Here is a 49,149-nt window from a genome sequence, read left to right as displayed (position 1 = left end):
CGGCTCGTGAGTCGCTCGGTCATGGACGGGCCTCCGGAGGCCCGTCCATGACCGAGCGACTCACGAGCCGCGTCCGCCTCGACCGGCGCTACCTCCCGGTGCTCGGCACGTTCGCGGTGCTCGCGCTCATGCTGGTGGTGGGCGGCAGCCGGTACGAGAACTTCCTCTCGGCCCGCGTCCTCTCCAACCTCTTCATCAACAACTCGTTCCTCATCGTGCTCGCGGTCGGGATGACCTTCGTCATCCTCACGGGCGGCATCGACCTGTCGGTGGGCGCGGTCGTGGCGCTCTCGGGCATCACGACGGCGTCCCTGCTCCAGAGCGGCTGGCCCGTCGCCGTCGTGCTCCTCATCTCGGTCCTCATCGGGACCGTCCTCGGCCTCGCGGTCGGGTTGATGGTGCACGTCTTCGACATCCAACCGTTCATCGCGACCCTCGCGGCGATGTTCCTCGCGCGCGGCTTGTGCTACGTGATCTCGCTCCAGTCGATCCCCATCACCGACGAGTCGTTCGTGGCCCTCGCGGGCTGGAGCCAGGAGATCGGCGACGGCTGGCGGATCACGACCGCGGTCATCATCTCCCTGGTCGTCGTCGCGATCGCGTTCTACGTGCTGCACTACACGCAGTTCGGCCGCACCGTCTACGCGATCGGTGGCGGCGAGCAGTCGGCGATGCTCATGGGCCTTCCCGTCGCGCGCACCAAGGTGCTCGTGTACGTGGTGAGCGGCACGTGCGCCGGCATCGGCGGCCTGCTCTTCGCGATGTTCTCGCGGTCCGGCTACTCGCTCACCGGCGTGGGCATGGAGCTCGACGCGATCGCGGCCGTCGTCATCGGCGGCACGCTGCTGACGGGCGGGACGGGCTTCGTGCTCGGGTCCGTGCTGGGCGTGCTCGTGCTCGGCCTCATCCAGACGATCATCACCTTCGAGGGCACGCTGAGCTCGTGGTGGACCAAGATCGTCATCGGCGTGCTGCTCCTGGTCTTCGTGATCCTGCAGCGCGTGCTGGTCGTCAGGCGGAGGTGAGCCGGCGGTGCCGGGTCCGCCCGCGCGACGTCCTCGGACGTCACGAGGGCGCGGGCCCGGCGCCGCGGCCGTCTGCCCGGGCCCTCGCCCGGGATCACCGGAGCTGGACGGGGGCCGGCACCCCTGGGTCGGCCGGGCACGCGCCCGGCCGGCGGAGTGTCACGACACGTCCCTTGTCGAATGTGAGCGTTCACACTAGGCTCGGCCACGATCCTGTTAACGCTCACACGCGATGACGCGTGTCTCTCGACGATGAGAGGAAGCCCATGGATACGTCCCTTCACCCTCCACGACCCAGGACGGCTCACCGCCGGAGGGCGGTCGCGCTCGCGCTCGTGACCGGCCTGGTCGGCACCGTCGCGCTCGCGACGTCGCTGCCCGCCTCGGCCGCGGAGCCCGACCTGCCCGACGACGCGCGGGTCGACGCGTTCGACGGCTCCGCGCTCGGCGCGGACTGGACCGTCGTCAACCCCGTGCCCGAGGCGCTCGCCGTCTCCGGCGGGGCGCTGCGGCTCACGTCCCAGCCGGGCGACACCTACCAGGACGCGAACAGCGCCAAGAACGTCGTCCTGATGGACGTGCCCGCCGGTGACTTCACCGTCGTCACCCGGCTCGAGGCACCGGTCGCCTCCGTCTACCAGGGCGCGGGGCTCATCGCGTGGCAGGACATGGACAACTACGTCCGGTCGGGCCTGACCTTCGTGGGCAGCCTCTCGCCGTCGGGCCGCGCGATCGAGAACGACGTCGAGACCGGCGGCGTGTTCTCCGCCGCCGCGTTCACCGACCGCCCGGGGTCCACGGGCGAGACGCTGCGCATGCAGCGCACCGGCGACACGATCGCGACGAGCTACTGGGACGGCGCCGCGTGGCAGCCCGCGGGCTCCGTGACCGTCGACTTCCCGACCACGCAGGTGGGCCTCTACGCGCTCGCCGCGCAGAACGGCGCGGCGCACACCGCGGCGTTCGACTACGTCGCGCTCCAGACCGCCGAGGGTGCCGACCAGGTGCCCGACGGCACGTTCACGCTCGCGGGCCCGGGCGACGCCCGGTACCTCGTGGCGACCGACGACGGCCTCGCCCTCGACGACGAGCGCCCGGCGACGACGGTCGCGCTCGCCGCGACGGCGGTCGACGGCGCCGAGGGCACGTCGCCGGTGACGCTCGCCGTCGACGACCGGCCCGTCGTCGTCTCGGACGCGTCCCGGCTCTCCCTCGGGGCCGCGGGCGACGACGCCACCGCGCTGCGGCTCACCGACGCGGGCGGCGGCAAGGTCTGGCTGCGCAGCGCGGCGGATCCCGAGCAGTACGCCGGCGTGCGTGCGTCCGACGGCGCGCTCGTCCTCGGCCCGCGCGACGCGGCCACGAAGCTCACGATCACGCCCGCCACGAGCGCCGACCACGAGATCACCGTGGACCTCGCCGGCGAGCGCACGGAGATGAGCGACGAGCTCTACGGCATCTTCTACGAGGACATCAACTACGCGGCGGACGGCGGGCTGTACGCCGAGCTCGTGCGCAACCGGTCGTTCGAGTTCAACAACCAGGACAACGGGTCGTTCACCGGGCTCACGGCGTGGAGCGCCGCGAACCGGGGCGGCGCGACGGCGACGACGCAGGTCGTGAACGACGCCGGGCGGCTCAACGCGACGAACCGGAGCTACCTCAACCTCACGACGACCGCGGCGGGCGCCGGGGTGCGCAACGCCGGGTACAACACGGGCCTGTTCGTCGAGGAGGGGGAGTCGTACGACTTCTCCGTCTGGGCGCGGTCGGCGACGGCGCAGACCGTCACCGTGCGCGTCGAGGACAACGCCGGGACCACGGCGTACGCGACCGGCCAGGTCGCCGTCGACGGCTCGAACGCGTGGAAGAAGTACGACGTCGCGCTCACCGCGACGGGCACGACGAACGCCGGGCGGCTCGCGCTGCTCTCGGGCGCTGCGGGCACGCTCGCGCTCGACCAGGTCTCGCTCTTCCCGCAGGACACGTGGGTCGGCCCGGTCAACGGGCCGTCGGTGCTCCGCAAGGACCTCGCCGAGAAGATCGACGCGCTCGACCCGCAGTTCCTGCGGTTCCCCGGCGGCTGCGTGACGAACGTCGGCACGTTCCGCACGTACGAGGAGTCGGGCTTCACCGACCGTCGCCGCACGTACCAGTGGAAGGAGACGATCGGCCCGGTCGAGGAGCGCGCGACCAACTGGAACTTCTGGGGCTACAACCAGTCGTACGGCATCGGGTACCTCGAGTACTTCCTCTTCGCCGAGGACCTCGGCGCGACCCCGCTGCCCGTGGTGTCGGTCGGCGCCAACGGCTGCGGCAGCACCATCCCCGAGATGAAGGACCCCGCGCAGATCCAGCGCTGGGTGGACGACACGGTCGACCTCATCGAGTTCGCCAACGGCGACGTGACGACCGAGTGGGGCGCCGTGCGCGCCGGGCTCGGGCACCCCGAGCCGTTCGGCCTGAAGTACATCGGCCTCGGCAACGAGGAGAACACCAAGACGTTCGAGGCCAACTTCCCGGCGTTCCGCGACGCGATCGCGGCCGCCTACCCGGACATCCAGATCATCTCGAACTCCGGTCCGGACGACACGGGCCAGCGCTTCGACGAGCTCTGGGAGTTCAACCGCGAGCAGGACGTCGACCTCGTCGACGAGCACTACTACAACGACCCGCAGTGGTTCCTCGAGAACGACGAGCGCTACGACTCCTACGACCGCGAGGGGCCGCACGTGTTCCTCGGCGAGTACGCGTCGCGCGGCAACACGTTCGCCAACGCGCTCGCGGAGGCGTCGTTCATGACCGGTCTGGAGCGCAACTCCGACGTCGTGCGGCTCGCGTCGTACGCTCCGCTGCTCGCCAACGAGTCGTACGTCCAGTGGTCGCCCGACGCGATCTGGTTCGACAACGACGAGTCGTGGGGCTCGGTGAACTACTACGTCCAGCAGCTGTTCTCCGCGAACGCCGGCGACGAGGTCGTGCCCAGCACGCACTCCGGCCCGGCGCCGGCCGACGCGACGCTCGACGGCGGCGTGTTCCTCTCCACGTGGAACACGGCCGCGCAGTACGACAACGTCCGGGTGACCGACAACGCGAGCGGCGACGTGCTCTTCGCGGACGACTTCGAGTCCGGTGCGTCGCAGTGGGAGCCGCAGACCGGGACGTGGGCCGCGCAGGACGGCGCCTACGTGCAGTCGGCGACGAACGTCACCGACGCCCGCTCGATCGTGGCCGGGGCGTACGCGAAGGACTGGTCGAGCTACACGCTCGAGCTCGACGCGCGCAAGACGTCCGGCGCCGAGGGCTTCCTCGTCGGCTTCGCCGCCGGCGGCCCGAACGACTACTACTGGTGGAACCTCGGCGGGTGGAACAACACCCGCCAGGCGCTCCAGCGCGCGTCGGGCGGGAGCGCCAACGAGGTGAAGGCGGTCGAGAACCACAGCATCGAGGCCGGCCAGCCGTACCGCGTCAAGGTCGTCGTCGAGGGCTCGACCATCGAGCTCTACCTCGACGGCGAGCTCCAGATGTCCTACGAGCAGCCGTCGACCAAGTCCCTCTACCAGGTCGTCACGCGCGACGACGACACGGGCGACGTCGTCGTCAAGGTCGTCAACCCCACCGCGACCGCGGCGCGCACGCAGGTGCACGTCGAGGGTTCTGAGGGCATCGCGTCCGAGGCGACGGTCACGGAGATGGTGGGCGCGCCGTCGGACACCAACACCAAGGCCGACCCCGAGCGGGTCGTCCCGGTCGAGCGGACGCTGACGGGCGTGGGGGAGGAGTTCTCCTACGAGTTCCCCGCGCACTCGATCACGTTCGTCCGGCTGCACGCGTCCGACGCGGCACCCGAGCTCGACCTCGCGGTCGAGGCCTCGCCGCGCTGCCTCGCGGGCAAGGCGTACGTCGCCGTGCGCGCGACGAACGGCGAGGACGTCCCGGTCTCGGTGACGCTCGCGACGCCGTTCGGGCAGAAGGCGTTCGCGGAGGTGGCGCCGGGCAAGAACGCGTACCAGTCGTTCGCGGCACGCGCGACGTCGGCCCCGGCGGCCGTCGCGACGGTGACGGGCACGGCGACGCTCGACGGCGAGCAGGTCACCTCGACCGTCGACGTCGCCTACGACGCGCTCGACTGCGGCTGAACGACGCCGAGGTAGAACCGCAGGTCGCGAGGTAGAAGCCCCCGGGCTCTACCTCGCGACCGCGGGATCTCCCTCGCGAGAGCCTGCTTCCCTCGTGGCCGGTCCGGCGGGCCACGAGGGCGCGGCCCGCGCGTCGTGCGCGGGCCGCCTCGCACGACCGCGCGACGACGTCGTCGCGCGACGAGCTGCACGACACCGCACGTCCTGACGCCCGGGCGACGGCGCCCGCGCGCGACCTTGAGGAGCAACGATGCACCCCCGACCGACCGACGGCGCCCGCCGTCGACCCGGCGGCGCGACCCGGCTGGCCGCCGTGGCGGCCGCCGCCGCGCTCGCCCTGACCACCTGGGCGCCGTCCGCCGTCGCGGCCGACGCCCTGCCTGACCCGGTCCTCGACCTCGGGTTCGAGGGCGACGTCAGTGACGCCGGCCCGCTCGACCACCCGGTGACGTTGAAGGGCCACAACGGGACCGCGCCCACGGGCTACTCGTACGTCGAGGGCGTCGACGCCCGGGGGCAGGCGCTTCGCCTCGCCGGGAGCACGTACCTCGACCTCGGGTCGTCGGCCGCGCTGCAGCCCGAGGACCTCACGCTCTCGTTCTGGGTGGAGCCCAGCGGGAAGCTGTCCGGCGAGCACGTCATCACCTGGAACAAGCGGGCCTACAACTCCGACGGCTGGTACCTCTCGTCCGAGTCGGACACGGTGCCGCTCGCGCTGTCGGTGGGCCCGGCGTCGGGCCAACCGTACAAGGTGCGGGTCGCGAGCTCCGACCGCGCGGCGTTCTTCCCCGCGGACGAGTGGACGCACGTCGTCGTCACGTACGACCGCGCGACGAAGGACGTCGCGTTCTACCGCAACGGCGAGAAGGTCCCGTCCACGGTAGCCAACGCGGTCGCCGGCGACGCGACGGGCGTGCTCGGCTCCGACCCGGCCCTGCCCAAGACGATCGGGTTCAACGGTCCGCAGTACAACGGCGCCTACCTCAAGGCCGCCCTCGACGACTACCGCCTGTACGACGCCGTCGCGGACCTGGGCGACGTGGTCGGGCTCTACGAGGAGAGCGGGCGCACGGTGGACCGCGACGCGATCGCCCAGGACGACGCCGACGCGCTGTCGCTGCCCGAGCGCGCGACCGTCGCGCTCGTGCTGCCGACGACGGGATCGCGCGGCTCGACCGTGACGTGGCGGTCGTCGCACCCCGAGGTCGTCGCGACCGACGGGACCGTGGTCCGGCCGGCGATCGGGGAGGACGACGCGCACGTCACGCTCACGGCGACGGTGCGGTACCTCGACGGGGAGCCGGTGACGCGCGACCTCGAGGTCGTCGTGCCCGCCCTCGTCGACGAGACGCCGCTCGAGGAGACCGCGCTGCCGTCCGTGCTGCTCTCCGACGACTTCCTCCAGAACGCCGCGGCGAAGGAGCACGAGTACCTGCTGAGCCTCGACTCCGAGACGTTCCTCTACGAGTTCTACAAGGTCGGCGGGCTCATCCCGACCACCTCCGCCGGGTACGGCGGCTGGGAGCGCAGCAACGCCGTGAACTTCCGCGGGCACGCGTTCGGGCACTACCTCTCGGCGCTCGCGATGTCCTGGTCCTCGACGCCGGACGAGGCGACGAAGGACGCGCTGTTCACCGAGATCGAGGAGGGCGTCGGAGGGCTCGCCCGCGTGCAGGACGCGTACGCCGCCGCGCACCCCGGCTCGGCCGGATACGTCTCCGCGTTCCGCGAGTCGATCCTCGACCAGGTGCAGGGCACCGGGACGTCGGACGAGAACGTCATCGTGCCCTGGTACAACCTGCACAAGGTGCTCGCCGGGCTGCTCGACGTCGCCGAGTACGTGGACGGCCCCGTCGGGGACCAAGCGCTCGCCGTGGCGACCGACTTCGGGCTCTACGTGCAGGGGCGCGTGGCGAAGCTGCCGAGCACCGACGTCATGCTGCGCACCGAGTACGGCGGCATGAACGAGGCGCTGTACGAGCTGTTCGACCTCACGGGCGACGTGCGCATCAAGGAGGCGGCCGAGGCGTTCGACGAGGTCGCGTTCTTCCGCCAGCTCGCCGCGGGCCAGGACGTCCTGCCCGGCAAGCACGCCAACACGCAGATCCCCAAGCTGCTCGGGGCGCTGAAGCGCTACCGGGTGTTCACGCAGAATCCGGAGTACTACGCGCTGCTCACGCCGGCGGAGAAGGAGGAGCTGCCGATGTACCTCGCGGCGGCGGAGAACTTCTTCGACATCGTCGTGCGCGACCACACGTACGTCACCGGTGCGAACAGCCAGGCGGAGCACTTCCACGCACCCGGCTCGCTGCACGAGCGCGCCGACGAGCAGGGCACCGCGCGCAACGCCGAGACGGCCGAGACGTGCAACGAGTACAACATGCTCAAGCTCGCGCGCGAGCTGTTCAAGCTCAGCAAGGACGTGCGGTACGCGGACTACTACGAGAACGCGTTCATCAACACGATCCTCGCGTCGCAGAACCCGGAGACCGGGACGACGACGTACTTCAACCCCATGGCGTCGGGCTACCACCGCGTCTACAACCTGCCGTTCACCGAGTTCTGGTGCTGCACCGGCACGGGCATGGAGAACTTCTCCAAGCTCGGCGACTCCATCTACTTCACCGGCCAGGGCTCGGTGTGGGTCAACCTGTTCTTCTCCTCGACGGTCGAGCACGCCGAGCAGAACCTGCGGCTCACGCAGGAGGCGAACCTGCCGAACGAGGACACGGTGACGTTCCGCGTCGACGCGCTCGACGGCGGTGCGGTCGCCGGGGACGCGACGCTGCGCCTGCGCGTGCCGTCGTGGATCGCGGGCGAGCCCGCGGTCGAGGTGAACGGCGCCGCCGTCGAGCCGCATGTGTCGCGCGGGTACGTCGTGCTGCCCGTCGCCACGGGCGACGTCGTCCGGTACACGATGCCGATGGCGGCGTCCGTCGTCGACACCCCGGACAACCCGTACTTCGTGGCCTTCCGGTACGGGCCGGTCGTCCTCTCCGCGAACCTCGGGGAGGTCCCCGAGCCGGCGTGGCAGGGCACGGGCATCCTCGTCCGCTCCGCCACGCGCGACGCCGACGCGCAGACGACCATCACGGCGGCGAACATGGGCGCCGACGAGTGGAAGGAGCGCATCGCCGAGAACCTCGTGCGGGTCGAGGACGACGCCGAGGGCCGGGTGCAGCTCGAGCTGCGGAACACCGCCGACGGCGGCCACCTCGTCTTCACGCCCCACCACACCAACTGGGACGTGACGTACGGGCTGTACCTCCACCTCGACGAGCCGGACTCGGCCGCGTCGCAGGAGCGCATCCTGCGCGCCAAGCAGGAGCTGCGCGACGCCGACCGCACCGTCGACAGCCTCACGAGCTTCGACAACAACAACTTCGAGAACGCGAAGAACCTCAAGCAGAGCGGGTCGTCGGTCGGGACGTTCTCCGGCCGCCAGTTCCGCCACGCGAACGGCACGGGCTGGTTCAGCTACGACCTCATGGTCGACCCGGCGTCGGCCTCGAACCACCTGGGCGTCACGCTCTACTCGGGCGACCAGGGCCGCGTGTTCGACGTGTACGTCAACGACGAGAAGCTGAAGACGATCACCACGGTCGCGAACGCGCCGACCAAGGACGAGCAGGGGTTCTACGTCGACACGACGCAGCTCCCGGCGAAGTACCTCGAGATCGGCGACGGCACGCGCTGGAAGGTCGACAGCGCGGGCGAGTACGTGCTCGACGAGGACGGCGAGCGCATCCCCGTGGTCACCGTGCGCTTCCAGGCGACGGGCGGCTGGGCCGGAGGCGTGTTCGGCGTCCGGGTCGACCGCGCGGCGTCGTACGACGCGACGCCCGGGCTCGCGGCGCTCGCGTTCGACACCGGGTCGCTCGCCCCGGCGTTCGACCCGGCGGTGACGGACTACACGCTCACCGTGCCCGCGGGCACGACGAGCGTCGTGCTCGACGCCGACCCGCACGTGCCGAGCGGCCTGGTCCGCGTCGACGGCGTGCTCGTCGACGACACGCAGGGTCGCGTCGTGCCGCTCCCTGCGGACGGGTCGGGGCGGACCGTGGAGGTCGTCGGCGTCGCGCAGGACCACGAGACGGCCACGACCTACCGGGTCGAGATCGTGCCGGGGACGACGGCCGTCGTCCCGCTCGACGTCGAGGTCTCGTCGCGCTGCCTCGCCGGCAAGGCCTACGTGGCGGTCCGGGCGACGAACACGGGCGTCACCCCGGTGGACGTCACCCTGACGACGCCGTACGGGGAGAGGTCGTTCACTGCCGTCGCCCCGGGCGCGAGCGCCTACCAGTCGTTCGCGTCGCGCGCGACGACGGTCCCCGCCGGCACCGCGACGGTCTCCGCGACGGCGGTGCTCGACGGCGACCACGCCACCACCACCTACGACGTCGACATCGAGCCGCGCACCTGCGGCTGAGCGACCCGCGCGCCGCACGGCGTCCTCGCGGTCGGTCCGACGGGCCGCGGGGACGCCGCACGGCAATGACGCGGCGCCTTTCGATATCGGTACCGACATCGATATCCCTCAGATGAGCCCCACGACGGCAGGACCTCGACGAGGAGGAAGAACATGAGCAGACACCGGAGACGACGAGCCGCGGCGACGGTCGTGGCGGGCGTGCTGGCGCTCGGGGCGAGCCTGCCCGCGGCGCACGCCACCGCGACGGCCGACGACGAGCAACCGGCGGCGAGCGCCCTCACCGGGCTGACCACGACGGACCGCGGCGACGGGACCTACGACATCCCGCTCCTGCGCAGCGACGTCCCCGACATCAGCGTCACGCGCGTCCCCGCGGCCGAGAACGACGAGGGCCGCGACCTCTACTACATGATCAGCACGACGATGCACCTCGCCCCGGGTGCGCCGATCATGAAGTCGTACGACCTCGTGAGCTGGGAGATCGTCGGCTACGTCTACGACCGGCTCGGCGTCGGCGACGTGTCGTCGCTGCGCAACGGGAAGAACGGCTACGGCAACGGGCAGTGGGCGTCCTCGCTGCGCTACCGCGACGGCACGTTCTACGTGGTGTTCAACACCAACGACCTCGGGGGGTCGTACCTCTTCCGCACTGACGACGTCGAGCACGGCGCGTGGGAGCGCACGGCGCTCGGCCGGGGGTTCCACGACCCGTCGCTGTTCTTCGACGAGGCCGACGGGGGGACGCCCTACATCTTCTACGGCTCGGGCGCGACGAGCGCCGTCCGGCTGAACGACGACCTCACCGCGATCGAGGCGGACTTCCCGAACATCTTCCGCGCCGCGGACTACGCGGGCGAGCCGTTCGTCGGCGGGCTGTTCGAGGGCGCGCAGGTGCACTACATCGACGGCGAGTACTACGTCGCGATCATCACGTGGCCCAGCGGCCAGAACCGGCAGGAGGTGCTGTTCCGCTCACCGCACCTCCTGGGCCGCTACGAGACCGCCGACGGCTCGAACCCGTACGAGGCGCGCAGCGCGCTGAACTCCGACGGGTTCGCCCAGGGCGGGCTGGTCGAGGTGCCCGACGGCGCGGGCGGCTACGAATGGTGGGGGATGTTCTTCCGCGACACCTACCCGCTCGGCCGCATCCCCGCGCTCATCCCCGCGACGTGGGAGGACGGCTGGCCCACGTTCGGCGACGACGGCGCCGTCCGCGTCGGCGACACGTTCGCCAAGCCGATCGTGCTGGACCCGGCGACCGAGCGCCGGGAGCGGCTGAAGAGCATCGTCGCCTCCGACGACTTCGCGAACGACGCCGAGCACCGCGCGTTCAGCGACACCGTCTGGGAGGTCCCCGACGCGCCCACGTACGACGAGTCGCTGCTCGGCGTCGAGCTCGTCGCCAACCCCGGGTTCGAGGACGCCGGGACCGCGCCGTGGGCCGCGCAGTTCGGGGCGACGCTGTCGCGCGAGACGAGCGGCGCCGCGTCGGGCACGGCCGCGCTGCGCGTCGCGGGCCGGACGCTCAACGGCTCCGGCCCGAACCAGCAGCTCGGCGGGAAGATCCAGGCGGGCGTGACCTACGAGGTCTCGGCCCGGGTCCGGTACGCCACGGGGCCCTCGACGGTCCGCTTCAACCTGGTCGCCGACTGGGGCGCAGGCGTGAAGACCCTGGCCTGGGCGGACGCGACCCCCGGGGAGTGGGCCACGGTCAGCGGCACCTACACCGTCCCGCAGGACGCGGACGTCCGAACCTTCAAGCTCGCGGTCGAGACGCCGTGGGGCAACCCGCAGCCGCCGTCGTCGAGCGTCGAGTACCTGCTCGACGACGTCTCCGTGGTCGGCCGCGCGCCGGACGTCGAGACACCCACGCTCGAGGAGGTGTCGTACAACGGCTCGGACCTCGACCTCGCGTGGCAGTGGAACCACGCGCCGGACAACCGGTACTGGTCGCTCACCGAGCGCGAGGGCTGGCTGCGCCTGACCAACGGGCACGTCGTGACCGGCGAGGCGGAGTACACGAAGGCGCCCGGACGCGACCTCACGTATCTCGAGGAGGCGCGCAACACCCTCGGTCAGCGCACGTTCGGCCCGACGTCGTCGGCCCAGACGAGGCTCGACGTCTCCGGCATGCTCGACGGCGACGTCGCCGGCCTCGCCGTCTACGGGCGCAGCTTCGCGTACGCGGGCGTCCAGCAGGTCGACGGCGAGCGCACGCTCGGTCTGGTCACCCGGCTCCAGCCGTTCACCGACACGATCGACCGCGAGGCGGTCGAGTCGTTCGTCCCCGGGTCGCAGGTCCCGCTGGGCGAGCGCACGGACGTGCACCTCAAGGCGGACGCGGACTTCGCCTCGCCGAACGGCCAGCTCTGGGTGCAGTACTCCTACAGCCTCGACGGGCGGACCTGGCAGCCGCTCGGTGCGCGCCAGGGGCCGCTCGTCATGGACTGGAGCCTGTCCCACTTCATGGGGTACCGGTTCGGCCTCTTCTCCTACGCCAAGGAGCAGACCGGCGGGCACGTCGACTTCGACCACTTCCTCCTGAGCGACGTGCTCGACGCGGACGGCGGCGCCGACCGGACGGCGCTCGACGCCGTCGTCGCCGAGGCCGAGGGGCTCGACCCGGCGGACTACACGGTCGAGTCGTGGTCCGCCGTCGAGAAGGGGCTCGCGTCGGCACGGGCCACGACCGCGCCGTCGACGCAGAACGAGGCGGACGCACCCGCGCGGGCGCTCGCGCTCGCCGTCGCGTCCCTCGTGCGGGCCGACGCCGCCGAGGTCGAGTTCACGGTCGAGGCGAGCGTGCGCGCTCTGGCGGGGAAGGACTACGTCGCCGTGCGCGTGACGAACGCCGAGGCCGTGCCCGTGGACGTCGTCGTCACCACGCCGTACGGCAGCCGGTCGTTCGCCGACGTCGAGTCGGGCCGCAACGCCTACCAGGCGTTCCCGAGCCGCCTCACGAGCGTCCCGGCGGGCGAGGTGACGGTCTCGGTCACCCGCTCGACCGACGGGTCCACCGCGACCCGCACGGTCGCGTACGGCAGCTGACCCTGCCGCTGATCCGCCGGCGGGCCGCCCGGGCGGCCCGCCGGTGCCGACGAGAGGAGGCGCAGGACGACGGCGCGAACCGCCGTCGGCACGATCGTCCGCGCGAGACGCGCGGACGCGCAGGACACCCACATCGATCGAGGAGGATCCATGGACACGCACCACCGCAGACGACGTCGCCTGCGCGGCGCCGTCGCCGGGGCCGCGCTCGCGACGCTGCTCTCCGCGTCGCTCGCCGCGCTGCCGTCGTACGCCGCGGACGAGGAGCTGGTCGTCAACGGCGGCTTCGAGGACGGCACGACCGGCTGGTTCGTCAACAACGGCAACGCGACCGACAAGGCCGTGCTGTCGACCACCGACCAGGCGTTCGCGGGCGCGGCCGCGGCCCTGACCACCGAGCGCGCGACGACCGGCTCCGGTCCCATGCAGGACCTCAGCGGCAAGGTCCGCGCGGGCGAGACGTACGAGCTCACCGCGAGGATCCGGTACGACGCCGCCGCGGCCCCGGCCACCAAGCAGTTCTTCGCCACGATGCACTACGGCGGCGGGTCGTACACCAACCTGGTGAGCGTCACCGCGACCAAGGGCCAGTGGGCGACGTTCGACGGCCGGTTCACGATCCCGGCCGACCAGAACGTCGGCACCGCGCGGCTGTTCTTCGAGACGCCGTGGACGAGCAACCCGTCCGCCGACCCGGCGACGCACCTCATGGACTTCGTGCTCGACGACGTCTCCGTCGTCGGCGCGGCCCCGCCCGGGCCGCCCTCGAAGACGATCGAGGTGCTCGGCAAGCTGCCCGGCGAGCACAACCCGCTCATCTCCCACAAGTTCGGGGCCGACGGGTTCGGGTTCGTCGAGGACGGGCGCGTGTACATGTACATGACGAACGACACGCAGGGCTACGCGCCCGACCCGGTGACGGGCGTCTCGCCGCAGATCAACTACGGCAGCATCAACCAGATCACGCTCATCTCGTCCGAGGACCTCGTGAACTGGACGGACCACGGCGAGATCCAGGTCGCGGGGCCGCAGGGCGTCGCGCCCTTCACGAACAACTCGTGGGCGCCGGGCATGGCGAAGAAGACGGTCGACGGCGTCGACAAGTACTTCCTCTACTACGCCAACGGCGGCGGGTCGTCGAACGTCATCACGGGCGCCTCGCCGCTCGGGCCGTGGACGAGCGAGCGCGACAGCACGCTCATCGACGGGCGCACCCCGGGCGCCGAGGCCGTGGCCTGGAAGTTCGACCCGGCGCCGCTCGTCACCGACGACGGCGCGTACCTCTACTTCGGCGGCGGCCCGGCGTCGACGTCGATGCCCGCGGCGGAGCGGTTCAACAACCCGAAGAACATCCGCGTCATCGAGCTCGGCGACGACATGGTCTCCACGCGGGGCACGGCGGCCGTCGTGGACGCGCCCGTGGCGTTCGAGGCGGCGCAGGTCTTCGAGCGCGACGGGAAGTACTACCTGTCGTACTCGTCGCACTTCGGCGGCAACGACTTCGGCGGCAACCAGGTCACGCTCCCGGGGTACCCGGGCGGCGGGCAGATCGGCTACATGATCTCCGACGACCCGATGTCGTTCCCCAAGGAGACGTACGCCGGCGTGATGTTCCCGAACCAGTCGCAGTTCTTCGGCGCGGGCACGGGCGGCAACAACCACCAGTCGGTGTTCGAGCTGGACGGCAAGTACTACTTCACGTACCACGCGCCCACGCTCAACAAGCGCGTCAACGGCAGCACCACGCAGGGCTACCGCAGCCCGCACATCCAGGAGCTGACGTTCAACGCGGACGGCACGGTCCAGCAGGTCGTCGGCGACTACGCGGGCGTGGACCAGGTCAAGGACCTCGACCCGTTCCAGGTGCTCGAGGCGGAGACGTTCGCCTGGCAGCAGGGCCTCACCACCGCGAAGGTCGACGGCGGCTCGGCCCAGTTCGGCGCGCAGGCGCCGAACCTCGTCGTCCGCGACGTGGACGACGGCGACTGGTCGGCGCTGTCGTCGGTCGACTTCGGCGACGGCGCCGCGAGCGTCACGGCGCGCGTCAAGCCGCTGGTCGAGGGCGCCACGGTCGAGGTGCGCCTCGACGACCGCGAGGGCGCCGTCGTCGGGACGCTCGACCTCGACACCCCGGTGGGCGAGTGGGCGGACGTGACCGCCGCCCTCGAGGGCGTGAGCGGCGTCCACGACGTGTACTTCACGTTCGCCGGTCCCGCGGGCGTCGACCTCGTCGAGGTGGACACGTGGGAGTTCGCGGCCGACGCCGCCGGCCCGGTCGTCGAGCTCGACGTGACCGCGTCCGCCCGCTGCCTCGCGGGCAAGGCCTACGTGGCGGTGCGCGCGACGAACCTCGCCGACGTCGTGGCCGACGTCGAGCTCGTCACCCCGTTCGGCACGCGCGTCGTGCGCGACGTCGCGCCGGGGGCGAACGCGTACCAGTCGTTCGCCGCGCGGTCCGCGTCGCTCGCGGCCGGGGTCGCGACCGCCACGGGCACCGCGGTGCTCGATGGCGCCACGGTCGAGACCGCGCACGAGGTCGCGTTCGGCGCTCTCGCCTGCGGGGACTGAGGGCGGACGGCGCGCACGTCGCGTCCAGACGTCCCGCGAGCGGGTCGGCGTCACGGACGCCGGCCCGCTCTGGCGCTGGTCCGCCCCGTGCGTCGAGTGATGCGCTTCCGCTCGAGTGATGCGCGTCTGTACGCATCGCTCGAGCGGACACGCATCGTTCGCCCGACAGGTCCCAGCCCGGAAGGAAAGTCGACAACGGTTTCGACGGGAGAGGTCGCCTCCGACCCTCGCCATGTTTGCGTTCACATGTTAGCGTTCACACGCGCGTCCGACGGCGGACCCGCGACCGGCGTCGACGCCGGGCACGACGACGAGGAGTCACCGATGACCTCACGCCACGAACCACCCCCGACGCCCGCGGAGCCCCGCGCCCGACGCCGGCGCCGCTCGCTCGCGGCGCTGCTCGGGCTCGCGCTGGTCGCACCGCTCGCGCCCGTGGGCGCGGCGGCCGCCGGCCCGATGCCCGCGGCGCCCGCGCCGGTCCCCGCCGCGGCCGGGCCGACCGCGGACGGTCTGCGGCTCTGGCTCCCGCTCGACGAGACCGAGGGCACCGTCGCGCACGACGCGTCGGGTCACGGCCTCGACGCCGCGCTCGTCGGCTCGGGCGGCGGGTGGCGCGCGGGACAGGGGCTCACGTTCGGCGGCGCGAACCACGTGGACCTGCCCGACGACCTCCTGGCCGGCTACGACGCCGTGACCGTGAGCGCCGACGTGTGGGTCGACACGTCGCTGAGCGGCAACTACTTCTTCTACACCCTCGGCAACCCGGCGGTCGGGAGCCCGCAGTCCGGGAACGGCTACCTGTTCTCGACCGGGAACGCGAACTACCGCGCGTCGATCTCCGACCTCGCGTGGGGCCGCGAGCAGAACACGGCCAAGGCCCCCGCGGGCGCGCTCCAGCGCGGCGTGTGGAAGACCGTCACCTACACGCTCGGCGGCGGCACCGCGCGGCTGTACGAGGACGGCACGCAGGTCGGGCAGAACACCGCGGTGACCATCACGCCCGGCGCGATCGGCGGCGGCACGACGACCGCGAACGCGCTCGGCAAGTCGGCCTACGCTGCCGACAACCTCTTCAAGGGCCGCATGAAGGACTTCCGGCTCTACGACCGCGCGCTCACCGCCCAGGAGGTCGCCGGCCTCGCGTCGGACGCCGCGCGGGACGCGGTCGCGGCCGACGCGGCCGCGCTCGACCTCGGCGACACGAGCGCCGTCGTCACGGACCTCGCACTGCCGGCGAAGGGCGTCGGCGGCTCCGCCGTCGCGTGGGCGACCTCCGACGCGGACGTCGTCTCGGCGAGCGGTGCGGTCACGCGCCCCGCGGGCGACGAGCCGGCGACCGCGACCCTTACGGCCACGGTGACGCTGCGCGGCGCGACCGTGACCCGCACGTTCGAGGTCACGGTTCTCCCGGGCGACGGCGACCAGGCCAAGGCCGACGCCGCGGCCGCCGCGCTCGAGGTGACGAACCTCGACGACGTGCGCGGCAACCTCACGCTGCCCACCACGGGACTGCACGGCGCGAGCGTGACCTGGGAGTCGTCGTCGGGCACGATCGCCCCGACGGGCGAGGTGACGCGCCCGGCGCACGGCGAGGACGCCGAGACGGTGACGCTCACCGCGACGGTGACGGTCGGCGCGGCCACCGCGACGCGCGAGCTCGAGGCCCACGTCCCCGCGCTGCCCGAGCAGGAGGACCTCGCGGGCTACCTGTTCTCCTACTTCGTGGGCGAGGGCACCGCCACGGGCGAGCAGGTCTACTTCGGCCTCAGCCAGGGCAACGACCCGCTGAAGTACCAGAACCTCAACGACAACCAGCCCGTCCTCACGTCGGAGCTGGGGGAGAAGGGCCTGCGGGACCCGTTCATCATCCGCTCGCCCGAGGGCGACAAGTTCTACCAGATCGCCACCGACCTCAAGATCTACGGCAACGGGAACTGGGACGCGTCCCAGCGCACGGGCTCGAAGTCGATCATGGTGTGGGAGTCCACCGACCTCGTGAACTGGACCGACCAGCGCCTCGTGCAGGTCTCGCCCGACACCGCGGGCAACACGTGGGCGCCGGAGGCGTACTACGACGAGACGATCGGCGCGTACGTCGTGTTCTGGGCCTCGAAGCTCTACGCGGAGGACGACCCGGACCACACCGGCAACACCTACAACCGCATGATGTACGCGACGACGCGCGACTTCGTGACGTTCAGCGAGGCGCAGGTGTGGGTCGACCCGGGCTACTCGGTCATCGACTCGACCGTGACGCTGCACGACGGCCAGTACTACCGCTTCACCAAGGACGAGCGGAACAACACGTCGTCCACGCCGTGCTCCAAGTTCATCCTCGCGGAGAAGGCCGCTGAGCTGCGCTCGACGGACTACGACTTCATCACCGACTGCATCGGCAAGGCGAACTCGCTCGGCGGCGGGATCAACCAGGGCGAGGGCCCGACGATCTTCAAGTCGAACACCGAGGAGAAGTGGTACCTCTTCATCGACGAGTTCGGCGGCCGCGGCTACGTGCCGTTCGAGTCGACCTCGCTCGACGCGGCCGAGTGGACCATGTCCACCGACTACCAGATGCCGTCGCGCCCGCGCCACGGCACCGTGCTCCCGGTGACGCAGGCCGAGTACGACCGACTGCTCAGCACCTACCAGCCCGACGCGTTCGTCGAGTCCGTCGAGGACGTCGCCGTGACCGTCCAGACCGGGTCCGCCCCGGTGCTGCCCGCGACCGTCACCGCGACGTACGCCGACGGGTCGACCGGCCCGGCCGACGTCACGTGGGACGCGGTCGACCCGGCGTCGTACGCGCAGGCCGGGTCGTTCGAGGTCGCCGGCACGCTCGGCGGCGGTGTGAGCGTCCGCGCCCGCGCGGTCGTCACGGTGACCGACGACGTCGTCCCGGTCGAGGGCCTGAGCGTCACCCCCGAGTCGCTCGAGGTGGGCGTCGGCGGCACGCGACAGCTCACCGCGACGGTCACGCCGGCCAACGCGACCGCACGCGCGATCACCTGGGCGTCGGACGACGCAGATGTCGCCACGGTCTCGGCCGACGGCGTCGTCACGGGCGTCGGCGAGGGCCACGCGCTGGTCACGGCGACGACGGCCGACGGGTCGCACACCGCGTACGTCGCGGTCGAGGTGACCACGGAGATCCCGGGCCTCGTCGTGCGGTACGCGCTCGACGAGACGAGCGGCACGTCGGCGGCGAACACCGCGCCCGGGTCGTCGTTCGGCCCGGCGACGCTGACGAACGGCGCGGCGTTCTCCGGCACGGGCGAGGGCGTGACCCTCGACGGGACGAACGACTACGTCGACCTGCCGGACCACCTGCTCGCCGGGCTGACCGACGTCACGGTCGGGCTCGACGTCAAGGTCGCCACCGACCAGGCGACGCCGTACTTCGTCTACGGCCTCGGCAACACGAGCGGCACGGCCGGCAACGGGTACCTGTTCACCACGGGCAACGCGTACCGCACGTCCATCGCGACGGGGAACTGGACCACCGAGCAGACCGTCACCAAGAACGCGAACCTCCAGCGCGGGGTGTGGAAGCACCTCACGTACACGCTGTCCGGCACGACGGCCGTGCTCTACGAGGACGGCGTCGAGGTGGGTCGCCAGACCGGCGTCACCATCGACCCGAAGGACATCGGGAACGGCTCGACGCTCGCCAACTACATCGGCCGCTCGCTGTACTCGGGCGACCGCTACCTCAAGGGCTCGGTGCGCGACTTCCGGATCTACGACCGCGCGCTCACGGCGGACGAGGTCTACCAGGTCGGGGCCGACCACACGGCCGTCACGGGCGCCGAGCTCGACGCGCTCAAGGTCCCGGCGATCGTCGACGGGGCGAGCTCGACCGTGACGCTCGCCGTCGAGCCGGGCACGGACGTCTCCGCGCTCGCGCCGGTCCTCACGGTCTCGCCGCGCGCGACGGTTACGCCCGGGAACGGCTCGGTGCAGGACTTCACGCAGCCCGTGGAGTACACCGTGACCGGGCCGGACGGGTCGTCGCGCACGTGGACGGTCCAGGCCAAGCAGATGGGCAGCCCGGTGCTCCCCGGGACGTACGCGGACCCGAACATCGCGCAGTTCGGCGACACGTTCTACCTCTATGCCACGACCGACGGCACGCCGGGCTGGGGCGGCAAGGACTTCTACGTCTGGAAGTCCACCGACCTCGTGACGTGGGAGCGCTCGGAGCAGCCGTTCCTCACGCTCGACGGCACGAACGGGAACGTCCCCTGGGCGACCGGCAACGCGTGGGCGCCCACCATCATCGAGCGGGACGGGAAGTACTACTTCTACTTCTCCGGCCACAACCCGACGTACAACCGCAAGACGATCGGCGTCGCGGTGGCCGACAGCCCCGAGGGCCCGTTCATGGCGCAGCCGACGGCGATGATCACCAACGGCGAGGCGGTCACGTCCGGCCAGGCGATCGACCCCGCCGCGTTCCGTGACCCTGAGACCGGCAAGTTCTGGCTCTTGTGGGGCAACGGCGGCCCGTCGAACGGCCCGGTCATGGCGGAGCTGAACGACGACATGACGTCGATCAAGCAGGAGACGCTGCGGCGCATCCCCGGCCTGACCGACTTCCGCGAGGGCCTGTTCCTCAACTACCGGGACGGCGTCTACCACCTCACGTACTCGATCGACGACACGGGGTCGGAGAACTACCGCGTCGGCTACGCGACGTCGGACAGCATCGACGGCCCGTGGACGTACCGCGGCGTGATCCTCGAGAAGGACGCCTCGCAGGGCATCCTCGGGACCGGGCACAGCTCGATCCTCAACGTCGAGGGCACGGACGACTGGTACATCGCGTACCACCGGTTCGCGATCCCCGGTGGCGACGGGACCCACCGCGAGACGACGATCGACCGCCTGACGTTCGGCGACGACGGCCTCATCCAGGAGGTCGTGCCGACGCTCGAGAGCGTGGACCCGGTCGACGTGGCCCCCACGCCCCGGGTGGAGCTGACCGTCGAGGCCACCCCGCGGTGCCTCGCGGGCAAGGTCTACCTCGCGGTGCGGGCGACCAACGCGGGCGACGTGCCCGCCGACGTCACCCTCACGACCCCGTACGGCACGAAGACGTTCGCGGCCGTGGCCCCGGGGGCGAACGCGTACCAGTCGTTCGCGACCCGCGCGACGTCGGTCCCCGCCGGCACGGTGACGGTCACCGGCACGGCCGTGCTCGACGGCGCCCCGGTCACCACGCCCTACGACGTCGCCGTCGCTGCCCACACCTGCGGCTGACGACCCCGCCGAGGTAGAGCCGCAGGTCGCGAGGTAGAGCTCCCGGAGCTCTACCTCGCGACCGCGGGTTCTATCTCGCGGCACGACCTGCATCTCGACGAAGAGAGGACGACATGATGTCGACACACCGAGGACGCTCGGCGCTCGCCGCCGGGCTGGTGGGGGCGCTCGCCGTCTCCACGCTCGCCGCCGCGGTCGCCGCACCAGCGGCCGCAGACGTCGGCGGGCCCACCGACGAGGGGCTCGTCGCGTGGTACCCGCTCGACGCCGCGAGCACGACCGGCGGCACGACGGCGAACCGCGCCGAGGGCTCGACGTTCGGCCCGGCCACGGTGGTGGGCGGGACGGCGACGGCCGACGGGACGACGCTCGACGGCACGGACGACTACGTCGACCTGCCCGACCACCTGCTCGCCGGTCTCACGGACGTCACCGTGAGCCTCGACGTGCTCGTGAGCCAGGACCAGGGCACGCCGTACTTCGTCTACGGGCTCGGGAACACGAGCGGCTCGAACGGCAACGGCTACCTGTTCACGACCGGCAACGCGTACCGCACGTCGATCGCGACCGGGAACTGGTCGACCGAGCAGACCGTGACCAAGGGCTCCAACCTCCAGCGCGGCGTCTGGAAGACCCTCACGTACACGCTCACCGGCACGACCGCGACGCTCTACGAGGACGGCGTGCAGGTCAAGCAGGCCACGAACGTCACGACCGACCCCGGCCAGATCGGCGGCGGGCAGACGACGGCGAACTACGTCGGCCGCTCGCTCTACTCCGGCGACCGCTACCTCAAGGGCCAGGTGCGCGACTTCCGCCTCTACGACCGTGCGCTGAGCCCGGCCGAGGCCGGCGAGCTCGCGGCCGGGACGTCGTCGGCCGCCGCGGACGCCGACCTCGCCGCGCTCGACCTCGGCGACACGAGCGCCGTCACCGCGGACCTCGTGCTGCCCACCACGGGCGCGCAGGGCTCGCTCGTCACGTGGACGTCGTCCGACGCGGGCGTCGTCAGCGCCGCGGGGAAGGTCACACGGCCCGCCGCGGGTGAGGACGACGCGACCGTGACGCTCACCGCGCTCGTCACGCGCGGCGCCGTCGCGCGCACCGCGCAGTTCGACGTCACCGTCCTCGCGCACCTCGCGCCCGCCGAGGCCGTCGCGTGGGACGCGAGCCACGCCGTCGTGCCGCACCTCGACGACGTGCGCGGCAACCTCACGCTGCCCGCCGACGGGGCCAACGGCTCCGCCCTCACGTGGGAGAGCTCCGACCCCGCCACCGTCTCGGCCACGGGCGAGGTGACGCGGCCCGCCCACGGCGAGCCGGCCGCCGTCGTGCGGCTCACCGTGACCGCGACCAAGGACGGCGCGACCGCGACGCACACCTACGACGCCACGGTCCGCCCGCTGCCCGCCGAGGCCGACTACGCGGGCTACTTCTTCCCGTACTTCGAGGGGGAGAGCACCGCGGACGGCGAGTCCGTCTACTTCAGCGCGAGCAACGGCAACGACCCGCTCGACTGGGTCGAGCTCAACGACGGGGAGCCCGTCCTCACGTCGACGCTCGGGGAGAAGGGCCTGCGCGACCCGTTCATCATCCGCTCGCCCGAGGGCGACCGGTTCTTCCTCCTCGCGACCGACCTGCGCATCTACGGCGGCAACAACTTCGGCAACGCGCAGGAGCGCGGCTCGCGCGCGCTGATGATCTGGGAGTCGACCGACCTCGTGCACTGGTCCGACCAGCGCATGGTCACGGTGTCGAGCGCGTACGCGGGCAACACGTGGGCGCCCGAGGCGTTCTGGGACGCGCAGCGCGGCGAGTACATCGTCTACTGGGCCTCGGCGCTGTACCCGACGACGTCGACCGACGGCCGCCGCATCGCCGACTCCTACCAGCGCATGATGTACGCGACCACGCGCGACTTCGTGACGTTCTCCGAGCCGCAGGTGTGGATCGACGAGAAGCGCGGCAACGGGCTCGGGATGATCGACTCGTCGATCGTCGAGCACGACGGCACGTACTACCGGTTCACCAAGGACGAGGCGTACATGATCCCGCGCCTCGAGAAGTCCACGGACCTGCGCTCGACCGACTGGGACCTGGTCGCCGAGAAGATCGGCTACGGCCAGCCCAACCCGTGGGGCGGCACGCTCACCGCGGGCGAGGGCCCGACCGTCTTCAAGTCGAACACCGAGGAGAAGTGGTACCTCTTCGTCGACCAGCCGAGCTACCACGGCGGCCAGGGCTACCTGCCGCTCGAGTCCACCGACCTCGACTCGGGCGTGTGGACGTCCGTCGACGCCCACCTGCCGAGCAGCCCGCGGCACGGCACCGTCCTGCCGATCACGGCCGCCGAGCACGCCGCGCTCCTCGCGGCGTACGGCGAGCAGGAGCCGGCGCCCGAGCTCGACCTCGCGGTCGAGGCGACGTCGCGGTGCCTCGCCGGCAAGGCGTACGTCGCGGTGCGCGCCACGAACGGCGAGGACGTCCCGGTCGGCGTCACGCTCACGACGCCGTACGGCGAGAAGGCGTTCGCCGACGTGGCCCCGGGCAAGAACGCCTACCAGTCGTTCGCGGCGCGAGCCACGGCGGTCCCCGCCGGGACCGTCACGGTGACCGGCGTCGCGACCCTCGACGGGAAGGAGGTGACGACCACGCGCGAGGCGCAGGTCGACGCGCTCGACTGCGCCTGACACCCGCGAGGTCGCACCCCGCCGAGGGAGAGGCGAGGTACCGCGAGGGAGAGGCGTGGTCACGACCACGCCTCTCCCTCGACGGACCAGAGCTCTCCCTCGGCGACGTGGCGGCCGGGCGGAACCAGCACGAGCGTCGGACGCGGGGCTTCCCTCCTTGCCGCCGACGACGCTTCCACCACTCGACGACGAGTGAGAAGGAGCGACAGCTCATGCACGTGCACGACACCAGCTATTCGCGACGAACCGTCCTGCGGCTCGGGGCGCTGGCCGCGGGGGCGACCGGCGCCGTCGCGCTCGCGGGCGGCGGCAGCGCGCTCGCCGCGCCGCCGGTCCCGGCGCTGACGGTCCCGAGCGGACCGCCCGTCAGCCGGGCCTTCCTGCGGTCCCTCGACCGCTCGGTCACCCTCGACGGCTGGGCCGCCGAGCCGTTCCCGATGTCCGACGTGACGCTCGCCCCGAGCGTCGCGACGCGCTCGCAGGACCAGATCCTGCACCTCGCGCGCGAGTACCCCGTGGACCGCGTCCTCGCGGTGTTCCGGCGCAACGCCGGGATCGACACCCAGGGCGCGTCGGCGCCCGGCGGCTGGGAGGGCTTCGGCCACGCCAACGAGCAGCCCTGGGGCCCCGACGACTACCCGGGCCGGGCGAACACCCAGACCGCGAACCTCCTGCGCGGGCACTACGGCGGGCACTTCCTGTCCATGGTGTCGCTCGCCTACGCGAGCACGGGCGAGACGGTGTTCCGCGACAAGGTGGACCAGATCGTCGAGGGCCTCGGCGAGGTCCAGACGGCGCTCGCGGCCATGGGCCGGTTCAGCCACCCCGGGTTCCTCGCCGCCTACGGCGAGTGGCAGTTCAGCCAGCTCGAGAAGTACGCGCCGTACGGGGAGATCTGGGCGCCCTACTACACGTGCCACAAGATCATGGCCGGCCTGCTCGAGGCGTACCGCCTGGCGGGCAGCGACCAGGCGCTCGAGCTCGCGTCGTCCATGGCGGCGTGGGTGCACAGCCGACTCTCCGTGCTGCCGCAGGCGCAGCTCGACCGGATGTGGGGCATCTACATCGCGGGCGAGTACGGCGGCATGAACGAGGTGCTGGCCGACATCGCGTCGATCACGGGCGACGACACGTACGTCGCCACGGCCAAGCTGTTCGACCTCAACACGCTCGTCGACGCGAGCGCCGCGGGCACGGACACGCTCAACGGCAAGCACGCGAACCAGCACATCCCGCAGTTCCCCGGCTACCTCAAGGTCTACGACCTCACGGGCGAGGAGCGGTACCGCCAGGCCGTCGAGGGCTTCTGGGGCATGGTCGTGCCCGGGCGCACGTATGCCCACGGCGGCCACGGCGAGGGCGAGCTGTTCGGCCCGCCGAACACCGTCGCGGGCGACATCGGCGCGCGCAACGCCGAGACGTGCGGCACGTACAACATGCTCAAGCTCTCGCGGCTGCTGTACTTCCACTCGCTCGACCCGAAGTACATGGAGTACTACGAGCGGGGCCTGCTCAACCACATCGTCGGCTCGAAGAAGAACACGCAGTCCACGACGAGCCCCGACGTCACGTACATGTACGGGGTCAACCCGGGCACGCGCCGCGAGTACGGCAACACCGGCACGTGCTGCGGCGGTACGGGCCTCGAGAACCACGTGAAGTACCGCGACTCGGTCTACTTCCGGTCCGTCGACGGCGAGGTGCTGTACGTCAACCTCTACCTCGCCTCCACCCTGACGTGGGAGGAGAAGGGCTTCGAGGTCGTCCAGGAGACGCAGTACCCGAAGGTCGGCGCGACCCGCCTCACGGTGAACGGCTCCGGGCAGCTCGACCTGCGCCTGCGCGTACCCGGCTGGGTGCGCAAGGGCTTCACGGTGACGGTCAACGGGGTGGAGCAGGAGCTCGACGCCGTACCCGGGACGTACGTGAGCGTGTCGCGCTCGTGGTCGCCCGGCGACGTCGTCGAGGTGACGATGCCGCTGAGCATCCGCGCCGTGCCGACGATCGACAACCCTGCGATCCAGAGCATCGAGAACGGTCCGACCGTCCTGCTCGCGCGCAGCGCGTCGCGCGAGTACCTCAAGCTGTCGCTCTACGCCCACATGGGCCTGGACGGCACGCTCGAGGGCGCCTTCACGGACCTCGGGAACGGGTACTTCCGCCTCGGGGACCTCACGTTCGAGCCCGCATGGTCGGGCGACGACACGCAGTACCACATGTACGTCGAGCGCTCCGAGCCGCGCGTGGTCTTCGCCGGGCTCGACAGCGGCGTCACCAACGCCGCGCGGCCGAACGGGACGACGTTCCTCGACGTCGTGTGGGGCGACGGCGGCTTCGCCGACCGCGCCGCGTTCCTCCAGAAGGTCCAGCGCACGGTCGAGCAGTTCACCGCGGACGGCCTCCTGAGCCGCCGCGACGGTCAGAAGGTCCTGGTCACGGCGGGGAAGGCGAGGCTGGCATGAGCGCGCGCACCAACTCATCACGGGTCGCGGGCTCGACCGTGCTCATCCCGCTCGGGGACCGGCCGGCGGCACCGCGTGCCCGACGGCGCGTGGTCGCCACCGCGACCGCGCTCGCCCTGGCCCTCACGGGCGCGGGGGTCGGGGCGTGGGCCGCGGTCGGCGGTCCGGGGCCCGCAGGGTTGACCGCGGCGGCCGACGAGGCGCCGTCGAACGTCGCGCTCATCGGCACGCCCGAGGCGAGCTACACCGCGTCGTGGAACAAGGTCGAGGCCGTGAACGACGGCGCGGGCGTCAGCACCGGGGGAGCGCACGACGCGACGTGGGCGACGTGGAGCGGGGATCGCCCCGCGACGCAGTGGCTCGAGTACTCCTGGACCGCGCCGGTCACGGTGGACCGTTCCGTCGTCCGGTTCTGGTCGGACGGCACCGACGCGAACGGCGACAACGTGCGCGTCCCGGCGTCGTGGACGCTCCAGTACTGGGACGCCGACGCCGGCGCGTTCGTCGACGTCCCGAACCCGAGCGGCTACCCGACGCAGCGTCTCGAGACCAACGAGACGACCTTCGACGCGGTGACGACGACCCGCCTGCGCGCGACGTTCGCCGCGCTGCGGGGCACCACGGCGACGACGTACTCGGCCGTCGGGGTCTCCGAGTGGGAGGTCTGGGGCACGGGCGGCGTCGAGGAGCCCGAGCCGGTCGACCCGAACGGGCCGATCGACCACTCGCCCGTCCACATCCCCACGGACGTCGGCGTCCTGCCCGACCTCCCGGCCGAGATCGACGCGATCTTCACCGACGGTCGTGTCGAGACGGTCGCGGTCGACTGGGAGGACGTCACGGCCGAGGACGTCGCCGCGGCGGGCGCGTTCGAGGTCAGCGGGACGTCGGACGAGCTCGTCGAGCCGGTGAGCGGCACGGTGCACGTGCGCGACGGCGAGCCGGGTGCGATCACGGCGGTGGACAACGTGAGCGTCGTGACGCTCGCGGGCACCGCCCCGGTGCTCCCGGCGACCGTCACGGCCGAGTACGAGGACGCGTCGAAGGACAGCCGCATCCCCGTGACGTGGGACGCCGTCGACCCCGCGGAGTACGCCGAGCCCGACGGGCTGTTCTTCGTCGACGGCGACGTCGAGGGGACGGACGTGCCGGCCGAGGCCGTCGTGTTCGTCGTCGCGCCCGACACCGGCGAGGACACGACCCCGCCCACCGTGACCGTGACTGCCCAGCCCGGCCCGGCGACGTCGGGCTGGTACGTCCAGCACCCGACCGTCACGGTCGTGGCCTCCGACAACCGCGACCCCGCCCCGGCGGTCGAGGTCTCGGTCGACGGCGGAGCGTGGGCCCCGTACGACGGACCGTTCGCGGTCGACGAGGACGGCGTGCGCACCGTCGAGGCGCGCGCGACGGACGCCGCCGGCAACGTCGGGACGGGCTCGCGCGAGCTCCGCGTCGACAGCGCCGCGCCCGTGACGGTCGCGACGCTGCGCGAGGTCGGCAGCAGCGTCGAGATCACGCTGGCCGCCACGGACGCGGGCTCGGGCGTGGACAAGGTGCAGTGGGAGGGTCCCGGCACGTTCTGGGGCACCTATACCGAGCCGTTCACGCGCGCGCTCACCGACGAGCCGCAGGTCATCGAGTTCGCCGCGACCGACGCGGCGGGCAACGAGGAGGTGCGCCAGCAGGTCGTCCTGCCCGCGCTGGGTGACGAGCCGGAGCTCGACCTCGCGGTCGAGGTCTCGCCGCGCTGCCTCGCGGGCAAGGCGTACGTCGCCGTGCGCGCGACGAACGGGGAGGACGTCCCGGTCTCGGTGACGCTCTCCACGCCGTTCGGGCAGAAGGCGTTCGCGGACGTGGCGCCAGGCAAGAGCGCGTACCAGTCGTTCGCGACGCGCGCGACGTCGGCCGCGGCCGGCACCGCGACCGTCACGGCCACCGCCGCTGTCGGCGGAGAGGAGGTGACCGCCACGGTCGACGCGCAGTTCGACGCGCTCGACTGCGGCTGACCCGCCGCTCGCCAGGTAGAGCCCCGGTACCGCGAGGTAGAGGCGTGGTCGTGACCACGCCTCTACCTCGCCAGGGCGGGTGACCACAGACCCCCGGGCGGTGTGCCGGCACCGCCCGGGTCCGGCTCGGCCCTCGTCGCTCCTCGGAGCGGCGGGGGCCGAGCCTCGTGCTGCCCGAAGTCGGGCCGGTGGCGGGAGGGTGAACAACCTGGACACCTGTTCAGTTCAGGCGTCCAAGATGGCAAGATGATCGCGGCTGGACGCTCGTCCAGCCGGGTTCGGGGGGACCCAGCAGCGCCCACCCCCGGGCCGGACGAAGAGGTTCATCGCGTGACGACCACCCGCAGGCTGCTCGCCGCCCTCGTGATCGCCGGCTCCCTCCTCGTCCCCGCCGGAGCGGCGTCAGCCGCCGCCCTCACCGCCACGTCCCCGGACCCGGCCGAGGGCGTGCGCGTGAGCGTCGAGATCACCGACCGCGAGGTGCCCGCAGGGCCGCGCGTCGTCGTGGGCGAAGGTCCGTTCGTGGTCGGCGGCGAGCTCGTGGTCCGCGGCACCGGCCTCACGTCGCACGCCACCTACGAGGTCTGGCTCGAGAGCGAGCCCGTGCTGCTCGGCACGGTCAGGACCGACGCGGACGGCGCGTTCGAGCTCATGACGACGATCCCGGTCGGGACGTCCCCGGGCGAGCACCACGTCCGCGTCGTCGCCCCGGGCGTCGACGCCGACGTGCTGTCCGAGCCGTTCGTCGTCCTCGCCGCACCGGGCGAGCCCCAGGAGCCCGGCGGGACGCCGTCCACCGGCACGGGCGGGACGGCCGGCGGCGGGACGTCGGCGTCCCCGCGCCCGGGCGGTCTCGCCACCACCGGCACGGGGCTCGTCGGGGCCGCCGTGCTCGCGGGGGTGGCCGTCGCGGCTGGTGCCGCGCTGCGCCGTCGGGCGCACCAGGACCGGCCCGCCGCCTGACCGCCGCCGGGGCGGAGGGCTCGCGCGACGAGGCGGTGACGGCGCGGTTCAGTCCTCGGTGACGGGGTCCTCCGCGGGCTCGACCGCCCGGTCCCCGACGCCGGCGCGCTCGTCGGCGGCCTGCTCCGCCGCGTCCATCGCGCGATCGTCCACGACGAGCATGCCCAGCAGCGTCGTCGCGGACACCGCGGCCATGACGACGAACACGCTCCGCAGCCCGAACACCTCGCCGAGCAGGCCGCCGACCGCCGCGCCGAGCGGCATCGTCCCCCACGCGACGAGCCGGTAGCAGGAGTTGAGGCGGCCGAGCAGCGCGTCGGGCGTGATCCGCTGCCGGAGCGAGACGGTGACGACGTTCCACACGGCGATCCCGGCGCCGCCCACGGCGTAGACGGCGCCGATCACCCACGCGTTCGTCGTCACCGCGGGGACCCCCACCAGCGCGACCGTGCTGAGCACGGTCAGCGCGAGCGAGCGCGCCCGGCCGACGAGCACGACGACGCGCTCCGCGACGAACGAGCCGGCGAACGCGCCGACCGCGGTCGTCGTGAGCAGCACGCCGTACGCCGGCTCCGACAGCCCCAGGGGGGAGTCGGGGCCGACGGCGAAGAGCACGAAGATCGCGAACGCGGCGTTGCTCGCGAAGTTGATGCCGCCGACCATGAGGGCGAGCGTGCGCAGGATCCGGTCGTGCCACAGGAAGCGCAGGCCCTCCGCGATGTCGGCCCGCAGCGTCGTGCGGGTCGTGCGCTCGGGGCGGTACGAGCCGGGCAACCCGACGAGGAGCCCGACGGCGAGCGCCCACAGCGCGCCCGGGAGCCCGAACGCCACGGCCGCGCCCGCCGCGACGAGCAGCCCGCCGAGCGGAGGCCCGACGAACTGGTTGGCGGTGAGCTCCGCCGCGTACAGCCGCCCGTTCGCCCGGGGGAGCGCGGTGCGCGGGACGACCTGCGGCAGGATCGACTGCGCCGAGGTGTCGTAGAGCGTCTCCGTGACGCCCACCCCGAACGCGACGACGTAGAGCGCGGCGATGCTCCCGGCGTCGGGCACGAGCGCGACGGCGGCGAGCGCGACCACGAGCAGCGCCCGCGCCACGTTGGCGCCGATCATCGCGTGGCGGCGGTCGAGCCGGTCGGCGAGCGCGCCGGCGGGCAGCGCGAAGAGGAGCCAGGGCAGGGTGAGGGCGAACGTCAGCCCGGCGACGAGCGCGGGGGAGTCGGTGTACCGGACCGAGACGAGCGGCAGCGCGACCTTGAGCACGCCGTCGGCGAGGTTGGACACCGTCGACGCCGTCCAGAGCCGCCGGAACGGCGCACCCAGGGGCGTGCCGGCCGGGCGTCGGCGGCGGGGCGGGGAGTCCATGCGGCCCAGCATGGCACAGTGATCGAGAAAACCCAATCGATCGGGTGATCTCGATCGACCGCCGTACGATGGGTCCATGAGCGCCGAGCCCACGCCGCAGGCCCCTGCCCCCGGGCCGGGGACCACGCCACCCGAGGTGCCCGGGCGCCGCCCGCCCACGGCCCTCGAGGCCAAGGCCCTCGCCCACCCGTTGCGCCAGCGCATCGTCCGGCAGTGCGGCACGCGCGAGATGACCAACAAGGAGCTCGCCGACCACCTCGGTGTCGCGCCCGGCACGGCCCTCCACCACGTCCGGCTGCTCGTCCGGGCCGGCCTGCTCGAGCCCGCGGAGGTGCGGACCGGTGCGGGGGGAGCGCTCGAGCGCCCCTACCGCGCGACCGGGGCGACCTGGTGGCTCGACGACCCCCTGCGCGGCACCGCGCCCGACGTCCGGTTCGGCCCCGTCGCCGCGGCGCTCGACGACGCCCTCGCCGCCGGCCCCGACGCCGTCACGACGTCCGCCGCGTTCCGCCTCCACCTGTCGGACGACGACGTCGCCGAGCTCGACCGACGCATCCTCGCCGTCCTCGACGAGTACGTGGCGACGGACGACCAGCGCCTCGACCGGCCGCTCCACCGCGGGCTGTTCCTCCTGCACCGCCCGCCGTCCTGAACGACCTGACCGTCCTGACCGTCCGGTCGGTCCCGTCAGGGGCGGGCGGCGAAGCGTTCCAGGAGGTCGGCGTGACCCGAGACGATGAGGAGGTCGTTCGCGCTGATGCGGGTCTCGGGGTTGGCGTAGAGGAAGTCCTCGCCGGGGGACTTCACCCCGATGACGGTGACGCCGTAGCGCTCGCGGACCTTGGACTGCGCGAGCGTGAAGCCCTGGACCTCGCGGGGCGGTCGCATCTTGACGATGGTGAACCCGTCCTCGACCTCGATGTAGTCCAGCAGCTTGCCGGAGACCAGGTGCGCGACGCGCGCGCCGGCGTCGGCCTCCGGGAAGACGACGTGGTGCGCGCCGATGCGCTGGAGGATGCGCCCGTGCTCGGCGGAGATGGCCTTGGCCCAGATCTGCGGCGTGCCCAGGTCGACGAGGTTGCCCGTGATGAGGACGCTCGCCTCGAGCGACGTGCCGACGCCGACGACGGCGACGGGGAAGTCGCGCGCGCCGAGCTGCTCGAGCGCGACGGGGTTGGAGGCGTCGGCCTCGACGAGGGGGAGCTGCCCGCTCCACTGGGCGACGAGGTCGGGATCTCGCTCGACGGCGAGCACGTCCTGGCCGAGGCGGTCGAGCGTCGCGGCGATGGCCGTCCCGAAGCGTCCGAGACCGATGACGAGGACGCCTGCGTCCTTGCGCGGAGCCTTCGCCTCGTCGCGGCGGGAGCGCTCGGCACGCCCGCGCTCGACGATGCGCCGCGCGACGGGGTCTGCCGACAGGGCGTCCTTCCCGGTCGCCGGCCCGGGGCTCGGGTCGGCGCCGCGGGAGAAGGGGTCGGTCACGGTGGGGCCTTTCGTGTGGTCGGGGAGGGTCGGTGGCGGTGCCCGACGGCGCACGCCGCGGCGGGCGGGTCGCTCACCCGATGATGGGGCGTTCCTCGGGGTAGCGCACGATGCGGCGGCGGTCGCGCAGCGCGAGCGCCGCGGCGAACGTCATGGTGCCCGTGCGGCCGACGAACATGAGCGCGACGAGCACGTACTTGCCCGCGTCGGGGAGGTCGGGCGTGATGCCGGTGCTGAGGCCGACCGTCGCGAACGCGGAGATCGTCTCGAAGAGGATGACGTCGAGCGTCTCGCCCGTGATCTCCAGCAGGAGAAGGCTCGCCAGCAGGACCGCGGTCGCGCCGACGAAGGACACGGCGACGGCGAGCCGCAGGGTGTCGCGAGGGATGCGGCGACCGAAGGCCTCCATGTCCCGGTCGCCGCGCGCCTCGGACACGATCGCGATGAGCATGACGGCGAGCGTCGTGACCTTGATGCCGCCCGCGGTCGACGCGGAGCCGCCGCCGACGAACATGAGGGCGTCGGTGATGAGCCAGCTCGCCTCGTGCATGCCGCCGGTGTCGACGGTGGAGAAGCCGCCCGAGCGGGGCATGACGCCCGCGAAGAGCGAGGCGAGGAGCTTCTCCCCGAACGCGAGCGGGCCGAGGGTGCGCTGGTTCGTCCACTCGACGGCCGCGAAGAGCACCGTGCCGACGACGACGAGGGCGGCGCTCGTGGTGAGCGTGAGCTTGGTGTGCAGGCTCCACTTCCCGACGCGCTTGCGGTTGCGCATGACGTTGAGGATCACGGGGAAGCCGAGGGAGCCGATGAACACGCCGAGGATGATCGGCAGGCACAGCATCCAGTCGCCCACGTAGGGCGCGAGCCCCTGCTCGGTGGGGATGAAGCCCGCGTTGTTGAACGCCGAGATGCCGTAGAAGATCCCGTGCCAGGCGGCCTCCCCGAACGTCTCCTCGAGGACGATGAAGCGGGGCAGGAGGAGCAGCGCGATGAGCAGCTCGAGCGACGTCGAGGTGATGATGACGACCCGCACGAGCGAGCCGACCTCGCCGAGCCGCGTCGTCTTGGTCTCGGACGCCGTGAGGAGCTTCTGCGTGAGGCCGATGCGTCGCGACACGGCCATGCCGAGGATCGACGCGAGCGTCATCACGCCCAGGCCGCCGATCTTGATGCCGAGCAGGATGACGACCTGCCCGTACGTCGACCAGTACGTCCCGGTCGGCACGACGACGAGGCCCGTCACGCACACCGCGGACGTCGCGGTGAACAGCGCGTCGACGAAGGGCGCCGCCCGTCCGCTCGCCGTCGCCCAGGGCGCCATGAGGAGGGCGGTGAAGACGGCGATGACGGCGGCGAAGACCGTGACGGCGAGGCGTGCGGGCGACTGCCGGGCGAGGCGGTCGACGATCTCCCGCCCCTTGAACAGGCGCCCGGTCATGCTCGTCGGCATGGAGCCTCCCTCACCACTCGCGCCACTCTGCCACGGGCCCGGTGGCCCGTCATGTCGCCGCTCCGGCGCCGGGACATCATGCCGCTTCCGGCGCCCGGGTGCCGCACCGGGGTCCGGCGACCGGTCCACCGGGGCGGGTGCGCGCCGTCGGGCGTTACCGTGAGCCATGCCCACGACCGACCCCACGTCGTCGCCCGCCCCCACCGGTGCGGGCGCCGCGGCGCCCGGATCCTGCGTCGTGTGGAGCCCGGAGCTCCTCGGCTACGACTTCGGCCACGGCCACCCCATGGCCCCGGCCCGGCTCGACCTGACGATGGGCCTGGTGCGCGCGCTCGGTCTGCTCGACGGCGACGCAGCGCCTGCGGTCCTACGACCCGAGCCCGCGAGCGACGACGTGCTGGGGCTCGTGCACGACCCCGAGTACGTCGCGGCCGTGCGCGCGGCGTCCGTGCACGGGACGCCCGACCCGGCGCGGGGGCTCGGCACCGAGGACGACCCCGTCTTCCCGGGGATGCACGAGGCCGCCGCCCGGATCGTCGCGGGCTCGTACGAGGCGGCGGGGGAGATCGCGGCGGGACGCGTCGGGCACGCGGTGAACGTCGCCGGGGGCATGCACCACGCGAAGGCCGGCGCGGCGTCGGGCTTCTGCGTCTACAACGACGCGGCGGTCGCGATCCGCCGCCTGCTCGACGACGGCGTCGCGCGCGTCGCCTACGTGGACCTCGACGCGCACCACGGCGACGGCGTGGAGGAGGCGTTCTGGGACGACCCGCGCGTGCTCACGGTGTCCGTCCACCAGAGCGGCGCGACGCTCTTCCCGGGGACGGGCCACCCGACCGACGTCGGGGGCGCGGGCGCCGGGGGGACCGCGGTGAACGTCGCGCTGCCACGCCGGACCGACGGCGCCCGCTGGCTCCGCGCGGTCGACGCCGTCGTGCCGCCCGTGCTGCGGGCGTTCCGGCCCGAGGTCCTGGTGACCCAGCACGGGTGCGACGCGCACGGCGAGGACCCGCTCTCCGACCTCGACGTGTCCGTCGACGCGCAGCGCACCGCCCTGGGGTGGGTGCACGACCTCGCGCACGAGCTCGCCGACGGACGGTGGCTCGCGCTCGGCGGCGGCGGGTACGCGATCGCGCGCGTCGTGCCGCTCGTGTGGTCGGCCGTCGTGGGGGAGGTCGTGCACCGGCCCGTGACCGCGGGCGAGCCGCTGCCGGAGGAGTGGCGCGCGCGCGTGGCCGAGGTCGCGGGGTTCGACGCCCCGCTCGCGTTCGGCCCGCCCGTCGACGTGCGGCGCTGGAGCAGCGGCTACGACCCGGACGACGACGTCGACCGCGCCGTCGCGGCCACGCGCCGCGCCGTCTTCCCGCTCCTGGGCCTTGACCCGCACTTCGACTGAAGCCGTGGCGGGCGGCGCCTCACGGGAGCGCCGCGGGCCCCCGCGGGCGGCGGCGTACCGGGGCACGAGCGCGAGCGGGTAGTCTAGGGGGCGGATTTCTCTCGTGTTGGTCGGCTCGCGGCGCCCTCGTGGTCGCCGGGGCGCCCCGATCAACCGTGGACCACACGCGGCCGGTCGACCGGTCGCCGACCGACACGCCGCTCGAGCATTGCGAGGACCGTATGGGCTCCGTCATCAAGAAGCGCCGCAAGCGCATGGCCAAGAAGAAGCACCGCAAGCTGCTTCGCAAGACGCGTCACCAGCGTCGTAACAAGAAGTGACGTCGCGCGCGTCCTGACGCGCCGACCCGCCGTCGAGCCCGGCCCCTCCCGTGGGGACCGGGCTCGACGCGTCTCCGGCGCCCGTCGAGGAACAACCGCGGTCGCGCGGGGGAGAACCGCGGTCCGCCGTGCTGGTCGGCTCAGAGGCGGGCGATGCGGCGGTCGACGGCGCGGCGCACGGAGCGCAGGACGAGGGCGGCGGCCCAGGCGGCGCCGGCCCAGCTCGCGGTGCGGACGCTGCTGCGGGCGACGCGCCGACGACGGCCGCGGAACTCGCGGATGGGCCAGCCGACGTCCTGGGCGTAGCGGCGCAGCCGTGCGTCGGGGTTGATGGGGCAGGGGTGGCCGACCGTCTCCATCATGGTGACGTCGTTGAGCGAGTCGCCGTAGGCGTAGGACGCGTCGAGGTCGATGTCCTCGAGCTCGGCGAGGGCGCGCACCCCGGCGGCCTTGGCGCGGCCGTGCATCATGTCGCCGACGAGTCGCCCGGTGTAGAAGCCGTCCTCGTGCTCCGCGACGGTGCCGAGCGCGCCGGTCGTGCCGAGGCGGCGGGCGATGAGCTCGCCGATCTCGACCGGGGTCGCGGAGACCAGCCACACCTGGTGCCCCGCGGCGAGGTGCTCGTCGAGCAGGCGGCGCGTGCCGGGGTAGATGCGCAGCGAGAGGACGGTGTCGTAGACCTCCTCGCCGATCGCGGTGACCTCGGCGACGGAGCGGCCGGCGATGAGCGCGAGCGCGCGCGACCGGATGCGGTCGATCTGCTGCTTGTTCTCGCCGAACAGGAGATAGCGCGCCTGGTGGACGGCGAAGCGCGCGATGTCGAGCGTCGAGAAGAACTCGCGCTGGTAGAGGGCGCGGGCGAGGTGGAACGACGACGCGCCGCGGATGATCGTGTTGTCGACGTCGAAGAACGCGGCGGTGCGGTGCGCGGGGGCGGGCGGCGTGCGCTCGGCGGCCGGTGCGTCCTCGGGGTCCGTCGACCCGGGGGGCGGGACGGGGCCCGGACCGGAAGACGTCGCCATGACCCCACTCTAGGCGGTCTCCGGACCGTCCCGGGGGCGGGTCCCTCGTACCCTGGGAGTCGTGACCACCTCCGACGCCCCCGCCCCTCCCGTCGTCCTCTACGGCCGCGCGGGGTGCCACCTGTGCGACGACGCACGGGCGGTCGTCGAGGCGGTGTGCGCCGAGGCGGGGGTCGCGTGGGCGGAGGTGGACGTCGACGCGCCGGGCGCGGACCCGGTGCTGCGCGAGCAGTACGGCGAGTACGTCCCGGTCGTGACGGTCGGCGGCGTCCAGCAGGGCTTCTGGCGGGTGGACGCCCGCCGGCTCGCGCGCGCGGTGGGTCGGATTTCGACGGCGCGCGCGGACCTGGGATGATTCCTCCCGGTGGAGCGTGACCGTCGACGAGGACGGTCCCAGGGACGACGGGGTGACGGGTGGCTGAGCAGGTAGTCGGTGAGGTGACGGCGCCGGGGATCCCGAGCGCGACGGTGGCGCGGCTCCCGTCCTACCTGCGGGCGCTGCGGGACCTCGTGGCGCGGGGGGTGGCGACGACGTCGTCGGTCGAGCTCGCGGAGCTCTCCGGCGTGGGCCCGGCGCAGCTCCGCAAGGACCTGTCGTTCCTGGGCTCGTTCGGCACGCGCGGCGTCGGGTACGACGTGGACTCGCTCGCGCAGTACATCACCGAGGCGCTGGGGCTCGTGGACGAGCACCGCATCGCGATCGTCGGGATCGGCAACCTGGGGCACGCGCTCGCGAACTACTCGGGCTACGAGCAGCGCGGCTTCCACGTCGCGGCGCTCCTCGACGCGTCGCCGGACGTCGTCGGGACGCGGGCGGCGGGTCTCGTCGTCGAGCACGTCGACGCGCTCGAGGAGGTCGTGGCGCGCGAGAAGGTGTCGATCGTGGTCCTCGCGACGCCCGCGGCGCACGCGCAGTCGGTGGCGGACCGCGTCGTCGCCGCCGGGGTGCGCGAGATCCTCAACTTCGCGCCGCGCGCCCTCCAGGTGCCCGCGGACGTCGACGTGCGCGGCGTGGACGTCGGCAGCGAGCTCCAGATCCTCGCGTTCCACTCCCAGGCTCGCGCGCTCGCCGAGGCGCAGGACCGCTGAACGACGAAGGGCCGCGTGCTGGTGCACGCGGCCCCTCGGGCGGCACCCCTGCCGGTGGGTGCAGCGTTCCCGGGGAAGGGTCCCGGGGAAGGGTGTCCGGGAGTCGGTCGTCAGCCCTGCTTGATGGCCGAGACGTCGAGCGCGATCTTGATCTTGTCGCCGACGAGCACGCCGCCGGTCTCGAGCGCCGCGTTCCAGGTCAGCCCGAACTCCTTGCGGGAGATCTCCGTCGTCGCCTCGAAGCCGGCGCGCGCGTTGCCGAACGGGTCGGTCGCGGTGCCCGCGAACTCGGTCTCGAGCTCGACCGGCTTGGTCACGCCGTTGATGGTCAGGTCGCCCGCCACGACGAAGTCGTCGCCGTCGCCGGAGATGCTGGTCGACGCGAAGCTCCACGTCGGCTTGTTCTCGGCGTCCCAGAAGTCCGCGCTGCGCAGGTGGTTGTCGCGGTTCGCGTCGCCCGTGCTCACGGACGCCGCGTCGAGCTCGGCGGTCACGGAGGTCGACTCGAGGTCGTCGCCCACGGTGATGGTGCCGGCCGTGATGGCGAGCGTGCCGCGCACCTTGGAGATGCCGGCGTGGCGAACCGTGAAGGCCGCCTGCGAGTGGGACGAGTCGAGGGCGTAGGTACCGGCGTTGAGCCCGGCGGGTAGCGGCGTGGCCATGGGTGCTCCTGAGGGGGTCGTGGGTCCCGGAGGACCGAACTTGGTTGAAGGTTCAACTTCGTACGAGCGTATCAACAGCAGGGGGTGATCCGTCTATTCCCGGTGGGGTGGAAGAATGTTGCCCGAGGTTCCGCCCCCGAACCGACCCCCGTCCGCGAGCGCCCGAGGACCTATGACCAGCAACGACGTCGACGCCCAGCCGACGACGACCGCCAGCACCGTCGCGACCGCGAGCGCGGAGCCGCGCTGGCTCGACGCCGAGCAGCAGCGTCTGTGGCGCGCCTACCTCGACGGGACCGTGCGCTTCATCGAGTCGCTGGGGCGTGACCACGAGGAGCGGTCGGAGGTCTCGCTCAACGAGTACGAGCTCCTCGTGCGGCTCTCGGAGAGCCCGGACCACACGCTGCGCATGTCCGCGCTCGCCGACGGGCTCGCGCGCTCCCGCAGCCGCGTCACCCACACGGTCGCGCGCATGGAGGCGCGCGGCCTGGTGCGGCGCTCGGCGAGCACGGGCGACCGCCGTGGGGTCAACTGCGCGATGACGCCGGAGGGCTACCGCGTGCTCGTGGCGTCCGCCCCGGCGCACGTCGCGGCCGTGCGCCGGTTCATGGTCGACGTGCTCACGCCGGAGCAGTTCCAGGCGCTCGGCGAGGCGATGGCCGCCGTCGCCGCGGCGTGCAAGGCGGACCGCGACGCCTGACCCCGCCGCCGCCCCGGGGTCGCGTGCGCCGGGTGCCGGTCAGAGCCCGGAGTGCGGGACACTGGTGCGCATGGTCTCCACCATCGTCCACCTCCTGCGCCACGGCGAGGTCCACAACCCCGACGGCGTCCTCTACGGCCGCATCCCCGGCTACCACCTCTCCGAGCGGGGCCACGAGATGGCCCGCCGCGTCGCCGCGCACCTCGCGGGCGAGCCCGGCCCCGACGGGGCGTCGCGCCCGCGCGCCGACCTCGCCGTCGTCGTCGCGTCACCGCTCCAGCGCGCGCAGGAGACGGCGACGCCCGCCGCCGAGGCCTTCGGGCTCGAGCTCGGCACGGACGACCGCCTCATCGAGGCGGCGAACCACTTCGAGGGCAAGACGTTCGGCGTCGGGGACGGGTCGCTGCGCCACCCGCAGCACTGGCCCTACCTGTGGAACCCGTTCCGCCCGTCGTGGGGCGAGCCGTACGTGGAGCAGGTCGCGCGCATGCGGGCCGCCGTCGCCGACGCGCGGGACAAGGCGGCCGGGCACGAGGCGCTGCTCGTCAGCCACCAGCTCCCCGTGTGGCTCACGCGCCTGAGCTTCGAGAACCGCCGGCTGTGGCACGACCCGCGCAAGCGTGAGTGCTCGCTCGCGTCGCTCACGTCGCTGCACTTCGAGGACGACCGCCTCGTCGGCCTGCACTACTCCGAGCCGGTCGCCGACCTCCTCCCGGGCGCCGCGACCGTCGCGGGGGCGTGACGTCGGTCATGTCTCACGCCGTCGTCGCCGTCCAGGCGCCCGAACCGTCCCGTTCGGAAGTGGCGGAGGTCACGTCTCTCAGGTGGCGTCCAGGAACCCCGGGCAGGGTGCCTCCCGTGATGACGCTGTGACCGCCAGCTCGCGCGCGCGTGACCCGCGCGCCCTCCCGCCCGTCCGCCGCGTGCTGACCGCGGGCGTCGTGGTCGCCGCGACGCTCGGCCTCGCGGCGTGCGCCCAGGACTCCGGCGCGACGACCGACGTCGTCGGGCAGGGCTACGTCTCCGGCGACGGCTCGGTCCGCACCTGGGACGCCGGCGAGCGGGGTGACGTCGTCGCGCTCACCGGCACCGACTACGAGGGCGAGCAGGTCGACACGAGCGCCTGGCTGGGCGACGTCGTCGTCCTCAACACGTGGTACGCGGCGTGCGCGCCGTGCCGTGCCGAGGCGCCCGACCTCGTGGCGCTCGCGAACGACCGCGCCGACGACGGCGTGCAGGTGCTCGGCATCAACACGACCGACGAGGCGGGCGCCGCGCAGGCGTTCCAGCGCCGGTTCGAGGTGCCCTACCCGTCGATCGACGACCGCAGCGGGGAGGTCGTCGCGGCGCTCTCCGGCACCGTGCCGCTCCAGGCCGTGCCGTCGACGGTCGTGCTCGACCGCGAGGGCCGCGTCGCGGCGCGCGTCATCGGGCTCGCCGAGGGCTCCACCCTGGACGCGCTCGTCGACGACGTGCTCGCCGAGGACGAGGCGGCCGGCTGACCGTGGTCACCCTCGCGTCCCTCGCCGCCACCGTCCCGACCGCCGCGCTCCCCGCGGCCGCCGCGACGAGCGTCGGCGACACGTTCGCCGCGACGGTCTGGAGCGGGTCGATGCTCCTGGCGGTCCCCGTGGCGGTCCTCGCGGGGCTCGTGTCCTTCGCGTCGCCGTGCGTGCTGCCGCTCGTGCCCGGTTACGTCGGCTACGTCTCGGGCATGGCCGCGGCGAACGCCGGGAGCGGGCGCGGAGCGTCCGGGGGGACGACGACGGCCACCCGGGTCGCGGCGCCGAGCCGCGGGCGCGTGCTCGCGGGGGTCGGGCTCTTCGTCGCCGGGTTCACCCTGGTCTTCGTCGCGCTCATGGTCGCGGCCGGCGCGATCGGCGTGCACCTGGTCCGCTGGGAGGACGTCATCACGCGCGTCCTCGGCGTCGTCGTGATTCTCATGGGGCTCGCCTTCATGGGCGCGGTCCCGTTCCTCCAGCGCGAGCGGCGCCTTCACCTGAGCCCGCAGGCCGGGCTCTGGGGTGCGCCGCTGCTCGGCATCGTGTTCGGGCTCGGCTGGACGCCGTGCCTCGGTCCGACGCTCGTCGCCGTGCAGTCGCTGTCGCTGAACGAGGCCTCGGCGGGCCGTGGCGCGATCCTCGGGATCGCCTACTGCCTCGGCCTGGGTGTGCCGTTCCTGCTCATCGCGCTCGGGCTCCAGAGCTCGCAGCGCATGCTCGGCTTCCTGCGCCGGCACCGCCTCGCCATCATGCGGATCGGCGGCGGGCTGCTCGTGCTCATCGGCCTCGCGCTGGTCACGGGCCTGTGGACGACGTGGACGTCGACCATGCAGGGCTGGATCGACGGCTACGTGACGGTGGTGTGAGATGACCGAGCGGACCGGCCAGGCCGAGAGGTCAGAAGAGCGTCCGACGACCTCGACGGGCTACCGCCCCGAGGGCATCGACGACGCGTTCTCCGCGGGCGACGGCCCGGGGGACCGGACGCCGTCGGGTGGCGGGGGTGACGCGGGAGGCGACGGCGGCCCGGCGCTCCCGAGGCTCGGGTGGCGCGGCACGCTGCGCTGGACGTGGCGCCAGCTCACGAGCATGCGCGTCGCGCTCATGCTGCTGATGCTGCTCGCGGTCGCGGCGGTGCCCGGCTCCGTCCTGCCGCAGCGCCCCCAGGACCCGGCGGCCGTGCTGCGCTACCTCCAGGAGAACCCGACGACGGGGGAGTGGCTCGACCGGCTCGGCTTCTTCGACGTCTACGCCTCGGTGTGGTTCTCGGCCATCTACATCCTGCTGTTCGTCTCGCTCGTCGGGTGCATCCTGCCGCGGACCAAGGCGCACTGGCAGGCGCTGCGTACGCGCCCGCCGCGCACGCCGCGGCGCTTCGACCGCTTCCCGGCACAGGGGCGCGCCGTCACCGACGCGTCGCCGGACGACGTCGTCGCGGCCGCGAGCACGCACCTGCGTGGCCGTCTGCGCTGGCTGCCGACGTTCCGCGTCGACACGGGCACCGAGGAGGCCGCCCCGGCACGGGGCCGCGCCGCCGCGCGGCCCGCGGCGCGCACGGTGTCCGCCGAGCGGGGCTACGTGCGCGAGACCGGCAACCTGCTGTTCCACCTGTCTCTCGTCGGCCTCCTGGTCGCCGTCGCGACGGGCCAGCTCCTGCACTACCGCGGGCAGGCGATCGTCACGGAGGGCCGCGGGTTCGCGAACGCGGTCGTCGACTACGACACGTTCGAGAACGGCGCGTGGTTCCGGCCGTCGTCGCTCGTGCCGTTCTCGATGACGCTCGACGCCTTCGAGTCCGAGTTCGCCCAGGACTCCGTCGCGTTCGCGCAGTCGCGCGACTTCACCGCGACGGTCACCGTGCGCGACCCCGACGGCACGACCCACGAGGAGACCATCAAGGTCAACCACCCGCTCACCGCGGGCGGCGCCAAGATCTACCTCCAGGGCAACGGGTTCGCGCCCGAGGTCACGGTGCACGACGCCGACGGCGAGGTCGCGTTCTCCGGCCGCGTGCCGTTCCTGCCCGAGGACACGATGTACACCTCGCGCGGCGTCATCAAGGTGCCCGACGTGTCCTCCGGCCTCGACCAGATCGGCCTCGTCGGGTACTTCCTCCCGACGGCCCAGCTCAGCGAGGACGGCGAGACCGCGGCGTCGGTGTACCCGCAGCCGATCAACCCGCTGCTCGTGCTCGAGGTCTACCGCGGCGACCTCGGCCTCGACGAGGGTCTGCCGCAGAACGTCTACCGCCTCGACACCGACGACCTCACGCCGTCGGTCGACGAGGACGGCGAGCGTGTGAAGCTGCTCGTCGCCCCGGGCGAGACGGTCGACCTGCCCGACGGTCTCGGCACGATCACGTTCGACTCGCTGCCGCGCTACGTCGCGCTCGACCTGCGCCACGACCCGTCGCTCACGTGGGTGCTCGTGTTCGCGCTCGGCGCGCTCACGGGGCTCGCCGTCTCGCTCTTCACCCCGCGCCGCCGCGTGTGGGTGCGCGCGTGGCGCGAGGAGGTGCCCGGGACGGGCGACGACGCCCCGCGCGAGCGCACCGTCGTCGCCGTCGCGGGCCTCGCCCGCGGGGACGACGCCGGCCTCCAGGGCGAGGTGGACTCGCTTCTCGCCGCGCTCCCGGGCGTGGCACCATCGGGTGAGGGTGACCTCACCTCGTCGCCGGGACGCGCACCGGCCGACCGCACCCGCTCCACCGCGCGTCCCGCACAGGACCCGACCGCGCGACCGCGCACGAAAGGCTGACCGATGACCGTAGCCGAGCTGAGCCAGGACCTCGTCTGGGCCGCTGCGACTGCCCTGACCGTCGCGCTCGTCGCGTTCGCGATCGACCTCGCGCGGCTCGCGGGCCGCGCCGACGACGAGCGGGCCGAGGCACGGGCCGACGCGAAGGCGCCCGGCGCGGAGGTGCTCGCCGGCGCGGGCGCGTCCGTCTCGCCGTACGGCCCGGACACTCCGGAGGCCGTCGACGCCGCCCCCGTCGCCGCGCCCGAGCCGTCGCGCAAGGCCGCCAACATCGGGATCTCGCTCACGTGGCTCGGGACGGCGCTGCTGCTCGTCGCGATCGTCACGCGCGGCATCGCCGCGGGCCGCACGCCGTGGGCCAACATGTACGAGTTCACGCTCGTCGGCGCCTTCGTGGCCCTCGCGGTGTTCCTCGGAGTCTCCCTCAAGCGCGACGTGCGCTTCCTCGGGTCGTTCGTGACCGGCCTCGCGGTGCTCTTCCTCGTGCTCGCGCAGAACGCGTTCTTCGTCGCCGCGACCGGCGTGCAGCCCGCGCTCCAGTCCTACTGGCTCGTCATCCACGTGGGCGTCGCGATCATCGCGACGGGCATCTTCACCGTCGCGTTCGTCACGTCGGTGCTCCAGCTCCTGCGCGACTCGCGCGACTCCGGGAACGCGTTCCTCGGCGCGCGCGGCTGGCGCTGGCTCGACTCGACGCCGGGGCCGCTCCAGCTCGAGGCGCTGAGCTTCCGCCTCAACGCGGTCGCGTTCGTGCTGTGGACGTTCACCATCATCGGCGGCGCGATCTGGGCCGAGCACGCGTGGGGCCGCTACTGGGGCTGGGACCCCAAGGAGGTCTGGAGCTTCGTCGTCTGGATCGTGTACGCGGCGTACCTGCACGCGCGCACGACCCGCGGCTGGTCCGGGCGCCGGGCGGCGTACTTCGTGATCGTCGGCTACGCGTGCGTACTGTTCAACTTCACGGGCGTGAACCTGCTGTTCAACGGCAAGCACTCGTACTCGGGCCTCAACCCGGGCGACTGACCCGGTCCGGCACCGCGCCGCACCGAGCGCTGCGTCCCCGCGCGAGCGCTGCGTCCAGACGCGCAGCGCTCGACCGCGGACGCAGCGCTCGACCTGTGCGCGGCGGGTCGGTCAGCGGGCGGTGTCGTCGCCGTCGTCGGACCCGTTGCTCGCCCCGGGTCGACGCGCGTCGCCGTCGTCCTCGGTCCGGCCGTCCTCCGTCGTGTCCCCGGTCGCCGGGGGAGCGTCGTCCGTCGCGGGCGAGGGCGCCTCGTCCCGCGTCTGGCGGCGCTGCTGCTGCTCGAGCCGCCAGAGGAACTCGGGGTCGTCGTCGGGCGCGACGGGGGCGTTGCGGCGCCGGCGCGTGCCGCCGTTCGACGAGCCGCCCGACGGGAGCCCGCCCGCGTACCGCGAGCCCGAGCGTGACGCGGACCGCTTGACCAGGGTCCAGGCGATGGGGCCGAGGAACGGCAGCAGGATGATGAGGACGATCCACAGCCCCTTGGGGATGCCGCCGCGCTCCTCCTCGTCGCTCGAGGCGAGGTCGACGAGCGCGTAGACCGCGAGGCCGACGGCGATGAGGGGGAGCAGCACGCGAAGCATGGCTCCAGCCTACGGGCCGTACCCTGGACTCGTGCCTGTCGTCGTCTACTCCGTCCTGCGTCTGCTGCTCTTCGCCGCCGCGCTGGGCGTGCTCTGGTTCGCCGGCCTCCGGGGCTGGCTGCTCGTCCTCGTCGCCGCGGTCGTCGCGCTCATGCTGTCGTACCTGACCCTGCGCAAGCCCCGCGAGGCCGCCTCGCGCTACCTCGCCGCGCGAGCCGAGCACCGCGCGCGCACGGGCGAGCGGTTCTCGCGCGAGATCGAGGACGACGCGGCGGCCGAGGACGCGGCCCTCGACGCGGCGGCCGAGGATGCCGCCCTCGACCGCGAGGAGAAGGCCGCCGCGCCGGGCACGGACCCGGCGCCGACCGAGCGGCCCGGGACCTCGTCGGCCCGCTGAGCCCACCGAGGCCGCGGCCTGCTGCCGGTGCTCAGAGCGCGAGCCCGACCCCCAGCAGCACGCCGTACGCGAGCTCGAACAGCCCGGTCCCGGCGAGCACCGGCACGAGGAGCGGGCCGCGCGCACCCGCGATCACCGGGAGCGTGAGGAGCACGGCCGGCAGCAGGAGGACCAGGGTGCCGAGCGCCCAGGGCGACGCGAACGCGCACACGACCGCCAGCAGCAGCGGGAGCCAGATCATCGCGACGTAGGCCCGGCGGGCACGGAAGTCGCCGAGCCGGACCGCGAGCGTGCGCTTGCCCGCGACGACGTCGGTCGGGATGTCGCGGATGTTGTTCACCATGAGGATCGCGCACGCGAGCAGGCCCACCGCGACCGCCCCGACGGCCGACGGCCACGTGACCACCCCCGCCTGCGTGTAGGTGGTGCCGAGCGTGGCGACCAGGCCGAAGAAGACGAAGACCCCGACCTCGCCCAGTCCCCGGTAGCCGTAGGGGTTGCGGCCGCCCGTGTAGTACCAGCCCGCGAGGATCGCGAGCGCGCCCACGGCGATCAGCCACCAGTGGCCGGTCACCGCGCAGAGCACGAGCCCGAGGACGGCGGCGACGCCGAACGCGCCGAACGCCGCGGCGCGCACCTGCCCGGGTCGCGCGGCGCCGGTCGCGGTGAGCCGCATGGGGCCCACGCGGTCGAGGTCGGTGCCGCGCACGCCGTCGGAGTAGTCGTTCGCGTAGTTCACGCCCACCTGGAGCGCGAGCGCGACGCCGAGGGCGAGCAGCGCGGGCCAGAAGGCGAAGCCGTCCACCTGGGCCGCGGCGCCGGACCCGACGATGACGGGCGTCGCGGCGGCGGGAAGGGTGCGCGGGCGCGCGCCCGCGACCCACTCGGTGGTGCTGGCCATGGTGCTCCGTCTCGGTCGTGCGGGTCGTGCAGGGTGGTGGGACCGCGGGCGGCTCAACCAGGGCGGCCCTGGAGGTGCCCGACGGCGAGCCGCGCCACCGCGGCGCGGTCCACCTTGCCGGGCCCGCGGCGCGGGAGGTCCGCGACGACGAGCACGCGACGTGGTGCGGCCGCCCGCTCCAGCCTATCCGTGACGTGGTCCCGGACCGTGGCGACGAGCGCGGCCGGGGCGTCCGCGACCGCGCCCCCCGTGCCGGGGGCCGAGCCGGGAGCGGCGGGCGCGGGCCCGCCCGTCGTGACGACCGCGACGACCTCCTGCCCCCACTCCGGGTGCGGCACGCCGACGACGCACGCCTCGCCCACGCCGTCGACCTCGGCGACGAGGGCCTCGACCGCGGCCGGGGCGACGTTGACGCCGCCCGAGACGACGACGTCGTCCGCCCGACCGAGCACGGTGAGCGACGGCTCGTCCGGCGCCCCGTCGAGCCGGCCGAGGTCGCTGGTGCGGAACCAGCGCGTGCCGTCGTCGTCGGTGCGGAAGGCGTGCGCGGTCGCGGCCGGGTCGCCGAGGTAGCCGTCGGCGAGGAACGGGCCGGAGAGCTCGACGACGCCCGTGGCGCCGCCCGGCCCGTCCTCCGGCGTGGGGCGTGCGAGGCGCACGCGCGCGCCCCCGAGCGGGACGCCGTCGTACACGCACCCGCCGCTCGTCTCCGTCATGCCGTACGTGGTCACGACGCGCGCGCCCGCCGCCCGCGCGCGGCGCAGCAGCGCGGGAGGCGCGGCGGCACCGCCGAGCAGGACCGCGTCGAGGGCGCAGAGCGCGTCGAGTCCCGCGCCGCCGCCGTCGGAGCCCGCCTCCGCCGCGGCGAGGAGGCGGTGGAGCTGCGTGGGGACGAGCGAGACGTACCGGCGCGCGGCGCGCGGTGCCCGGGCGACGAGCGCGGCGAAGCCGGCCGGGGTGAACGGCTCGTCGTCCGGTGCGACCGTGAGGCCTCGCCCGGCCGCGTGCGCGCGGGCGACCACCTGCACGCCCGCGACGTGCGTCGCGGGCAGCGTGAGGAGCCAGTGCCCGGGCCCGCCCAGCCGCTCGTGCGTCGCGGCGCCCGAGGCGCGCAGCGCCGCCGCGGACAGCACGACCTCGCGCGGCTCGCCCGTCGAGCCCGACGTGCGCAGGACGAGCGCGGCGCCCGGCGGCACGTCGGCGGGCCCGGGCCGGGCGAGCAGCGGGACGGGCGCCACCGGGGCGCCGGCGCCGTCGAGCGCGGCGCCGACCGCCGCGACCAGGGCGTCGAGATCGGCGGGGACGACGGCGCGGTTCACCGGATCAGCGTAGGCCGGGCCGTAGGGTGACCGGGAAGCGCACGTCCGTCGCAGGGGCAGCGCCAGGACCGGGTCCTGGACCGACGGGAAGGTCGAGGATGACGAGGACGGCACGAGGGCACGGCGCGGTCCGGGCGAGGCTGGTGGTCGCGCTCGCCGCGGCGTCGGTCCTGCTCGCGGGGTGCGGCGGCGAGCCGGCCGCGCCCACCACGGAGACGGTCGACGCGGACGTGTCCGCGGACAAGGGGGCGCCGCCCACGCCGGACGTGCCGCTCGTGTGGCCGCTGACCGGCGTCGAGGCCGAGGAGGTCGCGGACCGCCCGGCGCTCGCGGTGAAGATCGAGAACGCGCCCCAGGCGCGGCCGCAGACCGGCCTCGAGCAGGCCGACGTCGTGTGGGAGGAGGTCGTCGAGGGCGGCATCACGCGCTTCGTCGCCGTCTACCACTCGCAGGTCCCCGAGCGCGTCGGGCCCGTCCGCTCCGTCCGGCCCATGGACCCGGCGATCGTCGGTCCGCTGCACGGGATCCTCGCGTACACGGGTGGCCAGCAGCCGTTCATCGATGCCGTCGGTGCGGCGGGGGTCCAGTCGGTCGTCATGGACGAGGGCGACGACGGGTTCACCACGACCCGCGCGCGCCGTGCGCCGCACAACGTGTACGGCAGCCCGGAGGAGTTCTGGGCCCAGGCCGACGGCGACCGCACCACGCCCCCGCCCGCCCAGCTCGTCTTCGCCCGGGAGCCGGGGACCGGCACCGCCACCGTGGCGGGCAGCGCCGCGACGCGGCTCGACGTGCGGCTCACGTTCGCGAGCAGCGCGGTGTGGGAGTGGAACGCCGACGAGGGTCGTTACGTGCGCAGCGAGGGCGACACGCCCGCCGTGTCCTCGGACGAGGTGCGGCTCTCGGCGACGAACGTCGTGCTGCTGTCCGCGCCGATGGAGGACACGGCGTTCAAGGACCCGGCGGGGGTGCCCGTCCCGGAGACGAAGCTCGTGGGGACCGGCGAGGGCGTCGTCGCGAGCGGCGGCAAGCAGGTGCCGGTGACGTGGTCCAAGGAGACGGTCGAGTCCCCGGTGGTGCTCACCGGGGCGGACGGGAAGCCCGTCGAGCTCGAGCCCGGGGCCTCGTGGATCGAGCTCGTGCCGGTCGGGTCGGGGAGCTGGGAGGCCGGCTGACGGTCCGTCTCTGCCGGCGGCGGCCCCCGGGGTCCTCCCCACGGCGTACGACCGCTCCGCCCCGAGGGGGACCGGCGGGCATCCAGGTCGAGCCGCGGGGCCGACGCGGAGACGGGGTCCCGGGCGGGACCGTGGAGTCATGGCAACCGTCGTCCCGCACCCCGTCCACCCGTCCCAGCCCGGCACCCCCGGCGAGGGCGCCGCGCAGCGCTCGACCGAGGGCCGGCTCCCGCCCTCCTACGCGCCGCGCACGCCGCGCGACGACGAGCCCGGCGCCGCGCGCTCCGCCGCGCCCGTCGCGATCTCGGTCGGGCTCCTGTTCGGCCTCGCCGTCGCCGCGGCGTTCGTCGGCCGCGGCCTCATCGAGATGCTGACGAGCCTCGTCGCCGGCTCCTGACCCGCCGGGTCAGAACGCGTAGCCGAACCGGCCCCAGTCCGGGTCGCGCCGCTCCAGGAACGCGTCGCGCCCCTCCACGGCCTCGTCGGTCATGTACGCGAGCCGCGTCGCCTCGCCCGCGAAGACCTGCTGGCCCATGAGCCCGTCGTCCGCGAGGTTGAACGCGAACTTGAGCATGCGGATCGCCTGCGGCGACTTCGACGCGATCGTGCGCGCGTACTCGATGGCCAGCGCCTCGAGGTCCGCGTGGTCCGCGACCTCGTTCACCGCCCCCCACTCGTACGCGTCCTGCGCCGAGTACTCCCGCGCGAGGAAGAAGATCTCCCGCGCCCGCTTCTGCCCCACCTGCCGCGCCAGGTACGCCGAGCCGTAGCCGCCGTCGAACGAGCCGACGTTCGCGTCGGTCTGCTTGAACCGCGCGTGCTCGCGGCTCGCGATCGACAGGTCCGCGACGACGTGCAGCGAGTGCCCGCCGCCCGCCGCCCACCCGTTGACGACCGCGACCACGACCTTGGGCATCGTCCGGATGAGCCGCTGCACCTCGAGGATGTGCAGGCGCCCCGCGCGGGCCGGGTCCACCGCGTCGCGCGTGTGCACGTCTCCGCCGCCGTCGGGCGCGGTCGTGTACTGGTAGCCCGAGCGCCCACGGATCCGCTGGTCGCCCCCGGAGCAGAACGCCCAGCCGCCGTCCTTGGGGGACGGGCCGTTGCCCGTGAGGAGCACCGTCCCCACGTCGGACGTCATGCGCGCGTGGTCGAGCACGCGGTACAGCTCGTCCACGGTGTGGGGGCGGAACGCGTTGCGCACCTCCGGGCGGTCGAACGCGACGCGCACCACGGGCAGGTCGCGCACGACGGCGCCGTCCGCGTCGCGCTCCACGCCCCGGTGGTACGTGACGTCGGTCAGCTCCTCGAACCCGGCGACGTCGCGCCACGCACCCGGGTCGAACGTCTCGGACACCTGGCGGGGGAGCGCGTGCGCGCGGGGGTCGTCGGCGGGCACGCGCTCCCCCGCCAGG

General features: G+C 73.2%; 33 protein-coding genes. 24 read left to right on the top strand and 9 right to left on the bottom strand.

The features are described 5' to 3' along the window. Window positions 1-47: 47 nt before the first annotated feature. The 10 genes from yjfF (at window position 48) to A0J59_RS12210 (ending at window position 28,595) form a co-directional block, all read left to right on the top strand. Window positions 48-1,025, top strand: coding sequence for a galactofuranose ABC transporter, permease protein YjfF (gene yjfF, locus A0J59_RS12255; RefSeq protein ID WP_047231689.1), 978 nt, complete (start codon window positions 48-50; stop codon window positions 1,023-1,025). 335 nt (window positions 1,026-1,360) lie between these two features. Then, entirely contained in the window at window positions 1,361-5,164 is a 3,804-nt protein-coding gene (locus tag A0J59_RS12250; RefSeq protein WP_064316266.1) for an alpha-L-arabinofuranosidase C-terminal domain-containing protein, read from the top strand. 250 nt (window positions 5,165-5,414) lie between these two features. Beyond that, complete coding sequence (locus tag A0J59_RS12245) at window positions 5,415-9,593, top strand: beta-L-arabinofuranosidase domain-containing protein (RefSeq protein ID WP_064316265.1); 4,179 nt, start codon at window positions 5,415-5,417, stop codon at window positions 9,591-9,593. 153 nt (window positions 9,594-9,746) lie between these two features. Then, window positions 9,747-12,644: a family 43 glycosylhydrolase gene (locus A0J59_RS12240; RefSeq protein WP_064316264.1), complete on the top strand. Its 2,898-nt coding sequence runs from the start codon at window positions 9,747-9,749 to the stop codon at window positions 12,642-12,644. Between the two features lie 150 nt (window positions 12,645-12,794). Beyond that, entirely contained in the window at window positions 12,795-15,212 is a 2,418-nt protein-coding gene (locus tag A0J59_RS12235) for a family 43 glycosylhydrolase (protein ID WP_064316263.1), read from the top strand. A gap of 324 nt (window positions 15,213-15,536) precedes the next feature. Continuing rightward, a complete protein-coding gene (locus A0J59_RS22385) occupies window positions 15,537-20,474 on the top strand; it encodes a family 43 glycosylhydrolase (RefSeq protein WP_255365173.1) in 4,938 nt (1,645 codons plus the stop codon). Window positions 20,475-20,590: 116 nt separating this feature from the next. Next, window positions 20,591-23,164, top strand: a complete 2,574-nt coding sequence (locus A0J59_RS12225) for an immunoglobulin-like domain-containing protein (protein WP_064316261.1) — start codon at window positions 20,591-20,593, stop codon at window positions 23,162-23,164. A 212-nt stretch (window positions 23,165-23,376) separates the two neighbouring features. Continuing rightward, window positions 23,377-25,626 carry a glycoside hydrolase family 127 protein gene (locus A0J59_RS12220; protein ID WP_064316260.1) on the top strand — a complete coding sequence of 750 codons (2,250 nt, stop codon included), beginning with the start codon at window positions 23,377-23,379 and terminating at the stop codon, window positions 25,624-25,626. After that, window positions 25,623-27,632, top strand: coding sequence for an Ig-like domain-containing protein (locus tag A0J59_RS12215; RefSeq protein ID WP_064316259.1), 2,010 nt, complete (start codon window positions 25,623-25,625; stop codon window positions 27,630-27,632). Before A0J59_RS12220 ends, A0J59_RS12215 begins: the two co-directional genes overlap by 4 nt. Window positions 27,633-27,962: 330 nt before the next feature. Beyond that, window positions 27,963-28,595 (top strand): hypothetical protein, encoded by a 633-nt coding sequence (locus A0J59_RS12210; RefSeq protein ID WP_064316258.1) that lies wholly within the window; start codon window positions 27,963-27,965, stop codon window positions 28,593-28,595. Between the two features lie 48 nt (window positions 28,596-28,643). Here the strand turns inward: A0J59_RS12210 and A0J59_RS12205 are convergent, their stop codons facing one another. Next, the gene (locus A0J59_RS12205) at window positions 28,644-29,957 is read right to left on the bottom strand and encodes an MFS transporter (protein ID WP_172820053.1); all 1,314 of its coding nucleotides are present in this window, start codon (window positions 29,955-29,957) and stop codon (window positions 28,644-28,646) included. A 76-nt stretch (window positions 29,958-30,033) separates the two neighbouring features. Between A0J59_RS12205 and A0J59_RS12200 the strand changes: the two genes are divergently transcribed. Further along, window positions 30,034-30,609: a transcriptional regulator gene (locus A0J59_RS12200; protein ID WP_082918981.1), complete on the top strand. Its 576-nt coding sequence runs from the start codon at window positions 30,034-30,036 to the stop codon at window positions 30,607-30,609. A gap of 35 nt (window positions 30,610-30,644) precedes the next feature. Here A0J59_RS12200 and A0J59_RS12195 read toward each other — a convergent pair whose 3' ends face one another. Further along, window positions 30,645-31,349, bottom strand: a complete 705-nt coding sequence (locus tag A0J59_RS12195) for a TrkA family potassium uptake protein (RefSeq protein ID WP_047231698.1) — start codon at window positions 31,347-31,349, stop codon at window positions 30,645-30,647. A gap of 163 nt (window positions 31,350-31,512) precedes the next feature. After that, window positions 31,513-32,889, bottom strand: a complete 1,377-nt coding sequence (locus tag A0J59_RS12190) for a TrkH family potassium uptake protein (protein ID WP_047231549.1) — start codon at window positions 32,887-32,889, stop codon at window positions 31,513-31,515. A gap of 166 nt (window positions 32,890-33,055) precedes the next feature. On the opposite strand from A0J59_RS12190, the gene A0J59_RS12185 reads away from it, so the two are divergent. Both A0J59_RS12185 and A0J59_RS21240 read left to right on the top strand, forming a co-directional pair. Continuing rightward, window positions 33,056-34,285, top strand: a complete 1,230-nt coding sequence (locus tag A0J59_RS12185) for an acetoin utilization protein AcuC (RefSeq protein WP_082918980.1) — start codon at window positions 33,056-33,058, stop codon at window positions 34,283-34,285. Window positions 34,286-34,506: 221 nt separating this feature from the next. Next, window positions 34,507-34,605 (top strand): 30S ribosomal protein bS22, encoded by a 99-nt coding sequence (locus A0J59_RS21240; RefSeq protein ID WP_003792170.1) that lies wholly within the window; start codon window positions 34,507-34,509, stop codon window positions 34,603-34,605. Window positions 34,606-34,745: 140 nt separating this feature from the next. Here A0J59_RS21240 and A0J59_RS12180 read toward each other — a convergent pair whose 3' ends face one another. After that, complete coding sequence (locus A0J59_RS12180) at window positions 34,746-35,627, bottom strand: HAD family phosphatase (protein WP_082918979.1); 882 nt, start codon at window positions 35,625-35,627, stop codon at window positions 34,746-34,748. 61 nt (window positions 35,628-35,688) lie between these two features. Between A0J59_RS12180 and A0J59_RS12175 the strand changes: the two genes are divergently transcribed. Together A0J59_RS12175 and A0J59_RS12170 are read left to right on the top strand one after the other, a co-directional pair. Continuing rightward, window positions 35,689-35,982, top strand: a complete 294-nt coding sequence (locus A0J59_RS12175) for a glutaredoxin family protein (RefSeq protein ID WP_369799770.1) — start codon at window positions 35,689-35,691, stop codon at window positions 35,980-35,982. Between the two features lie 59 nt (window positions 35,983-36,041). Beyond that, window positions 36,042-36,716 carry a redox-sensing transcriptional repressor Rex gene (locus A0J59_RS12170; RefSeq protein WP_197088739.1) on the top strand — a complete coding sequence of 225 codons (675 nt, stop codon included), beginning with the start codon at window positions 36,042-36,044 and terminating at the stop codon, window positions 36,714-36,716. A 110-nt stretch (window positions 36,717-36,826) separates the two neighbouring features. On the opposite strand, the gene A0J59_RS12165 is transcribed toward A0J59_RS12170, so the two are convergent. After that, window positions 36,827-37,378: a YceI family protein gene (locus tag A0J59_RS12165; protein ID WP_053369575.1), complete on the bottom strand. Its 552-nt coding sequence runs from the start codon at window positions 37,376-37,378 to the stop codon at window positions 36,827-36,829. 172 nt (window positions 37,379-37,550) lie between these two features. Between A0J59_RS12165 and A0J59_RS12160 the strand changes: the two genes are divergently transcribed. The 6 genes from A0J59_RS12160 to ccsB all read left to right on the top strand — a co-directional run bounded on the left by A0J59_RS12160 (window position 37,551) and on the right by ccsB (window position 43,360). Continuing rightward, window positions 37,551-38,078: a MarR family winged helix-turn-helix transcriptional regulator gene (locus tag A0J59_RS12160; RefSeq protein WP_047231553.1), complete on the top strand. Its 528-nt coding sequence runs from the start codon at window positions 37,551-37,553 to the stop codon at window positions 38,076-38,078. Between the two features lie 70 nt (window positions 38,079-38,148). Then, a complete protein-coding gene (locus A0J59_RS12155; protein WP_047231554.1) occupies window positions 38,149-38,820 on the top strand; it encodes a histidine phosphatase family protein in 672 nt (223 codons plus the stop codon). Between the two features lie 127 nt (window positions 38,821-38,947). Next, window positions 38,948-39,580 (top strand): TlpA disulfide reductase family protein, encoded by a 633-nt coding sequence (locus tag A0J59_RS12150; RefSeq protein WP_082140963.1) that lies wholly within the window; start codon window positions 38,948-38,950, stop codon window positions 39,578-39,580. A gap of 110 nt (window positions 39,581-39,690) precedes the next feature. Beyond that, on the top strand, window positions 39,691-40,446 hold the full coding sequence (locus A0J59_RS12145) for a cytochrome c biogenesis CcdA family protein (protein WP_047231702.1): 756 nt from the start codon (window positions 39,691-39,693) through the stop codon (window positions 40,444-40,446). 1 nt (window position 40,447) lies between these two features. Further along, entirely contained in the window at window positions 40,448-42,337 is a 1,890-nt protein-coding gene (locus A0J59_RS12140) for a cytochrome c biogenesis protein ResB (protein WP_064316256.1), read from the top strand. Window positions 42,338-42,340: 3 nt separating this feature from the next. Further along, the gene (gene ccsB / locus A0J59_RS12135) at window positions 42,341-43,360 is read left to right on the top strand and encodes a c-type cytochrome biogenesis protein CcsB (protein ID WP_047231556.1); all 1,020 of its coding nucleotides are present in this window, start codon (window positions 42,341-42,343) and stop codon (window positions 43,358-43,360) included. A 111-nt stretch (window positions 43,361-43,471) separates the two neighbouring features. Here the strand turns inward: ccsB and A0J59_RS12130 are convergent, their stop codons facing one another. Continuing rightward, window positions 43,472-43,942 (bottom strand): PLD nuclease N-terminal domain-containing protein, encoded by a 471-nt coding sequence (locus A0J59_RS12130; RefSeq protein ID WP_064316255.1) that lies wholly within the window; start codon window positions 43,940-43,942, stop codon window positions 43,472-43,474. A gap of 31 nt (window positions 43,943-43,973) precedes the next feature. On the opposite strand from A0J59_RS12130, the gene A0J59_RS12125 reads away from it, so the two are divergent. Next, window positions 43,974-44,339: a DUF4229 domain-containing protein gene (locus A0J59_RS12125; protein WP_064316254.1), complete on the top strand. Its 366-nt coding sequence runs from the start codon at window positions 43,974-43,976 to the stop codon at window positions 44,337-44,339. 31 nt (window positions 44,340-44,370) lie between these two features. Here A0J59_RS12125 and A0J59_RS12120 read toward each other — a convergent pair whose 3' ends face one another. Together A0J59_RS12120 and A0J59_RS12115 are read right to left on the bottom strand one after the other, a co-directional pair. Continuing rightward, the gene (locus tag A0J59_RS12120) at window positions 44,371-45,240 is read right to left on the bottom strand and encodes a 1,4-dihydroxy-2-naphthoate polyprenyltransferase (RefSeq protein WP_064316253.1); all 870 of its coding nucleotides are present in this window, start codon (window positions 45,238-45,240) and stop codon (window positions 44,371-44,373) included. Window positions 45,241-45,293: 53 nt separating this feature from the next. After that, the gene (locus tag A0J59_RS12115; RefSeq protein WP_064316252.1) at window positions 45,294-46,559 is read right to left on the bottom strand and encodes an AMP-binding protein; all 1,266 of its coding nucleotides are present in this window, start codon (window positions 46,557-46,559) and stop codon (window positions 45,294-45,296) included. A gap of 98 nt (window positions 46,560-46,657) precedes the next feature. Here A0J59_RS12115 and A0J59_RS12110 point away from each other — a divergent pair, with 98 nt between their 5' ends. Together A0J59_RS12110 and A0J59_RS12105 are read left to right on the top strand one after the other, a co-directional pair. Further along, complete coding sequence (locus A0J59_RS12110) at window positions 46,658-47,734, top strand: DUF3048 domain-containing protein (protein WP_053369578.1); 1,077 nt, start codon at window positions 46,658-46,660, stop codon at window positions 47,732-47,734. Window positions 47,735-47,873: 139 nt separating this feature from the next. Beyond that, entirely contained in the window at window positions 47,874-48,131 is a 258-nt protein-coding gene (locus A0J59_RS12105; protein ID WP_047231562.1) for a hypothetical protein, read from the top strand. Window positions 48,132-48,140: 9 nt separating this feature from the next. Here the strand turns inward: A0J59_RS12105 and A0J59_RS12100 are convergent, their stop codons facing one another. Next, window positions 48,141-49,148: a 1,4-dihydroxy-2-naphthoyl-CoA synthase gene (locus A0J59_RS12100; RefSeq protein WP_255365172.1), complete on the bottom strand. Its 1,008-nt coding sequence runs from the start codon at window positions 49,146-49,148 to the stop codon at window positions 48,141-48,143. Between the last annotated feature and the right edge of the window lies 1 nt (window position 49,149).

Source organism: Cellulosimicrobium sp. I38E (assembly GCF_001647255.1).
Taxonomy (GTDB): Bacteria; Actinomycetota; Actinomycetes; order Actinomycetales; family Cellulomonadaceae; genus Cellulosimicrobium; species Cellulosimicrobium cellulans_E.
Note: the sequence above shows the minus strand (reverse complement) of the source record. Positions and strands in the feature narration are given on the sequence as shown.

Bases quoted from the DNA above. Each gene is read 5' to 3' on its own strand.
- yjfF (WP_047231689.1), top strand. From the start codon at position 48: ATGACCGAGCGACTCACGAGCCGCGTCCGCCTCGACCGGCGCTACCTC.
- A0J59_RS12245 (WP_064316265.1), top strand. From the start codon at position 5,415: ATGCACCCCCGACCGACCGACGGCGCCCGCCGTCGACCCGGCGGCGCG.
- A0J59_RS12240 (WP_064316264.1), top strand. From the start codon at position 9,747: ATGAGCAGACACCGGAGACGACGAGCCGCGGCGACGGTCGTGGCGGGC.
- A0J59_RS12235 (WP_064316263.1), top strand. From the start codon at position 12,795: ATGGACACGCACCACCGCAGACGACGTCGCCTGCGCGGCGCCGTCGCC.
- A0J59_RS22385 (WP_255365173.1), top strand. From the start codon at position 15,537: ATGACCTCACGCCACGAACCACCCCCGACGCCCGCGGAGCCCCGCGCC.
- A0J59_RS12225 (WP_064316261.1), top strand. From the start codon at position 20,591: ATGTCGACACACCGAGGACGCTCGGCGCTCGCCGCCGGGCTGGTGGGG.
- A0J59_RS12220 (WP_064316260.1), top strand. From the start codon at position 23,377: ATGCACGTGCACGACACCAGCTATTCGCGACGAACCGTCCTGCGGCTC.
- A0J59_RS12215 (WP_064316259.1), top strand. From the start codon at position 25,623: ATGAGCGCGCGCACCAACTCATCACGGGTCGCGGGCTCGACCGTGCTC.
- A0J59_RS12205 (WP_172820053.1), bottom strand. From the start codon at position 29,957: ATGGACTCCCCGCCCCGCCGCCGACGCCCGGCCGGCACGCCCCTGGGT.
- A0J59_RS12200 (WP_082918981.1), top strand. From the start codon at position 30,034: ATGAGCGCCGAGCCCACGCCGCAGGCCCCTGCCCCCGGGCCGGGGACC.
- A0J59_RS12190 (WP_047231549.1), bottom strand. From the start codon at position 32,889: ATGCCGACGAGCATGACCGGGCGCCTGTTCAAGGGGCGGGAGATCGTC.
- A0J59_RS12185 (WP_082918980.1), top strand. From the start codon at position 33,056: ATGCCCACGACCGACCCCACGTCGTCGCCCGCCCCCACCGGTGCGGGC.
- A0J59_RS21240 (WP_003792170.1), top strand. From the start codon at position 34,507: ATGGGCTCCGTCATCAAGAAGCGCCGCAAGCGCATGGCCAAGAAGAAG.
- A0J59_RS12180 (WP_082918979.1), bottom strand. From the start codon at position 35,627: ATGGCGACGTCTTCCGGTCCGGGCCCCGTCCCGCCCCCCGGGTCGACG.
- A0J59_RS12165 (WP_053369575.1), bottom strand. From the start codon at position 37,378: ATGGCCACGCCGCTACCCGCCGGGCTCAACGCCGGTACCTACGCCCTC.
- A0J59_RS12160 (WP_047231553.1), top strand. From the start codon at position 37,551: ATGACCAGCAACGACGTCGACGCCCAGCCGACGACGACCGCCAGCACC.
- A0J59_RS12155 (WP_047231554.1), top strand. From the start codon at position 38,149: ATGGTCTCCACCATCGTCCACCTCCTGCGCCACGGCGAGGTCCACAAC.
- A0J59_RS12145 (WP_047231702.1), top strand. From the start codon at position 39,691: ATGCTCCTGGCGGTCCCCGTGGCGGTCCTCGCGGGGCTCGTGTCCTTC.
- A0J59_RS12140 (WP_064316256.1), top strand. From the start codon at position 40,448: ATGACCGAGCGGACCGGCCAGGCCGAGAGGTCAGAAGAGCGTCCGACG.
- ccsB (WP_047231556.1), top strand. From the start codon at position 42,341: ATGACCGTAGCCGAGCTGAGCCAGGACCTCGTCTGGGCCGCTGCGACT.
- A0J59_RS12130 (WP_064316255.1), bottom strand. From the start codon at position 43,942: ATGCTTCGCGTGCTGCTCCCCCTCATCGCCGTCGGCCTCGCGGTCTAC.
- A0J59_RS12120 (WP_064316253.1), bottom strand. From the start codon at position 45,240: ATGGCCAGCACCACCGAGTGGGTCGCGGGCGCGCGCCCGCGCACCCTT.
- A0J59_RS12110 (WP_053369578.1), top strand. From the start codon at position 46,658: ATGACGAGGACGGCACGAGGGCACGGCGCGGTCCGGGCGAGGCTGGTG.
- A0J59_RS12105 (WP_047231562.1), top strand. From the start codon at position 47,874: ATGGCAACCGTCGTCCCGCACCCCGTCCACCCGTCCCAGCCCGGCACC.